The following is a 55,851-nucleotide window of genomic DNA, read 5'->3' on the forward strand; positions in this document are numbered from 1 at the left end:
TATAGGCTGCTTTGTTTATTATTCTACCTTCACTTCTAACTTTATAATGTATAGCATCCATAAATACAATTGGATAAATCATATCAAGAGGTCTGTTTTGCCATTCATGAGCTAAAGGTAGAACTCTATCAGTAATTTTAGCTATTAGAGAATGAGATATATCAATTCCGTAAATACTTTTAAGGTGGCTTGATATATCTCGAGTGGACATGCCTTTTGAGTACATTCCAATCACTTGGTTCTCTATTCCTGATATATCATTTTCATAATTTCTAATTACCTTTGGTTCAAAATCTCCATTTCGGTCTCTTGGAATATTTAAAGTTATTTCTCCAAAATCTGATTTAACATTTTTATTTCTATATCCATTTCTAGAGTTTTTAGTATTTTTATTCTTATTGTCATATCTATCATAACCTAAATGGTCATCAAGCTCCGCTTCTAACATTTGATGAATTGTACTTGCAAATAAATCTTTTAGCATATCTTGAATATCTGTAGTTGTTTTAACATCATATTCTTCAATAAGTTTTTTTAATATTTCGTTTTTGTTAAACATAAAAAGTGTGCACCTTCCTTTATATAGTGATATTTAATATTTTAATTATCACCACTTTTTAGAAGAATACACACTTTATTTTAAAGACCCAAAATACAGGAATGAAAATTCTATTCTTGTATAAAGTCTAACTTTTGGGTCAAAGTATTGTAAATATTATTCTTTAAATTATTCCTTAAATTCCCATTTAGAGAATAGTTTATATTAAGTTTTTAGTCACCTTCTTCCCAATTTTTTACCCATTCCTCTAATGAGATTAACTTTTCATCTGTTAAATCTTCTTGAAACAATGAGATTAAAATACCTTTTATAGAACTACATCTTAACAGCTTATGTATTTTTTGTGATATAAATTCAGAATACTTATCTTCTTTAATTGAAATTGTATAATATGTATATTGACTTGTTTCTTGAACATATAGGAATCTTTTGTTTGATAACTTAGACAAAGTTTTTAATGTTATTTTTTCTGACCAGCTATAGTTTTCTTTCATATAATTAACAACATCATATGATTTTACCCTTGTATCTAAACTCCAAATAAATTTCATTATAATTAATTCTGAATCTGATAATCTTCTTAAATACATAATTATCGCCCCAATCATTTGTTTAACTAAATATTACAGCAATAATTCTATACAATCAAATCCAATTTTTTCCATATAATTAAGTAGGTATTTATAAAATTTTGTTTTAATATTTTCAATTTGTGGTATAATAAAAGCAAGGAAACATATTTTACTTAACTTTGAGTGATGTTTCCATTAATTAGTTATTAATGTTTGTTTTTATGGAACTTAATATTAAGTTCCCAGCCACTCTTAGTTGGTCGCTCAGAGTGGCACTTTAATTTATCGTAGATATAACTAGCTATAACACCAGCTACAATACTCATCATTAGATTTTCCATAGTTTTCACCTCCTTTCATACGAAAGTGAGGAACGCTCTATGAAAACACCACTCATAGCTTTTTCAAATATTTATTCCTTGCTATATTTATTATATCATAAATACTGGAAATATAAAATTTCAAATATCTTCTAAAATCTGACGCTCTATATGCCATTTTAAGGCTTTATAAAAATTACTCTTTGTGTTTATACCTTTAATTTTTATTATTAATTTTATATTTATTGATAATAATTATTAATTAGCTTTAAATAGATTTTCAGATATTCTATCGGAAGCTTCTTTATCCATCTCTTTAAGCACATGGGAATATACATTAAGTGTAGTATTAATATTTGAATGTCCTACCCTTTCAGATATAACCTTTATAGGTACTTTAGAATTTATAAGTAAAGTAACATGTGAATGTCTTAAATCATGAAATCTAATATGAGGTAAATCATTATTCTCTAAGAATTTTCTAAATTTCTTACTCATTACATCTTCAGCAATTGGATTACCCTTTCTATCAAAGAACAACAAATTATATTCGTTTCTAATAATACTTCTTAATAATTTTTTATTCTGTTCTAGCTTATAATCTTTTAGTAAATTCATAAGCTCCACTGGTGCAAATATTTTTCTAATTGAACTTTCTGTCTTAGGTTCTTTAAGTATAACAGAACCATCCAATCTGCTTGTTATCTTACTTATAGTTATTGTATTCTCATCAAAATCAATATTATCCCAAGTTAATCCTAGAACTTCTGAAAGTCTCAAGCCTAGACCTGTAGCCAGACTGATAGGTAATTCCATATTCGTATTCTTGGCCAATTCTAATAATTTTAACATCTGTTCTTTATCATAAATTTCATTCTTAAACTTTTTAGCTCTTGGGCTTTCTATACCATCTATAATATTTTCTTTTATCAGTTTAATTCTATATGCTCTCTTGATGGCAAGTCTCAATACATTTATATGTACTTTAATTGTTTGAGGATTTAAGTTACCAGCTAAGTCATCTATATAATTTTGTATATGAATATTTCTCAACTCTTGAAGACGATATCTCCCAATAGAAGGACTAATATGATTCTTACAAATAGCAATGTAGCTTTTATATGTAGATGCAGAAATATTATCTTTATATTTTTCAAGGAAGTCTAATAAAAATTCAGACAGTGTGATTTCATTTGGAACAAGAAAACTATCTTTATATATACTGTCCTTAACTTCAGCCAATCTTTTGTTGGCATCTCTTTTTTTATCAAAAGCTCCCATATTCTTTTGTTTTCTTTTTCCCGATTCATCATCTTTAAATTCTAAGTACACTACATAATTTTTATTTCTTTTTCTTATAAAAGCGTTCATGGTTATCCCTCCTATCAAAATTCATATACTTATTATACCATACAGATGAGGCAAAAAATAGTCATTTTAGCTGACTTTCAACTGACTTTTTTAATTATTTTATTTGTATAATTATTGAAATTACTTAATTATAAAGAAATAGGACATAGAATGAATCCTTCTATGCCTTTACACTATCACTTTATTATTTTTTTATAGTTTCCAATTTAAGCAGTTAAATTTCTGAACAGGATTAATTATAAGCGTTGATTTTTATAAAGCCTTAAAATCGAATTTGAGAGGTAAATTTATTTTTTGTTATTTAAAAAATTATATCTGAAATATTATTAGTATTATGTCTTTTATAATTAATTATTTTGTTAATATACATAAGTAAAAAACTTATAAATATAATTAAATGTTAACAAAGTACTAATTTAAATATAATATGTCATAATATGGATGAAGCTTATGATGAACTGTGTTATAATTATTTTACAGAAAATAATTTAAAGGAGTAATATTATGATTTTTAATATTGATGAAAAATTAAAACATTTAGATACTGAATCTATAAATAATTTAATGAAGTTATATTATGATAATAAAAAAAGTGCTAGCGAACTAATAAAGCTTTATAATATAAATATTTCTCCATCAAGATTATATAAACTATTTCCACCTGAAAAAGTGAATGCTAAGTATTGTCCTTATTGTGGTTCTGAATTTTATATAAATAGACCATCAAAAACTAGCTATCCTCAAAATAATAATGTCGCTTTTTGCTCTAATTGTACTCATAAAGATTCTTTGAAATGTAACTGCGACAACTGTGTCTCCGAAAGAAAACGTGAAATCAAAAATTTAGAAGAAAAAAAAAAGATAGAAGAATTAGAGAAAAGAAATTTAATAGATAAATTATATGGAAAAGCTATCATAAATCCATTAGACATAAGTGAATTAGATTTTAAAGATAGAGTTTACCTAGGCACATTGCTAAGATATGCTTTGAGTGAAGATATGTCAAATATAATCCCCCTAGAAAATCTAGATGGAGTCCTAGCTCCTGCATGTCTTGAATATGAGCTTTTAAAACATTTATATCAAAAAAATATTATTCGGGTTCATCCTATGTCTAAAATATCTGCATTTGAAAATGATGAAGATTTTCCAAGCACTTTCTATATGAATCTAGTTAACTATCATTTAAACATCAAGTATGAAAATGATAAATCTGAAACAATAAGAGAAATTATAAACCCTAGAATAGATATTGATGAACAACAAGCCTATTTTATTTGGAATGATATCGCTATGAATGAATGTTTAGAATATCTAAATTATCAAATGGATAAAGTTGGATTTAATTTTAATCCTGGTGAAAAAACAATACTAGTAATGAGTGAATTATTAGACAATTTTTCAGTTTCTCAAATTTACAGTATAATATATAGGAGTATCACAAATGCAACTAGATATTACCAAGAGGGAAATGTTAGTAAAAAACAAGCTGCGAATTCGGTTATAACTAAATGTCAAAGTTATGGAGAGGTAGCTTTAAGTAATCAATGGGAAATTAAAGGATATTCAAGAATTAAAGATTTACCTCAAAGTAGTCTAAGTGAATTTTTATTTAATAGAGTTCTAAAAATAGGAGATAACGGATTTAACGCAGTACCGTCTATTGACTTTTTAGTAGAATAAATCATACAAAGTATACCAAAAGGCTATAGGTAAATTTGTTTTTACACAAATCTGCTTACAGCCCCACTTTTTATTTAAGCTACTTTTTCAATATATCTTTCATTAACAATATACGTTTTAAACTTATGAACAACCATAATATCTTGCATATTCCCTAATGTCATTACAACTCTAACACATTTATTTCTAATTTCTTCTGGTAACTCTATACTATTTGTTAAATTAACATAATCATCATATTTATACATATTAGCACCTCCAAAATTAGTATTGAGGATATTATATCTCTTTATTTAATTTTCATCAACAACAAATTTCTCTCCAGTTTCAATATTTTCTAAGCAATATAATTTTTCATAAGTATAATAATAATAATTAATTTTTTCTATTAATCTACATGTCTTTTTGTTCAATTCAGTACATATCTTTTCTAATATATCACAAGAGTTATATAAATTACCTACCTCTTCTCCAAATACACATTTATGACAAGTTTTGTCATAACATTTAAATATAATGTCATCCACTTCTTTTAGGACTTCAATTTGCTTATCAAAGTCAACACTTGAATAAGATAGTTTAAGAGATTTTTTTGTTTCTTCTAACAACTCACATAACGTTTTTTCTATTTGACCTATAATTATATTTTTATTTAATATACAATTATTACACCTTAGATTACAATTTCTAGTAGATTTTAATACATCTATTACATCTTTAACAGTATACATACGCCCCTCCTATCTTACCCCTGTACTTCCAAATCCATTATTTCCTCTCTCAGAGCTAGTTAATTCATCTACGACTTTCAATATAGCTCTTGGAACTTGTTGAAATACTCCTTGTGCAAGTTTAGTATGCTCAGGAATAACAATCTCAAAATCCTCTTCATTATATGTAATTATTTTGATTTCACCTCTATACCCAGAATCTATTGTACCCAGTCTTACAGTTGGATATACTTTACCATCCTTGCTTTCATGCCACATAATAATTTGTTCTGTTGCTTTATTTTCAACAAAAAACAGTTTTTTAACACCGTTTAAACTTATACCACTTCTAGGTCTAACTTGCATTTCATATCCATATGGTATTTCTAACGCTATACCTGTAGGAATTGCTACTGCTGACCTAGCTGGAATCACTGTATCTTCCAATGTATATAAATCTATTCCGCTATCACCTTCTTTTGCATAAGATGGTACTATTGCATTTGGACTTAATTTTTTTATTTTAACATTTATACTCATTAATCTAATCTCCCTTTTTATAAAATCTCATTTAGGACATAAGCATATCTTAGTGTAATACAGCACTCTTCCACGCCTTTATCTCCAAATGTATTGATTTCGCTATAATATATCTCAATATTAGCACTTTTATATAATCTTTTTTAAGGCCTCATTTTTAAAACCCTATATTTATAGGCTAAAAAGAGCAAAATTTTTGATTTTAGCACTTTTTATTTTTCAAAAGTGCTTAACCAATTTTTCATCAAATTCCTCATTCTTGATGAAGGTATATAAATATCTATACTTTTATTTTCTCTTATTCTACTTCTCCATATCCATTGAATCATTTCAGCCAAAGCCCATGAATCTTCATCGATACTTATTTTCCTATCTATAAAAAACCCTTTTTCAATAGGATTCATATATAAATTTATACAATAGGCTAACACAGATTTATTTCTATATTCATTTGTAGCTCTTGCATTAAAAGCTATAAACCCTTTTGTATATCTTTTACCTTTACATTTATGTAAATAATCTTTATATACTGTCCAAGCATTTTCAGATGCTTTAGATTTACATACATTTGTAAAATAATTATAAATATTTTTCTTTAATACGTCTAAAGCATCTGTTTTATTTATTACTTGTTTTTCAAACCATGTGCTTGATAAAGGATGATAATTTTTGCCTTCTTGGCCAATCATATTTAGCTTTTCATTATTACAAATATTAATTAATTTTTTATATGGATCTTTATTAGCATCTTTATATTCTATTAATTCATATCTATTATCTATATTTTTTACTGATTTATAATTGTAACTTATGTTATTCATATCATAATAGTATCGCTGCATCTGACCTTTGAATAAATATGTCATTATGTATATTTCTTAAAATTCCTTAAATATAGTTACTGGAAAATGCCACATAGCAAGACTATTTCTAACAAAGTAAACATCTCCATTTACTATTGCATTTTTTAATTCTATAAACTCTCCATTGTAATTCTTATCACTAGAGTTCCAATACATTTTCTTTGTACTATCATCAACCGTTATAACTCCATCATTAAAGAGCATCCTAAAATCAGTTTTATCAATTGAAATACGTTCAATTATATTCATTACTTCATCCAAAATCAGAGTATAGTTCTTATCTTTAAGTAGCTTAAGAGTCTCTTCATTAATATTTCTGAATAAAGCATGAGTAGAAACTATATTACATCCTCTTGAGAGAAGATTATTAAAATGAGTTAATTTACTTCCTTTTCCTTTTTTTGATTCTGGTTGATAAAACTTCCTCATATAACAACCTTTTATAACCCTTTTTACTTCATCTAAATAAGGTGTTATGTAAATATATCTTTTATCTAAACTTTCATTCATTGTTTGTATTGCCCAACTTGTTTTACCTGTACCACACATACTATCAACTATAGTTGCACCCATTTACTTAGCATCACCAACTTTATTTAAATAAGCTATTCCAAGAGCTATAGCATCATATATATCGCTTGTTTTTGCCTTACAAGTCCTATCAATATACTCTCCAATATCAATAATATTTTCTCTTACATATGTGGCTACTTCTTCTTTTTTAGATTTGCCACTATTCATAAGATATTTTCTAACTGAAACTGGATACATATATTCAATCTCTATATTATTTAATTTAACAGTTCTCATTATTGCTCCTAAGAGTTTTCTTAAACTAAGAATTGTTTTAGAATTTCTAGAAGTGAATTGGTCTTCAACTAAGACTATTTGAATATTATGACTTGTAATTATCTCTTGAATTGTATTACAGATATGGCACATTCGCTCATCTTCAGACTTGAATTTATCTTTTTTAGTTACTATTTTTCCATATTCTAATACTTCTTTATTACTATTTATAACTGCCCATCCAGTACTGGACATAGATACATCTAAGGCTAAGACCATTGAATCCCCTCTTTCATATGTATTTTAACTTGCTCTACTGCATTAGTGATACTTAAGTTATTTACTATTACAATGTAGTTTTCACTATTTAAAAACTCTTTAAATTTAATCTTATCATCAGCCAATCTTCTTTCAATTTCTTTAGGATTATCACCTCTATCTATTAATCTTTTCCTTATAGTATCTTCATCTGCATTTATAAAAAATGGTACTAATCTAATTTTTGTTCCTATAAAATATTTTTCTAATGCTTTATAGCCACTAGCATCTACTATAGTCAGAGCATATTTTTTATTATCTAATTCAGATTTATGTATTCCATATAGCCAAGTGCTGTAATCATGAACTATATATTTTCTCATTTCTATAAAATTATTTTTTTCTTTCTTAAAGAATTTACTGTCTACAAAATGATATGTTTTATTGATGATTTCTAAGTAATCACGAGGAGGTCTTGTTGTATGAGATATTAGAATTGGAATATTGAATTGTTTTGAGATTTCACTTACTATACTATCTTTGCCTGAACCTGAATATCCTAGAAATACAAATATTTTGATTAATTTATTCATCTACTCACTCCTTTATTTACATTATTTACCATATAATGATATAATTTAACTAAAAATATAAGGTGGTGTTTCCTATTCTATACGCATGTGGTTTCTATATATTTTTTATTATCACTATAATCCTTTTGATAATATTCATTGACAGAATGTTCTTACCTGGAACTAAATTTTTAAATTTTGGCGAATTTTTTCTAATTTCATATGGTTTATTGATATTTTTTACCATTGCATTTTATTTTTTTCTTATAATTGCTAACATAAAAACAACATTATTCTTCATACTACCTTTTCATGCGATTTCGTTTATCGCTGCCGAAATAATAATAATTACATTTTTTAAGGGTATTATTTCTTTTAATGATATAATTAAATCACGATTTCCTAACATAAAATTTATTTCTACTCCAATAAAAAATTCTTTTGATATATTTTCTGATAAAAACTTTCTTAAGGTTTCAAATATAATATCTTATTTTTTTAGTATGATAATTGTATTATTTATTATACCTTTATTTATATTAGAACCACTTAACAACAATATAGCAATCGAACTTGCAAAATCTGAGATAAATTTGTACCAGCAGTTTTTTGTCTTTGCTAGTATTCCAATATTATCTTCTATGTTAAAAAAATAATTTTCTCAAACCATTATTAGTTAAATTAATAATGGTTTTATTAAAATTCACATTTTATTGTGATTTAGTATTTCTGAACCCCTTATTTTCCTTAGGTTTACAACTCTTCTCATAATGAGAGCATAGAGTTTTACAAAAGAACTGATTACTTTTGTCATCATTCTTGCACCAATCACTCTTATCGTTGAAATCTAGCTGTTTTATTTGATTAACTGTATCAACAACAAAGTTAATTAACTGTTGTTCCAGCTCTTTAGTATATCTAATTTTAACTATAGCTCTTTCATAATTATTTATATTTTCAATCTTATTTCTTTCAATTAAAGTTCCTTTTTTATTTTTCATATACTTACACATATCGAATGCTACATATTCAATTATTTTATCTGGATATTTTTTTTTAAGATATATTGCGTATAAGATAAGCTGCATAGCTTTTTTAGATAAGTCTTTCTTAGAAAACTTGCTACTTGATTTGTAATCTATGACATAGATTTTATTATTTATTATGTAATATAAATCTATATAACCCCTTATTGTAACACCTTGAATATCAAACTCAAAATATTCTTCTATGTAGTATTTATCACACTCAATTGGAGTGAAGTTCTCTAGGTAATGCATAATACATTCTAAATAATTAATTCTTGAATTTGATGTAGGAAAGTCGTAATCCATTATATTTGCATATTCTATAACTTCATTATACTTTTGAATAGCTTCTTGATTTGTTATTTTTCTTTGTTGTAATTGTTCCAGTAAACTATGTAATTCATTACCATAATAACCATAGCAATTTTGTTCTCGATTTAAATTTTTAATATATGTAAGATAGTACTGAAATGGACATATGTGAAATGCATTTAATTTACTAAAGCTATATAATTCTTTTTCCATTAATCCACCTCATTTTCTATTTCCTTCACAGTATCATTCAATCTCTCTATAAGTTTTTCTATCATATCAAATCCAGCTAACATCATAGAGAAGAATATTCCTATAGAAGTTATAATGTCTAATATATATTCAGTTATGCAAGAGGGGCTAGAATAAAAGCCTATACCTGTATTCCTTCCAAAATATAAACTGTACCCTAAGTTAAAAATCAAGAAAAATATCATTAAATACAATGCTCTATACTTACTATTAATTATCTTTTTCATTTTCATCACTCACCTTTTTTATATCTATTAAATCCCATGCATAGATTGTTTTTTCTGTTGCACTATATTTTTCACTTGTATCTAGTTGGATAAATTGCTCATCTACATTTTTTAATCTTCCCTTACAAAATTGTTCTTTTATATCTTCCATAGTTTTATATTTTACATTTATAATGTCTCCTGTATGTAATACGTCTCCATTTTGTAATAACACTTCTTGTCTGACTTCTTGTATCATATATCCACCTCCTATTATGCTAACGCAAGTAATTTACCTCTTAATTTATTTTCTAACCATTTCATTCCTTTACCAGTTATCCTAGGAGTTATAACTAATTTGTTTCCAGTTTCATTTAATTCTACCAATAAATAATCTCTATCTATATATGTTTGATAAAGCTCATTATTTGATTGAAGTATTTTTAAATTTCTTAGATTTTCCATTAATTTATTTCTACCATATGGAAGTTTCAACAATTTAGAAGCTTGTGATATGCTATAGATTTTTCTTCCATCTGTCCTAATCCTATTTGCAAATTGAACATCTGTTTTTTGTTCTTCTATTGTTTCTATAAGAGGTGCAGTTACAACTTCTTCAAAAGTTTTTATTGCTATTGCTTGCTCTATATCCGACTTAGAATTAACTATATCTAATATTCCTTTATCTCTTGCTGATAGCTCTAACTTTTGTCCTTTTATAATTCTTTCCATTTCTTCAAATCGTTCCATGTATTTAGCAGTAAACAATACCCCTTTTTCTCCAGTTGTTTTATGTGCAAGGAATTCACAACCTTTTTTAGATACTAAATATTCTTTATAAAATTTTCCCCTATTCTCATATTCACCCTCCAACCAATATATTTCATTCGGAATTTTTTCCGAATCAAAAACTATATTTATTTTTTCTATCTTTCTTATTAAATCTCTATGCCCATCTTTAGATGTCATTCCCATCATCTTAGCAACTTCTAAGCTACTTATTCTAACTATTTTATCTACTACCTGTCTTGCAACCTCACTCATTTAACCACTCCTTCAAATTGTATTATATTTATTCTATTTTTTAATAATTGTTCAAACACTTTCTTCCCTTTGTCACTAGGACTATCTTTGTACTCTAACAAATTATCTTTATCCCAAATTACACTTATGTTTACTATTTCTCTAATATCTTGAACTAGTTTACATATTTTATTTTTCCATGCAACATATTCTTCATCAGCTTTAACTTTAAATTGCCTATCAAAAGCTATAATTAGCTCTTCAATACCTAAATCTATCAATATTTTCTTTTGCTCTCTACTAAAATTGCTTCCACATATAGCTACAGAAGGATTATTTTTATACATAGTAGCCATTTGTAAGACTGATTTTTCACCTTCAAATACTATTACTTTTTTGCATTTCTTTATGGCTTGTTTATTGATATTTAATCCATATAAATTAAGACTAAGTCTATGATTATAACACCTATTGTCATACCATAATGGAATATATTTGCCAAAACTTTTAGCTTTATCTTCATCTAAGTTTCTCACTCTAATACCAACAGGTCTATCTTTGTCATGCCAACAGAAATGTGGAATCACTATTTGATTTTCATATGGATTATAATGTACTTGATATGTTTTAAGAGCTTTAAAAGAGATGTTTTCCTTTTCCCACTCTTTAATTGGAACTTGCTGAAAAGTTTTATATACATATGGCTTTTTAGGGGTAGGAAGTAATTCTATTTGTATATCTTTAATATCATCTTGTTTTAATTTTTTCTTTATTCTAAATCCTTTTCTTAGCATTGGTTGATTTGAAATACCAAAGAAATCTTTTATTTCATTAACAGCATCTTTAAATTCATATTTATTTATATGTATTAATAAATCTATTAAACTCCCTATGTGACCACAAGAACTATAGCAATGAAATGTTTTGCTTTCTGTATAATAAAATAATTTATATGAATCTCCATTATGACATAAACAAGTATTAAATATTAACTGTCTATCATTGCTTTTAGGAGACAAGTCCGAACCTAAATAGTCCATAAAATTTATCACCTGTTGATTAGTTAAATCCTTTATTTCCATAGTCATCACCTAGTATGACAATTGTCCTCTATAGACCTTTTCACACCTTCCTATCTCTTCAAATCTACCAGTCTTACCATAAAATCTTAACAAGATTACATCTCCATCCTGACCTCTTCTTGACTTATTTAAAAATAATAACCTGTATTCTTTTTGTAAATCTTTTGCATCAAACGAAATGTACTCTCTTTCAGTAGTCTTTTTTAATTTATTATATTTTAATTTATATGGCTTTAGGAAGAATTTCTTATTAGTCGAATCTAATTCTAAATCATTTACTACTTTCCTCATTAACATTAATAAGCCACACACATTCTTAACAGCTTTAGCTTCTGACAAGTCTGAAGCCGATAAATATGAACTTTTATTTTCTTGAGCTGTAACTAATTGCATAGATAGTAGTGTTATTACATTATATTTATTCCCAAAATTATCTAGTAGCTTAGAGTTCTCAATTAGTCTTCCTGTATAATTTGCATCTGATGAATTCTCTGATTTGAATGTATCAACTGCTATAGCAGTAAATCCTTCATGTGCCACAAGCTCTTTGCTCTTTCTTAATATCTCAGATATTTCAAACTCTTCCATATATATAAATTTTAAACTTTCTTCAAAACCTCTATTTTTCAAGAACATTTCTATCTTTTCCATAAGCTCTTCTTCAAATTCTGTGAAATCGCCATTATCAATTTTATTTCTATCTAAGTCATGATAATTGAATATGTTGTATGCTATAAATGAAACTAACATACTCTTAAAATATTGAGACTTTTGTTCATTAGCGAATATAACTACTTTTTCATCTTGGTATATCATAGCTAATATATAATTAAAAAATAATAATGTAGTTTTACCTATTCCTGAGAATCCAGATATTATATTTATTCCTCCACCCTTACCAAGTCCATTAGTTCTATTTGATAATACTGGTAGACCATATATATATTTAGATTCTTCACTATCACTTAATCCTGTTTCTTTTTCATTATATTCAAAAATGATATTATAAGGTGTTCCTGCTTCAGTTTTTTGTTTTAATTTTTCTCTATCTTCTTTGGTAAGTAAAAGATTTTCTACCTTCATATTATTCTTTATAGAATTTACACTACATGAAGATATTAACCCTTCATAAAACTCTTCAACTTCTCTACAACTTATAGATTGGAATAACTCAAATGGAATAAATTTCTCTCCTTTATGTTCCATTTCTTTTATTATATTAAAACCTTTTTCATCTAAGGCAATTAATAGATTATTTTTCGCCAAGTCATCAATATATGCTGATATATTAGTTTCTTTTCCATATTCCATAGCAGATGATAAGCTATTCCAACCACCATATTTTTCATATTCAGATTTAAGTTTATTTGAAGATACAAATTTAGCTACGCTTGTTTCATCAAGTTCACTATGGGTTTTAGACATTGTTCTTCCTAATGAAAAAAAGAATTTTACTTTATCTATTATGAAGTCACTTTCACTAATCTTATATTCACTAAAAAGAGTTAATGATTTTAGCATTGTTCCTAAAACTAAAGTCTCTATAATACCTCTATCCTTTGTTATTTTTTCATATACACTCATTAATTCACCTCTTTAATTTTTTCAAATAAGCTTTGCCTTTTATTAGAAAGTACCTTTTTAGGAGCAATTGCTTCATAATATTCTTCATTTTCTTCTACTTCTTTGTACATCTTTTCGTTTTCTTTTTCATCTTTTATTTGTTTATTTCTAATTGTTATATCTCTAATACTCCCTTTTAATATAGTAAATACATAGCATAATTTAGGATATTCTTCTTCTATATCTTTTCTGTAGTTAAGTAATTCTATAATTTCATCTTTTTTCTCAAGTACACAGTCATATAATTCTTCTCTTGTATAACCACTTTTTATTATCTCTTGTAACATCTTATTTTTTTGATTACTTATAACTTTATATCCCATAATATAATCTATACCAAGTTGACATTGTTTCCAGAAATATATGTCCTGCTGCTCTTTTCTATATTCATGTTCATTACAATAATATATATTTCGTTTTTTTCCTCCAGATGTAATATGTTCTACTTTATAAGCATCTTTTGTATTTAATTTTTTCTTACAAACCTTACACTTACAATTCAAATTTTCCCCTCCTTATGCTATGTATTTATTGCTACCCCATTAAGAGGTAGCATTTTTTTACTTACACTCTACTTTTCTTAACAGTTGAATTTTCTTCCTCTGATTTGCCTTTTGATTTGTTTGTTAAAGAGTTGCCATCATCATCTTCTTCGAATGATAATGCTAATACTGATTGAACTGCATATCTTCTTAAGTAAGTTTCTAATGCTCCTCTAGCTTGTATATCATTAGTCTTGGCTGGTTTAAATGGTGCAGAATTTGACTCTATGTATTCACCTGATGAATGTTTAAGTTTGGTTTTTATATATACTTTATCATTACCTGCATCTTCTGCTGATTGCATTAGTATTAAATCATGTTTTGCTAGTAATGGATTTACTGCTTTAAGAATTGTATCAAGATTTGCATATTTAGACCTAAAAAATGGATTTGTATTGTCTTTCGGAATTGACTCTATATCTAAATGGAATGCTATTAATGCTTTTGTTATCTCAATTTGACTATCACTTTCTTTTAATCCTTCTATCCTATCTGAATATAAATTCGATATATTCTTTTTATTTTCTTCATTTACTTTTCTCTTAAAATCATAATTCATTATTTCTTCTTTATTCATACACACATCTCCCTTTTTAATAGTTTATTTAATTTATAATTTAGAATGGTACATCATCATCGCTTATTTCAATTGTCTTGCCATTTTTATCAATATCTCTTTGTTTTTCTTTCTCATCTTTTTCTTTTATTTTTTCTTTCATTGCTTCTATATTTTTATCTGTAAAAGGATAATTTTTATCACTAAATATTTCATCTCCATCTTTCAAAGGCTCATCTCCACCTTCTATTTCCAAAAATGTAAAAGCACTTTTTTTAATTCTTGAACCAAATCCTGCTGATTTACTAGTAATCATAGATTTCACTGTGCCTTCAAGAAGGCCAACATCTCCTATTTTATATAAACCTTTAAATCCTTCTATCATATCTTCATTATGTATTCTAAATGTCATATTACAACCTTGCTTACCATATTTATTAATTAATCCCTTAACCTCCAAATACTTGCCTAAGTCATCTTCTTTTTCTTCTATATTTTCAATTAATACATATGTTCTCCAAACTTGACTTGCTTTTATTGGTTTTACTGCTTCGCCCTTGTCATTAATTGGATTACCTTTGTCATCATATTTTTCTCTATTGCAAAAAGTCCCTGATATCTGGAATCGCTCTTTCTTTTCACCGTCTTTATAGTATAAGTTATTTTCTAACGAACAAACACATCTAACAATATCTCCTTTTCCATCTTCTGCTCTAGTTTTTATTTCATTAGCTATTGTTTCTATTCCTAAAAACATTTGATTTGGTGAGCCATCTGACTTAAACATTGATGTAAAGTAATCTACATTTACTGATTCATTTGGTGCTGTTTCAATTTTTAAGGTAAATCTTATAGCTTCTTGGCTAGTTCCTTGGTTTATTCTAGCTATATTTAAAATGTCTAAAACTTCTCCCGATACAAATACTTGATTATAATTTACTCTTTTTTCTGCCATTCATATTCTCCTTTATATTTAAATTTTAATTACTAACAATTAGATTTAATCTGATTTAATATCTTGAATTATTCTATGATAAGTTGTTTTGAATATGGAAGTGTTTCTATCCACTTACAGAATGTATCTTGCCATTCTTCCTTTAAACGATGTGATTTTCTTTGATGATACATATTTCTTAATTCTGCATAATTTGTATTTAATGTTCTCTCTTGTAAATAACCTTCTGGTAGCAATCTTTTAGGTCTTACAAGTTCTGTTCCATCTCCATTACCTTCAAAATGTGTTTTTGCTAAATTATTTATTTTTTTTATTGATAATTCTATGAATTCCTTATCTCTTTCATCAAAGATAAAGTTACTTAATGTGAGTTCTTTATTTTTATCAAACAGTTTATGCATTGTTGAACAACTATTTTTTGTTCCAAATTTATATGTATCTGCTTCACTCCACCAGTATCTAGGCATCGTTACATCGACCCACACTTGTATTTGTCTCAGAAACTTAGCATGTTCTGAACCTGCCATTATCAAATGTCTTGCTAAATTCATGTCTTTTTTTCCAATATGAAAATTTTCATATCTCATATATAATTTAAATAATAAGTGTTATCACTTATATTCCAGCTGTTCATAGGATTTCTCATACCTTTTATTGAAGAGTAAAATCCACTTACACATGTGTTTTCAAATTTCATTTTTTTATTCAATTCATCAACTCCTAACCTTCTACAACAATATAACCTTCTTTGTAATGTCTTCCCATATTGTTCACCCTTTTATAATACTTATAATCACTCTCCCCTTTTATTCTTGGTACAAATACATCTATAGCATTAGAATTACCAAAATATTTATTAGAACCTCTATCTTTAACCACCTTTAAATTTCCATCAACTAATATTTTAGTTCCAAACTTAAGATGATTATTAGCTACAAATCCATATCTTAATTTTTCTCCTGTTGCTGTAACAGCTCCATATTTACTATTCTCACAATTTAAAGAAGTGTAATAACTTACTTTCCATGTCATAGGAATTAGTTTTTCTATTTTTATTTCTAATTCTTTTTCTAAATTAATTCTTTTAATTTCTAGTTTATATTCTTTAGTATTTTTATATTGCTCCCATTCTTTTTTATACATTAAATTAATATTCCTTGCTGTATCTGCCATAAGTTCTTTATTTATATTATTATTAACAACATCTTCTGTATTAGCAAATACATGTATTGTACTCCCAACTATTAAAGCTCCTGTTACTAATATGTTTTTCCACCTCATATATACCTCTTTTCTTTAAATTCACTTAAAATTTTAATAACTCTATTTCTATTTGTCCATCTAAAACATGATGAAGACTTATAATATCACTTTCTACTTTATTTCCGCTGATATAGGCCACATCTATTTGAAATGGTGTTATACTAGATATTAATGCGTTGTGTTTACTACTTCCTCTGTAACCATAACTTATTGCACTTCCAGTGAAAAATGTATTTAAATCAAATACAGGTCTATTTATTATCCCTTCCATAAATACCTCCAATTATATTAAAATGATAATTTTAAATACTTATTTATTCTGCAAGAGCATCATCTAATTCTTTACTAGATGGTTCTTTCCCTTCTCCATTCCATTCAAATGCATCCTCTAAATATGCATTTGGATTATAACAACAATAATCACAATCTCTATTTTTATTCTCACATATTTCTTTAAGTTTGCAACTCATTTTTAGTCCTCCTAAATTTACTTATTATTTATTTCGTCTAATAATAAATTTAATTTATGTTCTGCTTTTCTAACTTCAATTCTTGCCAGACATAACTTAATACCTTTATTGAATTCAAACTCATCTGAATCATGACAAGTAGCTGATGCTTTAAAATCTCCAATTCTAACTTCTACTTTCTTTCCATTTGTTCTATACTTACAAGTCTTATTTGTTCCAAGTACAGTCTCAGTTTTCCATTCACTCCAAATATGTTCTTTTTTCTTAATATCTATCACAACTTCAAAATACTTTTCAAATTCACTATAATTCATGAACCCCATTCCATAATCTGTTTTAAAATGTATATTTCCGTTATTTTCTACTGATGTAATTACAAATATATCTCCTATTTCTAACATTCTAAAGCCTTGTATTTCTTTCATTAGTTTTATTTTAGTTCCTTCTATTAACATACTTTCTTCATCCTTTCTATTCTATTATTATATTTATCAATTGCTTCTTGCTCTCTTTCATTGACATCTCTATTATATTTACCTTTAGCCTGTACTATTTTGTCATCTCTAACTTCAATTGTTACTAAGCTCTTACTTAGATTATCCTTTTTTCTCATAAATAATATATGACACTTTCCATCTATAACATTTTGGATATAACTACTTACACAATTATTTTGTTGCACTGCTTCATCTTTAATTTCACTTGTGCTTTTTGGATATATGAATTTATAATCTTGATAGGAATATTCTAATGTTTTGTCTATTCTTTTATTGAATATTTCTTCTTCAAATTCAGTTTTAAGACGATTATAATTTCGAGTTGCTATTTTATGAGTTGTTAAGAAATGTCTTGGATATTTTTCATATTTATCACTTATTGCACTCATCATAACAACATAGTCATATAATTCATTTAGAGTACTTTCAAGTCCATTCAATGCTTCATATGTCATTAGATTATCTATATAATTTATAAGTGATTGAGGTTTATATTTATATGTATCTATTAATCTATCAAATATCATTCTATCATAACCAGAATTAAGAATTGAAATTAAATTATTTTTTCTTATTGAATTAAATTCTAAGTTTAATAAGTTATTATACAAATTAGGATTTTTATTATACCCTTGTATCAGTCTGTCACTCAAAGTAATACCATGACTTCTACAGATAGAAATAAGACCTTTGGGTATATTCTTAATATCACAACATATAGGATAAATTACTTTTTTTAATCCTGCTGAAAATAATTGTTCGTATTCAGAATAATTATTTATTTCATTTAAAAAACTTCCTATATTTCTTATTCTTTCAACCCTCCTTCCCCAATATCTTCTATCCTTGCTTCTATTAACTCTTCCATCCACAAAACTTAAAAAACGCTTATAATTTTCGTCTTCAAAAGAATTTATTACCTCATGTAAGTCATATCCTCTAAGTTGTGTACATACATCTTTTACAATCCTTCCAGATTTACCAATACATTCTCCTGTTGCTAAATTATACTTTACATTCTTCCCATCTTCAAATTCAAACACTAAAAATTGTTTGTTTTTATAAGCTTTCAAATATTAATCACTACCTCCTTTTTACCTTCTATGTTCTTGATATATTCATAGTATATCATATACCTTCTATGTTCTCAATAGTTTTTTTAAATATTTTTAGAATTTATATATTTTTCTTTTAATCCTTTATTATTTCTTATATATACAATATCGCTTATATGTTTTATATATTGTATATCATCAGATATTCTCATCAAACTTGTAAGAAAATACATAGAATGACTTTTAGGAATTCTTCTCTTAAGAACTAAATCTATAGCTTTTTTAGCAGCATTATAGCTTTTTAAGTGAGTGTGGCCTTCTTTAAACTCCTTATTTGTATTATAAACTATATATCCAGATTTTGATTTGATAATAATGTATTCTTTTTTCTCATAAATTTTATTTACACTCATTATATATCCTCTATTTTTTGAAGAACCATTTCTAATTCACTTGGTTTTTCACCTAATATTTCTTTTTTTTTACAAGTTGCTACAACTTCTTTTCTTACACTTTCCCACTCATTAAGAATTTCTTCATACTCTTCATTTTCTTGTTTTAAAAAAGCATTTTCCTCTTTTAATTCATCGACCTTCATACTTAGTTCTTTTTTTTCTTCCAATAAGTTATAATATCTTTGTTCATCTATAAGTATTGAAATCACTACCTTTCACGAACTTCGTATGTGCCATTTTAAGAAATCAATGTATAAACACAAGTAGTCTCTTATGTAAAGTCTTAGAAACGCATATACGAGGTCATATTTTTAATTTTCTATTTTCCAATATTCTTGTATCCACCATTCTGTTTCTGTATTGCTCCTAATCCATTTTCCATCTACCTTTTTACTTTTAGATTTTTCTTTAATTGATTTTAAATAAACTAAATCATAAACATCAATTTTATTATCCTCAAAAATAGTTTTACTTACTTTGAAAATCTTTATATTCCCTGAACTTAGATTATACAATGTGACTTTATGTGAATATTTAACATCTATATCTATTACTAAACAATGTCTTGGATTTGAATTACTATCTTTTATGTTGCATGAACCAACAAACTCAAAATAGGTTTGTATTTTTTCATTGATTGATATATCAGTATTTTCGATTTGACTTTCAAGATAAGAACATAATTCTTTTGTATCAACTTCTTTAAATATTTTTTCTGTTTCTTTATTAGAATATTTTCTCATGGTATTTATATTGCATGGTAAATTATCTTTTTTAAATTGTTTTTTACTATAGATTAAGTTATAAATATCATAAATCTTTAAAAGTTTTTTGGATTTTCCAAACTCCTCAAAGAAATCTAGTTTAATTAGTATAGATAATTGTTTAGAGTTTATATACCCTTTCAAGTCTATCAATAGCTCTAAGAATGAATTGTATTTATTATCTTTAAGAGAATATAGATACTCTCCTATATCAGAATTTAAAAATTTAATAGATTCAATTCCCTTGTAAATACTATTTGCATCTCTATTAAAGAAGTATTCAGATTTTGAAAATCTAAATTTAGGATTTTCTAATTTAATACTAAAATACTCTACTTCATCTGTTAATTTTCTTGTTCTCTCTGTATCTTCATTATATAAATTGAATGCTACAGTATAATATTCTAATGGATAATGTGACTTAAGATATGCACAATATAAACTATCATATGCGTATGAAAGGCTATGTGAAGCATTAAAGGAATATGAGGCAGCATCATTTACAACTTGCCATGTATCTTCAAAATTATTTTCAGTTCCGACTTTTTTAATCCAGTTATTTTTTAGTTTGATATGCAATTCTTTCAACTCTTTTTCCTTAAATCTCTTTTTTTTAATCTTATTTATAATATCATAACTCTCAGATTCCTCTATTCCTAACCATATTAAATATTTCATTATTGATTCTTGATACATAAGATAATGATAACTATCTTCTAATAATATATCTAGTTCTTTAACGTTAGTTGTATATGACTTTCTGTTAATAAAATTGTCTAATAAAGATGCAAATCCGGGTCTGATACTAGCTACAAATGCACTTGTTTCCGCCACACTAGATATTCTGTATTTAGATGCCAGGTTTGTAGCATAGTCTGAATCTACCTGATTTATAGTGCAAGTTAATTTATCCTTATATATGCCATAGGTTTTAGCATCTAATAAGATGTTTAGTTCTTCAATTGTAGGAATACTAATATTTGCTAATTCACAAGTTTTTCTTATTAATGACCATACTTTCACTGTTAAATAATCATTTTTTAAATATTTATACTTATCACAATAATATCCATCTATATTACAACATACCCCATCCTTAGTTTTTAATAATCCTACTTCTTCATCAATTGGTTTGTCATATATAAGCATAGAGCATGGGGAGAAAGAAACACTTTCTATTACTCCTACAAATACCTTTGATTCCTTTATTATATCCTTCCAAAAAACATCATTTGTATATTTATCTAAGTTTTTAGCTACTTCGTCATACTCAGATAGTTTCATATCATTTGCTTTACACCATAGCCTAAATGCTGAAGTATCTTGTAATGGCTTATAACTTATCATCCATGCACAATTTTCTTCTCCTAATAAATCTCTAGTTGCTTGTATAAATGGTTCAGCATCTTCAGCATTTAAATCTATATCTGGCAAAGATTTTGCTGATAGTATTCTTTCAACACTCATAAATCTAGTAGGGAATAATGGTACCGGAGCATTTAATCTATCTATTTCAGTAAGCCCTAAAAGATTAGTTATTATAAATGAAGGTGCTGAACCTCTCCCTGTTTTAGTAAGAAGACCATTATATTCTTGTTTTGCTCTTTGAACTATTTTATAATCTATAATAAAGTAATCCTCCATATGAGTTTTCTCTATAATATCAAATTCATACCTTATAGCATCTAAGTATTCATTCCATCTATTTTTAGGTATATTTTTTCTTTTCTCTAACCATTCTTTATTTAATATTTCTTTCAGTTCTTTATTTGGATTTTTAGATATTGATGGTAATTTTATATCATCATTTATTAAGGTGATTTCTTCACACTCATCAAATATTAGAGTATTTTTTAATGCTCTTTCAACTTCTTGCTTTGTTAATACATTTTGTTTTTCATATCTTTTAAATATATCCTCTGAATTTGGATAATCTAAAATAAAACCGTCTTCTTCAGGATAATTTATACCTTTAGCTTTAAGAAATTTAGTTCTATATTTTGATTCTTCTGGATAAATATAATGACTGTCATTGGCATGTATTATATCTATATTATATTTGTTACTTAATTCTAAAACATCCTTATTGTGCAAAGCTTGAGTTTTATGAGGATGAGATTGTACTTCAAGAAAGAAATTATTTTTAAAATAATTCTTTAGTTTTAGTATTAATTCTTCTCTATTCTCAAGTTTTAATATTCCAGCTACACATGCAGTAGTAATAACTACATCCCCTGGTTTAAATATCTCAAATAATATTTTTTCATCTATTCTTGGTTTATAGTAATATCCATTTTTATTAGCTAAACTTAAAGCTTTATTTATTTGCTTGTAACCATCATTATTTTTAGCGATTACTATTAAATGATAATTTCCTCTATCTTTCTCATTTATATCATTTACATAGTAAAATTCTGCTCCAATAATCATTTTTAATTTATATTCATCACATAAAGTTTTTGCCTCATATACATTTCCTTGATATCCATGTTCTGTCGTAAAATATGTATTTTGACCTAGTTTTATTGCTCTATCTATATATTGTTGTGGTTTAGTAATTACATCTAACGACCTTATATTTGAATAAGTTTTATGACTATGATAATTATTATATCTCAACTCATCACCTCAACTTAAAAAACAAATTTTAATTATTAATATTCTTTTCAAATAATTCTATTTTTAAAAAGTCATTACATTTTATAACATCCATGCCATTAAACTTAGTAATATATCCTCTTGTTTTATCCTCTATATATTGGATATTAAGAAGGCTATAGTAACCTTCCCACAAAATAAGAGAATTAGGATATCTTCCTGTTCTGGCAGCATACTCACATCTTCTTCTATTTATTTCCATCTCTAATAAACATATATCTATCTTAATATCCATATATGATTAGCCCCCTTTAAAACTGACATTTTAATGTCTCTTAGACTTTTTCCTCTCATTAAACCTTCTATCCATCTTGAAATTTTCAACTTCATAATATAAAACCTTTATTCTTCTCTGCTGCTCTTTAAGAAATTTAGTAGTAAATTCTTTTTTGGTCATAACAATCACCCTCTAAATATTATTTTTTATTTCAAGTAAGTAATCAATTACAATTTTTTCTGGAAATATCTTTGCATTTACTACATCTTTTGATTGTATTAATATACAAGACAAAGAAAGTATTGTAATACACAAACCAGAAACTATAAACCCGTTATCATATTTCCAATCCATATAAATCAATAAAATACCAAGAATTACTCCAATTACACATATAATTATCCAAAACACACTTGTAGCTATCTCATAATTAATATATTTAGTAGTTAATGTTTGTAAATATGGAATTACATTAGTATTAGACCAGTCTATAGTCATCCCAACTTTATCACTTAAATTATCTAAAATTTTTATAATCTGTTCACTAAATTCCATTTAGCTCACTCCCAAAGAGGGAATAATCCCTCTCAATTTAATTACATTTACTCCACCCACAATCAGGACAAGTCATGCATCCTTCTATCATTTGAATCTCTAGCCCACAATCAGGACATTTTGGTTTAAATTCTTTAGATTCTTCTATTTTTTCTCCTTGTTTTTCTTTAAGAAAATCTTTTACAGCATTTAAAATAGTAATACCACAATGATTTCCTCTGTCTAATACATTTCCTTTTGCTCTACTTGTAGCAAAACTAGGACAAGTATTAACGCCCCTTAAAGCTTTTTCTATATTATCTAAAGTTCCTCCAAGTCTAAGCATTCCAGACATTGCGATTGTTGCAGTCACAAGAAGTTTTTCACACCCACCTGAACCAGCCTTTGTCACATATAACTCTTGTATATCTTCTTCTGTCTCGGAATAAGATATAAATAAAATTAATTTGCCACATCCAACATATAGCTCTTTCTTATACAAAACAGCATCATTTGATACAGGTTTCCAGTCTCCTCTCTTAAGCTCTTGTGTGTTATTTATAGTATTAGTTGTAAGAATCCCTTCACGTTTACAACCAGCTCTATATATTGTCAATCCTTTTAATCCATTAACCCATGCTAATGAATACAATTCTTCAACCTGTTCAATTGTTGCTTCATATGGTAAATTTACAGTAGATGAGATACTTGCATCTATATGTTTCTGAAATGCTGACTGCATTAAAATACGTTCTTTTGGAGTTAGCATTGTTGCTGTTACAAAGTAATCAGGAAGTGTGTTTTCATCTTCAATGTTGTTTTCTCTCATATATTTTTTAACTATAGGTGTGTAAACTTTATAGTATTTTTCTTTATCATGTAAACTTTCAGTTTTTCTAGTATAAGAAAAGGCGAAAATTGGTTCTATTCCTCCAGATATTCCTAGCATAGTCGATATACTTCCAGTTGGGGCTATTGTTAAAAGTTGTGAATTTCTAAGACCATACCTTTCTATTAATTCTAGTGTTTCATGAGATGCATTTTCTTGGATAAATTCTGATTTTAAAATACATTCCTTATATTTTGGATATGTACCATATTTTTTTGATAATAAGGCTGATTGTTTTAGTGTTTCATCTGCCAGACATTTACCTATCACGTTACATAATTCAATGGCCATTTCTGAACCATATCTTACATTCATTTTTATGAGCATATCAGCTATTCCCATAACTCCAATACCTATTTGTCTGTAATCTCTAACTGTATCTCTTTGTACTTTTAATGGATGTAAAGGTAACCCTTCATCTAAAACATCATTCATTGCCTTTACTACTATTTTTATATCTTTCCTAAATTCGTTATAATTAAAACTCTTATCCTCTTTAACATATTCACTTAAATTAAATGAACCTAAAAGACAACTACCTCCATCTGGAAGCGGCTCTTCCACATTGTTATCGTAAAGGCTTTTTATCCTCTACTTCTTATAGTTTCCTATAAGGTCGGCATATATTTTCTACTCATATTAAGTAGTTGGAGGCTCGTGGTAGAATTATTGCTCTCATTTTGTCGCTCATCTACTATGCTCTACAAACAGTATTAGATATTACTGCTCTCGGTATTATCATATTATTAATGTTTTCTTTGTGAATAAGGTTTATTTTTCCAACCTCCTCTATCTTTTATTAATCCAGTATCATAAGCATGTTGAGTATTTATTGATATATTACACCATTCTAAGTTTGTATAATTATCATTTAATTTATTTCCGTCAATATGATTAACTATATCAAATTCTCTTGGATTTAAATTATCTACATAATATTGTGCAACTAATCTGCATACCCTTTTATACCTTCTAATACCAGTTTCTATATCTGTAACTCTTATTCTTTTATAACCATGTGCTATATGATAAAAACACTCTTCCATTTTTTTATTTCTAGTGTCTAATCTGAATACTTTCCCATTTCCTGTTACATAGTATTTATATCTTTCAGATACTTTAAAATCAAATGTTATATTTCTCATATGTAAAATTTCTTTATTCACTTATAAACACTAATAACTTAGACTTCACCGATACACCCCAATTTTTTACTTGAGCCGAAATTAAGCAGCACAAGGATTTACACCTGCATATTCAAATTCATCATCCTCGCTCAATAAATTATAATTATTTATTTTGTCCCAAAATAAAATTCCTGGTTCTGCATAATTCCAATTATTTTCACATAGTTTATTAAATAGTTCTTTAGCATTTATTTCTTTAACTATAATTTCACCAGTCTCTTCTTTTGTAAAAGAACAATTATACATTTGATTTGAATCTATCCCTGTAGCTTTTTGCATAAATTCATCTGTTATTCTTACAGATATATTAGCTTTAGTAATTTTATTTAAATCTGTTTTAATATTTATAAATTCTTCAATATCTGGATGATTAATATCGAGAGATATCATTAAAGCAGCTCTACGACCACTTTGACCTATTGTTTCAGCAACTAAGGAATATGTATCCATAAATGAAACTGCACCAGTTGTAGATTTAGCTGAATTATTGACTTTTGCTCCTCTAGGTCTTAACTTAGATATATCGATTCCTACCCCTCCTCCATAAGAAAAGGTTCTTGCAGTATCACTACATGTTTGGTATATATCTTCAATAGAATCACCAGTTGCTAAAACATAACAGTTTGAATAGGTTATTTTTCTTCCATCATTCTGTAATCCTCTATTAGCCAATATCCTTCCTCCAAATAAGAATTTTTTTTCTTGTATCAACCGTTTTACTTCTTTATCTCCATTAGACACTCTATTGAGCCATTCATCAAAAGTTTCATTATTATTTCTATATTTATTATTCCATATTGCATTTTGCATTTCATTCATTTCCCAACCTATCATTAAATCACTCCCTTTTATTATAAAAACATTTATTTCTATTACCTAACTATTAATAGACTATTATTTATTATTTTAATAACTGTAATTAAATTTTTATTTGTTATATCTGTTTTAGTTATTGTCAAACCTTTCGATACAGTCAAAACATCTTTATCACAATCCCTGCTAATTAAAATTTGTGTATTGTCTATACTTTTGAAAAATTGTCTGCCATCACAATTGAAACCACATTCTCTCAAATAAGAGTCTATTTCTATATTAACAATAGGTTTATAATTTTTCATACACTTATCTTTAAATACCTTTTTAACTCTTTCTTTTTCTTTGGCAATTGTGTTTTCATATAATATTTCATCTACTTTTTGAAATGCTATATCTTCTATATATTCTTCACAAGTACTTATATACCTAATGAATAGAGCTAATCTTTTTACACCATTTACAGAAACTATAAGACTATCTCCTTTTTCTAACTTTTTCATTTCAGTTCTAAATATCATTTCTTCTCCATCTACACTTGCTATTATTATTTTGTCAGTCATCTCATTACCCCCCTTTTTACCTTCTCTGTTCTTATTATATTTTTATTATATCATATAACCTCTATGTTCTCAATAGTTTTTTTGTAAAAAATACAAAATTTATTAGATAATTAAACCTGGCATTATTTTATCTACAGTCTTATATGTTATTCCTAATTTAATTAATTTTGTAGCTAAATTAAAAATAAAATCCTTTAATTCTTCATCTTTACTGGCAAATACTTGTATTGTTTTTACATCTATGTTTCTGCCAGTATTATTCTTAATTAAATAGTCAATCATATCATATATGTTTTCTAATTCATTATGACTAGTATTATTTAGATTCTTACATATTTTATTCTTAGATATTCCAGTGAGAATATTTGAATCTAGCAGAAATTGTAAACATTCAACAAACATTCTATTATTTTTATATTTTTCTAATATTCTCTCTTTTTCTTTTCTACTAGATGTAGATGCTAAACTATCAAATATTTTTTTTACTTCTAAAAGCTCTTTCATTAAAAACCTCCTTTTGTAATTTTTGTATATCTTGATTTAAATTCTTATTATATCTACTAGGTAAAATCATATAAAAATACTTTTTTAACAAATATATTTATTTTCATATTTTAAAATCCTCATATTTAAGTTAAATTTATTCTAAATCAAAATTTTTACATTCTAAAGTCTCTTTATCACCGTCTAAGCAAATAGACTTAAATTCAATTTCTCTATCTTTAGCGTTACAATATCCATCATAATTATTTACACATGCTAAAAACTCACATTTTATACAATACTCATTTATTTTCATATTAGGATGATACACAGGAGTCGCTCCAGCTATAATCTCTCCACAATATTTGCACATCCAAATTTTACAAGTATATTGTTGACTTCTTGTTGTGATTAATTGACAATCTTTTACTCTTGAAAACTTGTGTCTAAATATACACCTTAGACTCTTGATAATAATCACTCCTTATATATTTATTATCCTTGTTACACTTTTGTCATCATTGAAAACACTAAATTTTGTTCAATTTCGTGATTTATATTCAATAATTCTATCTATAATATCTTAAACATATTTCACTTTCCACCCATGACTGGTTACCTTATTTTCTTTAACTAAACGAAAAATATAACTCAAGCTGACATTCAAATATTCACTTGCTTCTATACCTCCCAAAAACTCTTTAACTTCTCCTGTATTAATATTGAAACATTCTATTTTTTTACTTTTTCTCCCTTGACCTTTAGAATTTAATTTATATAAATTAATTGAACATTCTTGTTCATTTCTATTTATATTATGTTTAAATACATGTACTTTACCTTCAGCATTTTCTAAAAATGACCCTGCATCTATCCAAACTTTACTCATATAATTAATCCCCCAATATCTTATTGATTTATTTATACATCTCGCCACAATTTTTACATTGATATATAATGCCTAATTTTGTATTAAGTTCATATATATCTCCTCCACATTCACATTTTTTAACACTTACAGGCTTATTTTTCATTTTGCACACCTCCTTATTGCCTTTAAATAGATGTTGTATCTAATAATCTTGGAACCTCTTTTATACACCAATCAACTGGTAATAAATCATTTTTCATTAATCTATATAACATACAATTATGTTCCTCTACATTCTCCATATATCCAAGAGGACAATTTTTACAATGCTTAGATTTCTCACAGATATATTTAATAGTATTTAAAGCAACAAAAACACTTTTGACATCTTCCTGCGTTAATTCAACCTTATTCTCCATATATACCTCCTTATAATTTTTCTTATTACATTTACAACCACATTTTTCAATCATCCTAAAAAATTTATGTACCCCAACTATATATTTGATATAATTAACTTAAGAAATTCAAATTAATTTAAAAGGTGGTAACATTATGAAACTAAACCCTGATTGTATTAGAGATTTATTATTGACTGTAGAAGAAAATACAAGTTTCTCTCAAGTCATGTATTATAACAGAAAAGAAGAAAACAACTATGACTTATTACAAAGATATAATGATGAAGAGATTTCATATCATATAAGGCAATGTAATTTATACGGTTTTTTTACCAGAATTTCTTGGACTTCAGCTCATTGTACTATTGATGATTTAACACCTTTAGGTCATGAATTCTTAGCTAATGTACGTTTAAACACAAATTGGAATAAAACTAAAGAAGTTGCTTCAAAAGTTGGTTCTACATCTATTAATGTTTTAACTGAAATTGCATCTAATGTTATAACCAATCTAATTAGTAATAATTTCTAAATTTTTCACAGATAGTTTAATAGTAAGTTCATTTTTCATTCCACTTTCAACAAATGAACTTATTATTTTACATCCAATAATATCACCTATATCATGTCCATTAATTATAACTTTTGTTATATTTCGATTTGTTTCTATTTTTACATCATGCATTTAATCACCTACTTTTTATTTTTCTTAAATTTACTCTTCCCTTGATTCTCTAGTGGTTTATATTTAGTTTCATACTTATCTAGTTTTTGATTAATTTCATTTAAAGTATTATCAAATGCTAAATATTTGTTTAACTCATATTTTACTAACCTCCTTTTAACTAAAATATTTTTTAATTCTTTAATGGTATCAATCTTATCATTTAAAGAAGTTGTATCTAAATTCATTTCTTCTATTACATGTAATACTTCTTCCTTTTTCTTATCACAAAGACTTAGTTCATCTGATATATTTTGTTTATGTTCTTTAAACAATTTTATTAAATTTTTAATATCTGAATATTTCTTTTCAAAACCATCAGCTTTAATTTCTTTCACATATAAATCTTGGTGTGCTATATATGAATGTAGTTTTATAATACATGGAACATACTTAAATTCTTCTTTAAGTTCTCTGTACTTATTTAAAGCGTCATTATATTTATCAAATCCAAATTGCGTATTTCCATATTTTAGGTCAATTTTAGTTATATAATTATAATTCATCTCAATCACCATTTTTAGTAATATTATATTTCTGTGAGAGCTTCTTGAAATTTTAAATTAAATACATACATTACTAACTTTTTGTCATCCTTATAATTTAAATATTCATTTATAGAAGCCTCATAAGCATCTTTCTTTCTATGTATATATGTATACCATCTTTGAAAGTTGAGGTAGTCTTGTTCTGTCAAGTACTCACTTGCTAAATTTAATAGACTACCTCTTTTATTCAATATTTGCTCTATCATTTCATACCTCTATTCTATAACTTGTTTATTTGATATAATTAATTCAAGAAATATTTACATATGTTCTTAATTTTTATTAAAGGTGGTGGCAACTATGTCTGATAGTTTAGCTGGTATAGACAAAGTGCATGAACTTACAATTAGGTATTTGGATGCTAATTATGATTTGAAAGGTAAAACTGTGGAAGAATATGCTTATGAGTATGAAGCTTTATACCATCAAATATATCATGCTCTAAGAGAAGCACATAGAACAGTTAGAGCTCAGTATAAATAAATTCTGAGACAGGATTGTATCTAAGTGCATCTTTACAAAATACTAATATATCAATTGGAGATGAGATGCTTTTTGCGTTTTTATTTAATGTATTAAGTATCTCTTTTGCTACATTAAGTTCTTCTAAGCTCAAATTAACATTTGTTGCTTCACTTATTAAAAATTCAATTTTAGATAAATCTACTTTCATTTTCATTCCTCCATATTCCAAATATTTATTTATCAATATACAAATTAAGTATTTCTAATTAATATACCATATTTAATCGCCATATCTTTTACAATAGATATATACCCTTCAATTAATTTCTTATCCTCTGCTATAACATCTAAAAAGTTTGTTTTATCTATTTTTGATTTGGATATACCTTCTTCTCTCATTCTTTTTCTTTTATTATTTAATCTAGTTTTTAAGTCTACTCCAAAACGATTATCCAAAAGTTCATAACTTTCATTTCTAATGAAGTTAAATTCTCCTTGTTTATTACCTATTTGCTTGATTATCTTATTTGTATCATCCCTCCAATTTTTATGACTTAATGAAATTACCTCTCTAATTCCTTGTATTTCTTCTTTTGTTTCTTTTAATACTTGTTTTAATTGATTTTGTTCAAGTTCTTGTTTTGCTACTGTATCAAATATTCTCTTAAACATTTGTAAATCTGGACTAAGCTTACTAGTATCTAAAGTTTCTTTTATTTTTTGATATTTCTTTTCTACCTCTATTAAGTACTTTCTATATTTCTTTGAATTTTCTCTAAGTTCCTTACTTGCTCTTGGACTTATTCCGGCTATCATACAAATTTCTTTTGCTATTTCTAATTTAATTATGTATTCATCTGTAGGTCTTCCACCTTGTTTAGAGGTTTTACCTTTTAAAAGGTAAAACTCATTTTGACCAGCATCTACATTTCTTAAGTTTGTTTCTATCCAGTCTGAAAATTGTTGTTTAACTCCTAATCCTTCCCAAAGTTCTCTACCATTTACAACCTTAACATCTTCATCAGTTGTATATATTTTGATAATTCCTTTTTCTTCTACTATTTTTAAATCCTCCATTAACTACCTCCATGTTAATATATAAATTTGTATCAACTATTCAATTTTCAAAGTACATTTTAAATTTTTAATTTAACTTATCTTCTTAATACTCTCTACAAATTCTATCAACCATTTTCTACCTATCTCAGTCCATTTTAATTGTGTATCATATTCACTTATTTTAAAATCTGCATATTCAGGTATTAACCATTGATAATCCTTATAAGGTTTCCAACATTTTGTTCTTCCATTTTTTTTAACTGGATATATTATCTTATTCGTATACAGCAAAACATTTAAACCTTGTGCTGTCATTCCTAAATCTTTCGCTATATCTGTTGTAGTAACTAATTTTTCAGGATTTAAAACTTTATCATGATAACTTACTTTTGGTTTCATTTCTTCATTTTCTATTTGTAATTTTTCATTCTCTTCAACTTTGACTAGAAGATGTTGTAATGCTTCTTTATATGTAGTTGGTAAATCAAATTCTTCTCTTTGAACTCTAAAGTAATTATTTATTAATTCTCTTTGAACTGTCCATGCTAAATTATCTGTTAGAGATTTTACCAACATTAGATAACCACTTTCAGTTATTAAAGTCAAACCTCGATTCGGAATTTCTAAAGTATGATTTTCGTACTTTTCAAAATCAGATTTTTTAGCTATAAAATAATCAATATTTTCTATAAAGTATTTTTTATTCTCTGAAAAATTTCTTTTAGCTGTACCTTCAGCTCTCTCATGTACAAAGTCAATTTCTTTAAATGTAACTACTCTTTTACCTTTGAATTCCTTTGCTTGTAATTTTTTATCATTTACTAAAATTAGATTGCTCATTTAATTTCCTCCTTTAAACATTTTGTTTTTGAAAATTACACCTCTCTCTGTCTTCAATATTTTTCATAAACTTAAGTATTTTTTTAATTATATCACCCAATTTAACTTTATTTGTAAATTACAAATAAAGTTAAACTCAATAGTTTCATACTTCATTTGTAAAAATGTGCAATTATAAACCTTTTTATTTATGATTGTATTTATTTGAATATTCAGTTTTTAATGTGCTTTGTAAGAGTTAATTTAACTTACCTTTTTAATACTCTCTACAAATTCTATCAGCCATTTCCTACCTATTTCAGTCCATTTAAGCTGTGTATCATGTTCTGTTATTTTAAAGTCAGCGTATTCTGGTACTAACCACAAATAATCACTATATGGTTTCCAACACTTTATTCGACCATTTATTCTTTCTGGATATATAATTCTATTTAAATGTAGTAATTTATTCAATGCTTGAGCTGTCATGCCTAAATCTTTAGCAATATCTGTTGTAGTAACTAATTTTTCAGGATTTAATACTTTGTCATGATATTCTACTTTAGGTTGCTGAACTTGAATTGTTTCTTTAAGTAATAATCTTTCTTTTTCTTCTTCTATCCATCTTTTAGCTCTTTCAATAGAATCTTGTATCATATAACTATCTATGAGTTGTTCTCTCATATTGAAGTATTCATCCATTATTTTATCGTGTATCTCCCAAGCTAAATCAGTATCCATTATCTTAATTAATTTTGAATATCCTCTTTCAGATAAAAGATAAATATTATCAGCTTTTGATATTTGCATATTACTATAACCAAGTGCTTTCAAGGTTTGCAAATTGTCGCTTGTCTCATAAGCAACTTTTAAATCAATATAATCAACTTCTTTTTTAAATCTAGCTATATTACTATTTATTCTAGCTCTTACATTCTTGGTTTCCATATTATGCATCTCAGCTATAGTTTTATCTGACATACATTTTTTATCTTCTCCAAACCCACCTTCAATAACTGGTATTTCTAAATTCATGAATTTCTGTTGACCTCTAACTTTGATATCTTTCATTTTCAATCACTCCTCCTATTCTATTTTTTCTATTAGAGATAATTTCTAAAGATAATTCATATACAATATTTTGATTTTTATTTGTTATATTTTTAAATGAATATATCATTTTTATTAATTCTTTATACCTTTTATTTTTCATGAACTCACCCTCCTTTATTAATTTCAAACATTTTTATTTTATCGTTATAAATACATTGTATATTTTTAATTATACTTTGTCAATATTATTTTGTACTTTGTTTCATATTTAAGCCATTTTTATTGACTTTGTCAATATAGAACTGTATAATTTAATTATTGGAGGTGATGACTTGAACACAATGATATGTAATTTAAAAAAACTAAGAAAAGAATTAGGTTTATCTCAGAAAGAATTTGGTGATAAATTAAAATTAACATCCGCATCTATTTCAAAATTAGAAAATGGAGAAAGAAATATTACTGAGCGTCATATATCTCAAATATGTGAAGTTTTTAATGTAAATGAAGATTGGTTGCGAAATGGAAATGGAGAAATGTTTAAAAATATAGATGATATTGAATTAGCAGCAATGATGGGTAAGACATTTTCAAGCAATGATGAATTTTTAAAAAAAGTATTCTTAACATTTGCTGAACTTACTGATGACGAAAGAGAAGTTATACAGAAAGTAATTGATAAACTTAGCAAATAGCCCAATAAGGGCTATTTTAATTTGGATACAAAGCTTTTAATTATGAGTAAATAAGATAAATCCATTTTTTCTAGCATTTTAAGTATTTCTTTTGTGACTTGTTTTTTCATTATTACAGAACCCCCATATATGCATTATGAATTAAGTAAGATAATCTAACATCTTTTAATAAACATCCTCTCATTCTATACTTTAGCAGAACATTCGTTCTTTTTAGGAACAAAAAATTTTATCTCAGATAGCTTAAAGTCATTTATAATTAACAATCTTCTACTCTATAACAGTAGATTTCTATGATTAAATAATAAGATTTTTTTAACAGAAATTCAACACTAAAATCACAATTAATGTCAAAATGTTCAAAAATATTAATATTTTTCCTATTTTCCTACTAATAATATTATATCTTGTACACATACTTTTATCAAGAACATATATTCGATTATCAAAATTTTTCTTTAATTTACCATATTATTTCCCTAAAAAAATTTGCTAATTTCTCTTTAAGTTTTTTGGTCTTTTTAGGAGCCACTTTAATTTTTATTTTCTCGCTCGTTAAATAAACAAAATTATAATTGAAATTAGTTACCTCAAGTAAATTTATAAGATAGCTCTTATGGCATCTAAAAAATATATCCTCTTTTAACTTTTCTTCAAATATATCCATTTTATCATTTATTATATGTTCTTCATTTTTAGTAACAACTCTTAATTTTCTATTCACTATTTCAACAAATAAAATATTATGTTCCTCTATTTTTATTATTTGTTTTTTTCTTTTTATTGTAATAATAGCCTCTCTTTTTCTCCAATCAATTGCAAAGTCAAGCATATATTTTTCAAACTCTTTATAATATATTGGTTTTATCATATATCTAAATGCATTTATCTCATAGCATTTGATAGCATATTTCTCTGATACATTTACAAAAATTATTCTTACATCTTTATCAAATTTTCTAATGTCTTTTGAAATATCAAACCCATTTCTGCCTCCTAAATTTATATCCATTAAAATTAAATCTACTTTGTTTGGATATTCTTCTAACAGTTCTTCCCCATTCTTAAACATTAAAATGTCATAATGTTTTATCTTGATTTTAGTTAAAAATATCTTAACAAAATCATAGATGATATCTCTTTGCATATCATCATTTTCACAAATAGTTATAATCATTAAATCACTCCTTAAAGTATATATTTATTTAATATTACATGTTTTCGACATATACTTTTTTGATTTAATGTAATTTAATGTATTATAAATGGTTATTTTATCATTTTATGTATGTAGAATATATTGTTACATTAATATAATTTACTGTTACATAAAAAAAACAGCACCTTAATTAGTACTGAGTTTTAATAGAATATTTTTAAAGAATTTCTTGAGAATTTAAAAAATAAATCTAGTATTTATATGTAATTAGATAATTATATTATATATTTTTTATATAGATTTGACACAATTAACATCAATTATTAGTCAAAAAAAATAAGACCAGTCTATTGGCTGGTTTAGTTATTTTTAGTTTAAAATATGTTCTGACATCTCTTTCAATACAGATTCATAAGATTTACATTGAGTAGCAGCTAATTCTGATAAGGCAAATTTCTGAGCCTTAACTAAAAAATCTTTATCTGTACTACATAATTTCTTTTCAGAGTTTTGTATTACAAGCATTTTAATCAACCTTATTATTTCAAATGTATTTCCTGACTTAAGTTTTTTGTCATACAATTTAAATCTCTCTTTTCTATCCAACACCCATATATCGTTGCTCTTATCAATATCTTGAATGAGCTTATTAATTTCACCTTCATTAATAACTCTACGTACACCAATCTTATTAGCATTTTTAACTGGTATAGAAATTTTAAGACTACTATTAAAAATAACTATTAATTCATAATATTTTTGTTCTTGATGGTTTATTTCTTTTGTTACAATATCACTCACATAACATGCTCCTTCTTTAGGATACATTACATTTTCACCAATTTTATACATATATTATACCTCCAGAACTGGACTTTAGATATTGCAACTTAGGTACAATGCTTTTACTATCTAATAATTTATATTATACCATAAATCACTTGACAAGTCAATTTTATTGTATTATAATAATAAGTTTATATATAAATACATGCAATTTTACTATTGGAATATAATAAAACCAGCTCATATTGAACTGGTTTATATTTGTCTATAGTCTTGGTAATTCTTCATTTGTAAATTGCTTTTCTAGCTTGACTTTGCTAATATTTTCATATTCATTAATAATACCATTGTTATTTTTCAATAGAGTTAATATCCCTTTCTGATATTCCATTTGATTAGTAGAATTTTCAACTAACTCTGCCAATCCTTTTAAAACTAAACATATAACTATTCCACTAACTATCACTCCAGCACCAATACCAATCATAATAGGACTATATTGTTCATAAGTATCTGATAGGTAATCATATGGAACTTCTACTTTTTGACACATGATTATTATACCTGCTAATACTTGTATACCCGCCAATAATACACCCATATTTGATAAACATCTTGCTATATAATTTTTCATTTTTTCTTCCCCCTAAATCATTTAATAATATTAAAATAAATCCAATGTTTCTTCTTTCCCTATTAATTTTTTTCTCCATTAGATTTTATTCCCATTATAAATTCAATATTTTTATCACCTAAACATATTTTATCAATATCTTTCCATTCTAATACATCTATTAAAAACTCTATTTCTTTATCACTATCATATACAACTTGTCCATTATTTTTTAACCCTACTATATATGGAATTAAATATGATTTATATTCCTCATCAGAGAAGCCATACCTAGCCCCTATTTTTATAGATTTTATATCGCTCCAAGTTTCAATATTTAATTTTCTAAAAGAATCACCAAATTCATACATAATTGTTCCATCTTTTTTTATTCCTACTATAGCCCTGTTAGAATATGTTTCAATTTTATCTATGTCATTCCAATATTCTAAATTAGAAGAATTATAGTAATTCTCACCTGTTATTACCACTGTTCCATCTTTTTTTAATCCAACTATACATGAATAGTCAGTTTTTATATCAGATATATCATTCCAATTTGATACATCAAAATTATTATCTTCAAATCCGGCAATTACTACAGTCCCATCTTTTTTTAATCCAGCTATATAATTTTCTTCTAAATATATTTTTTCTATTCTTTCCCAATTAAAAGTATCAAATTCTGTTTCTGAAAATCCAGTTTTAAATATTTCACCATTCATATCTATTCCAACTGTAAGTTTATTTTTACATTTTACTTCAACCATATTTTTCCAATCTGATACATTACATTGCCCATAATCATTATCACCAGTTGCAACTACAGTTCCATCTTTCTTTAATCCAACTATATTTCCAGAGTCACAATCTATAGATACTACATGATTCCAAGAACTTGTATTGATATTCTTATCTTTAAATTTTGTGTTTACAGTCACAGTTCCATTATTTTCCAATTTACACACCATGTCATTAATATCCAAACTTCTATTTATAGTAATAAAATCTTGAGTTTTAGAATTATGCTCTATTTTATTTGAAAGATTATATGTATAAAAAATCTTTTTACCAACAAATATACTTATTAATAAACAAATACTTATTAATGTAATTATTTTTATTTTACTTTTTTTATTCTTTAATTTTTCAACATTCTCTTTTTCATTATTTTTTAATTTTTTCTCTAAAATTATTCTATTTAGGTTTTTTAAGTGTTCCTTATTGATTTTTTCTAATTGAATTGTTCTATTCCTATTACAATTGACACATTCTTCATTTTTTAAAGTATTAATTCTTCCGCAACAACAATTCCATGCTTTTTGTTCTATTATATATGGTAAATATTTAACTTCGTGTTCAAAATTGTATTCTTCATAATCTTTTTTTAATTCCTCTAACAATTCATTGTCTAATGTATCTATACTTACAAGTTTAGGAATAATTATTCCTTCATCTCTTTCATACTTACAAACTTCATCATCATAGAATACTACTTGTTCTAATATAACATTTATTTTTCTTATTGTATTATCATTAAGTTCAATTGCAACATCATCACCAAAATCCCTATAAGGTTCGATATTGATATCCTGATAAACATATTTTTTGTCTTTGTCAACTAAATCTCCTACATCATTAAAACATTCTATTGTAAAATATGCAGACTTTATCTCCTTATCAAATATATTACACATTTTTAATTGTAATAATAAATTACCAGTAGCATTATCTTTTGTTATAGCCCCTTTGAGAAGCTCTAATGGCCATTCTGAATGCCAAACATCAAATTCCAAATATTTTAATATTTCAAATCTATCCATTCCCTAATTTCTCCCTCTATATGATTACTTTCCTCAAGACAATTATAGTATACTTATGGGATAATTTGTAAAAATAAAGCAAATAAAAAGCAATAACATATATTTATATAACACTTTGAACGTTATTACTTAATGCAATATATATTTGATATTTTATAATTTTGTAAGATAAGTTTCATAATTATCACTTATTCATTAGTTTAATACAGAAATTATTAATAGCAATTAATACAAAAATTAAATTCAATAATTAGAAAATAAGAAAAAACTATACATCAAAGTAATTACAATGAATATAACAAAATATAAGTTTGAATAAGAATATATTGTAGATGTATTCTTATTTTTTTTGAATAAGTTTCTTATTAATTTGTATAATTATATTTTTATAATAGAAAATTAAGTTTTATATATGTATAAAAAACTTTCTATTGTGTATAGAATTTAATGAAAATAAGCATAAAAAATAGAGCCAATAAGAGATTTTACACTCTTTATAGCTCTATTTAAGTATTTTATAATTTGAACACAAACACTAATAGGAGTAGCCAAAATCAATTTTTTTGAACTACTCCATGTATTAAATTGCTATTGCTAAACTTCCATTTTTATTTATGCTCTGAACAATCAATGTTCTTATAAACGCACCGGGATTACGTATTTCATTATAATTTGTATCTTCTTCATCAATTGTATATTTATTAAACATATAATCTAGTGCTGCTAAAACTCTGTTAACTCCATACTGCACTGACAATCCAACCAAGTCATTTATAATAATATCTTTTTCCGCCTCTAATTTACTTCTTAAATCTTCTTCAAATAAATTATATCTATCTAAATTTATTTGAGATAACACTTTACTATAATTAGAACTCAAAGAGCAACCAGTATCATCGAAGAATTTTGAGATTTGTATTCTAATTGGTTCTGTATATTTCTCTGAGATAGTTTCTTTCGTCTCGTAACGCTTTGTATCTATTGTATCATTACTTATATCAAATAAAGTTTTAGAACTTCTTAAAAAGGCTTCTGTACGCTTGTTTGATTTCTTTATGTATTCTGGAAGTATAGAGATAAGATTATCTTTTTTAAATCGTATTCTTTTACCTAACTTACTTCCTTTAGCATCAGCCCAAATTAACTTTTTAATTTCAAGCTTTAATTCATTTACATTTTCAAAACTTAATAAGTGATTTAAAGTATCTAATGACATAGTCAAGTAACCTTTTCCACCATCTTCTTTTTTAAGATGATTTTTATACTCTTCATCTATGACTATATCGAATTTACCTCTTTTTATTTCTGTGGAATAAACTAATCCAACTTGTAGTAATACATTATGGTTATGTCTGGCTGTAACAACAGAGACATTGCATATATCAGCTATATTTTGAAATGATACTGATTTTCTAACATAATTTTTATTAGACACTATAAAATGATATGCCAAATATTGCTTTATAGTACTCTTACTTAAAGCAATACATTTATTTCTATTAGTTACAATCTCTATTGTACCTAGTTCTGTTTCTTTTTCTGTAACATAAGAAAACTCTGATATAGTTTTTAATTTAGGACAATTTGAACAAAATTCATTTAATTTATTACTATCAAAAGAAGGATTATTTTTTATTGCACAAGAATTACAAGCAGAATAATCTATTTTTTCTACTTTTCTTATAGAAGTTTTAAAAACATCTAAGATATCTTTTAATTTTGATTTTGATATTCTAGCAACTGGTTTTAATTCTTGCATATTATAATCCTCCTTTTCTAAATTTTAAGTAAATTTAATTCCTTCTATTAATCCATTTTTGTAACTTTGAAACATCTCTAATTGTTTCAATTCTATTTGTAATTCATCAAATTGAGATAATAGTTTCTTCTGATTTTCATTCAAAGTATTAATTAAGCAATTATATATATTGTCTATTTTTATTTCTAAATTCTTCATATCTGTATTAATATTTTCAATGCAAAAGGAATCTAAAAAGTATTCTTTTATCAAATTTTCTAACATCTAAAATCACTCCTATATAATCTCATAGGTATATTATAACACATACTAGTTCAAAAAGTAAGTAATTAAACCTGCTAATAGTTACCCCTTTTTATTTTTATAATTGTATTTTTGCTGCATCTATACTTTTTCTCTGCATCTTTTAAACTCATACCACTATCTAAATCTTTTTTAATTTCTCTTATTTCATTATCTGTAAACTTTTTAGGTTTCTTACCTTGAGAAACCACATAATAATTTCCATCTAAACTCACAAAGTTTATACCAGCTTTTTCTAATTTTTCTTTATCATTTTCACTTACCAAAAATACTTTTTCATTATTATATTTAATACTCATAATTCGCTCCTTGGTATTAAAAGTTATAATATTCTTATAAACTTATTATACTAATTTTGTTTCTTATTGTAAATGAAGAAACAAAATTAGTATTTAAAATCTTTTATACTTTGTATTATCCCTGTACTTGTCTTATATTTTTTAGCAATTGCCCTAATAGTATTATTTTCCAATTCTTTTCTAATTTGGTTTTGCATTTCATTATCAAATCTTTTACTTCTTCTTCCCTGCTGGACTACATAATAATTTTCATTTTCTAAAGTTTCATATGCGATTCCTGATTTATCTAGTTTCTCTTTTTCTGAACTATCTACAATAAAGACTACTTTATCTTTATATTTAATACTCATATTGTGATAACTGCTACTCAAAATATGGTCAAATATATCCATATCGAGATTTTTCCTTCTTCATTGAACCTCGCCTTGTCTAAGCTACTACGATTTGGTATAGTTCTCCAAAGGCTTAAATTCCGAAGTTAGCCCTCCGTACATATATAAGTGCTTTTGATTTTAAGCTATCTTATATTTTTTAGCATTTTTAAGATTAATACTTGCATTTAAATCTCTATCAATAGATAATCCACATTCACATTTGTACACTCTATCTTTAAGCTTTAAACTTTTATTAACCTCTCCACATTGGCTACAAGTTTTTGATGATGGATACCATCTGTCAACTACTCTAAGTTCTATATTATTTTGCTTACACTTAGCAGTTAGTTTAGTTTTAAATTCAAAAAACTTCTGACTTGATATCGCCTTTGATAAATGCTTATTCTTCATCATTCCAGTAACATTTAAATCTTCAATGGTTATATAGCTTGGTTTTTGCTCTATTACCTGGGATACTGTTTTATTAATATAATCAGTTCTTATATTAGCTAATCTTTGATGAATTTTTTGTACTTTGACTATCTGTTTTTGGATATTTTGACGAGTAGCTACTCCTTCTTTTATATTTTTATTTCTTACTTTTAAACTCTCATATTTTCTTGAAAGTTTTCTTTGTTCTCTTTTTAATTTCTTTTCAACTTTTTTGACGGTTGAGGTCTTGTTTATATTTTTAAATTTACTTCCATTTGAACATATTGCAAAATCTTTAATTCCTAAGTCAATACCTATTCCTTCATTAGTACATTTAGATACTTGAATATCATCTTCCTCAACTAATATAGATACATAGTATCTATCAGATTTTTGACTTACTGTACCACTTTTAACTATTGAATTTGTTGGTATATATCCAAATTCTTTTAGTCTTACCCAACCAAGAGTAGGTATTTTGACCCTATGCCTTTCAATAGTCCAATCAGTTTTGTTATTCTTCGGAAAATATGCTTTAACATCTTGATTTTTCTTTTTCTTGAACTTAGGAAAACCTTTAGTTTTTTTAAAGAAATCTTTAAAGGCTTTATCTCCATTCATAATAGCTTGTTTTGTAGCCTTAGAAGATACATCTTTAATCCATTTCATATCTTGATTATTAGGAATATATTCATTATTTAACCATTTAGAAAAATCCATACCGCTTATAAATTCACCTTTACTCTCATAAACTTCTTTATTGTGAGCAATATAAAAGTTATATATAAATCTACTAACGCCAATCGTTTGATGTATTTTAGATTTTTGTTCAGTAGTAGGATTAATTTCTATTTTGTATGCTCTTTTCAACTTCTTCATCCTCTCTAATTTTTTCTTGTATTTTTTTAATCCATATATGCGACAACTAAAAGTATGAAGTATTGATATTATATCTTGAACTAATTCTTCTTTTGGTGAAAGACTTTCATTATTTACAACTATAATATCTACATTGAATTTACCTAAAAATCTCTCAAACCATTCATATCCAAATCGAATTAATCTATCTTTATGAGTTACAATAATCGTATTTAACTCCTTATATAAACATGTTTTATTTTTTTATTAATAGATTATCTACTAAATCAATAATCAAGTTAGCATTTATTAAAAAGTCTAATCCTAATAAACCATTTACTTTTTCTTCTGGGTCAATCTCTCCAAAATCTAATTTTATATTTTCAAGAGTTATATCACCACAAGCAACCTTATTAACTAATTTCCTTACTGAATATTGAACAGTCCCACCATAACCAGAAGCCTTTACAATTGTATCATCATCATTAAATCCAATATCTGATTCCTCTAAATAAGAAGATGATATTATAGTATGAGATGCTCCAGTCTCAATGATAATATCTTTTACAAGGATACTTTTATTTTCAATTAAGATTTCTATATCTGTATATAATAGTCCATTTTTATATTTGAGATTTTTCATACTACAAACCTCTTCTTATACCAATATGTTTTATGATATCTATTACAAATTCTTTATTCTTGGTGTTATATACAATTTCTTTATCTTTACATCTGTTGAATTCTTTTAAAGCGTCTTTATTGTTAGGAATGACCTTTATAAGAGCTACTTCATCTACATACTCCTTTTCATTTTGTATATGCGATTCCAAAATTTCTAATTTTACAAATGAATTAGGATATAAGTTTCTAACCTCTGACCATTTCATAGAAATCAACTCCTTTATAGTATAAGAATATTATAATATTAATGAGGTAAAATGTAAATAATACCTCGTTAGTACTTATTTTGTTTTATATCTTGTATGGTTCTTGTACTACAATTCCATTTCTCAGCACATTTTCTTAAACTCATACCAATATCTAAGTCTTTTTTTATTTCACTTACATCTTCATTATTAAATCTCTTACTTCTTCTACCTTGTGTAACTACATAGTACTGCTTGTCCTTCAGGTCAATATATTTTATATTAGAGTTGTCTAATTCATTTACATTCTTTTTTTCTACAAGCACGAATTCTTTATCTTTATATTTAATACTCATAATTTTCTCCTTATATAAGATTAATTACTACGGAGTACAGACCATTATTCTTTTATGGATTATTATAAAAATATATTATTATAAAAATAATCTAAAAATTTTACATTTATATAAATTTATCTTAACCAAATTAAAAGTTTTTGTCTATTTGAATTACTACGGAGTACAGACCATTATTCATATTGGAGAATAGTGATTTCAATACTTCTAAATTACTACGGAGCTGAGACCATTATTCATATTAGAGAGCAGCAATTTCAAGAGGTGTAAAAGCTGAATTTTAGAATAAAAAAAATTTTTCGACATTATTTTTACCCTAAAAAACAGCTTTTTTAGTGGTTTTTTGAATTACTACGGAGTACAGACCATTATTTATGCTTTTTGAAAAATGCCAAAAAACAATTACTACGGAGCTGAGACCATTATTCATATTTTTTACTTTTTAAATTTGAGTAATAAGAAATATATAAGATTAATTACTACGGAGTACAGACCATTATTTTTTAATCTACTATATAAGATGGTAAAGATAAAACTGTATTATTTATTAGACATTTTCTTTTTTCAACATCCTCATAGAACCAAATATCAAAATATCCATATCCTACATCGTATTTTTTTATTATAAATTGATTTTCCATAATCTCTTTAAGCCCATCTTCAATATATCTCATATTATCTTTTAGTTTATTTTTATTATTTAAATGTACATACCATTTTAGTTGTTCTATATCAAATGTATATTTTTTATCTACTATGTTTACTCCCTGACTAATTTCAAAACTTCTTCTACCTTCAAGTAAGTAAGCTAAGTTGATAGACTGTGGTAGTTTTAATTTTTTTAATTCATTTTTATACATCAATTCAGTTGAGACTCTTTCAATTTCTTCAACAAATGCTTTTGTAACTTGAACAGCATTTCTTCCATTTATTTCTTCTATATGGATTCTTGAAAATAAGTTGAAGCTTGTTTGAGATTTTAAGCTGCCATCTTTTTCATATGTCTCAGTATAAAAAGTATAAAATGGTAACTTCATTAATTTATCTCTTACCTTCTGATAATTTGCTTTAGCATCTGTTAATCCTAGATACTTTAATAAATCTGACAAGAAAAAAGTATATGAATTTAAATAACTATATGAATAAGCAAATCTAATTATATCTAAATCTTGTTTGTCTAAGAATAACTTACTGATAGCCTTCTTTTCTGTTGTCTGATTAGTAAGTTCTAATTTTAACCCATCAATATTTTTAATATCACTTGAATTAGGGTCTAAATTAAACTCATAAAACATATCTATCTGTGTACCAGAATCATTTATGGCATCATATGGATGTGATTGATATAAATTCTCATCTTTTCTTGCTACATTTAAGTGATTTATTTTTCTTCCTCTGCTATGTGGTATAAATATACCAGGAGCTAGTTGTGATGGACTTTTAATAATTATCTTATTAATATCAAATTCATATTCATCTTGTAATATTTTAGTGACACATAGAATCAAATCGTGTGAAAATGCTGAATTAATTTTACTGTCACTTAGTTCTTCAAGATAAATGTAGTCAGATATGTTATAAGATAAATTTGATGACCATTGTGCAAGAAAATCTTTTCTTATTTCAAGTAATTCTTTAGGACTATCTACAGCAGCAGTAATAATTCTACCAGTTTTTATAAATTCACCCTTAACAATTCCATATTCTTTTTTTAATAACTTATTCGCTGTCTTATTCATAGATTCTAAGGTCATCCTCATCCATCTCTTCTTTAAATCCCATGCATTTTTGCTATGTTTTTTTCTTAACCTTTTGGCCTTAGTAGGAGTGTCTAATTCATCAATCTTATCAGCAATTGTAGAATATACAAAATCTTCAAAAATAGGTTTTACCTTTTCAGTGGGTAAATCATTTCGTATTCTAAAAATTTCAAAAAACTTTTTTGTTAATAATTTAAATGTTTCCGTATCATAAATAGCATGTATGATTAAATCTATTTTATTTAGATTTATGTTATTCTCTTTTATATCTTTGCTCATATATTACTCCTTTTTAGCATATTTTTGCTTATAAATAGATAAAACTTCCTGTATCTTAAAGTTTAAATTATTATCTTCTTTGAACTCTTTCAAACTTTTGTTAGTCCAACAACCAGATTGAGTATATTTTTTTTCATTTAGTTGCATTTGATGCATAATACCAGAAATTTTTAAGTTAGTAAAATTCAACTGTACTTTATTATCTAAATAATCATTAATTATAAGTAATCTTTTACGAATTGTTGAATATCCCATCTCTTTTAATCCATTTCCATATCTGGCATCTGGTTTAGTTTTGATTAAGTATTCAGAATTAGAATTAAATAGATAAAATTCAGTAGCATTACTGCCTTGCTCCAAATATTGTTTATACTCTTTTTGTTCTAATGTATCTTTTGTAAAATCAAATAAGAACTTGCCCAGCTTAAACTCTGTATCCTTTAACTTTATTAATCTTTTTTCTAAATCTATGTCTTTTATTTTTATACCCCTTATGTCTTCAGCATCTTTACCAATAAGTCCACAAAAAGCTGCATAAATTATAAACTTATCTTGTGCATTAGTTAACTTACTACATACCTTAAGGACTTCATCTTGTGTTAGGTATTTTGATAAATCAAATTCAGCGACTAAATTTTTTGGTTTAGAAAAGTGAATATCGTAATTTAAAGTTTTAAATATCTTATTAATTTTAAAAATTATAGCCATTATAGCATTGTATGTTTTATTCTGATTCATATCTTTTACAATTTTTTCTTTATCATTATCTACTATCTCAACAATATAGTCATTTCCTTCCTCAACAAGCTTTCCTTCTTTAGCAAACCAAAATATTAACACTTTATAAACTTTGAGTATACCAATCCTTGTTTTTTCATCCTCATTTTGTAATAGCTCTGATAATACATTTTCATTTTTTAAATTATAATTCATAAATTCATACATCCTTTTTTTAATTATATATATTTATTATAACATTTACCTTCTCCGTTTTAAATAGAAAATAAAAAAATAACCTCAAAATAATGAGGTTATTTAAATTAAAACTACGATTTTATTGTCATTTTTATTTATATTAAAATAAATTCTTAGAATTATATCTACATAACACAAAACACATATTTAACGAGTTTATTCAAGTGTAATCATTTACTTGCCAACCTTCTGAATACAACATCATTTTCTTCTATGCACCTATCTATTTCATTATCAGAAATCGGACAAAGATTATCTAATTCTTTTCTGATTTCTTGACTATATATATAACCTTTTGACTTTATAAATTCAAGTACTTCATCTATTGTTATTTTATCAACCATAATAATACCTCCATTTTATATTATAGTTATTACCCTGAAATAGTAATGATTACAATAATACAAAATATTATTTATCGTATTTTTTTATGTATTCAAGTAATGCCATACTCATTAAATCAGACTTATTAAACTCTCTAAATTTTTCACAAAACTCATCAAATAAGTTCCATGCATCTTTATTCAACCTAACTGTAGTCCTTATAGCATCTTTTGAAGGTAAATCAATTTTAATACCATCCTGTACAACTTCTATTACATTTGTATCTTCTTTATTCTCAAACCAATTTAATACATCTTGTATTTTATCATAGTCTTTTGCTAAAGAGATTATATTATTTTTAAATTGGTTGTCAATTACTATGTTGTGACTGTTGTCATCTTCTATTGTCATATTAAATGTATTATCATTATTACTCTGTTGTCTATTGTTTACTACCTTTGTCATACTATTGTCACCAATAAACACATACTCATCATTTATACGTTTATAACCTCTTTTAGTAAGATATTTTCTTATACTACTTTCAGACACACCAAGCTCTATAGCAACTTTAGTTAAGCTCTTACTATCATTTAACTTATTATTAATATATTCAACTATATATATTATATCATTATTTTTCAAATCATTCCAAGTCATGTAATCACCTCTAAATAAAGTATACTATATGGAATTATACTTGTCATACTTTATTCATCACTCAATCAATGATTTTATTTACATATATCATCACATTGTAACAAAATTTATTGTAATATATTTAAAAACAACATATTAATCTAATTAAATAAATTATATCTGATATCTAAATTTACTTGTTAAACATAGAAAAACATCCTAAATAATATGATATAAATCTAGGATGTTTTTCTAGTTACTTATTTTATAATATATTTATGTAATTTATCTTTAATTAAGATAGTACTATTTTCTACCAGAGCTATCAGTTTTTACAAGTTTATTATTTACAACTCTAACTAATTGACCTTTAGATATTTTACTTAAAAGAGAATCACTTATTTCAAATGCATATGGATTTCTACCCTTACTTGCTTTTAATTCTAGACAAGTTTTTCTTCCAGTATTATTATTTTGATAGTCCATTTTAGTTGGTATATCACCAGAAGGTTTTCCATATTCATGTGCATCTGCCCACATTTTAGCTTTACTTTCTCCCATATGTAATGTTAATAGACCATTCCAAAATGAATGTTTGTAGGCATTAGCATTTGTGCCATCTGCATTTCCATCCTTATATTTATCTTTTGCCCATGATGTAGCTGTTGTAGCATCATTGAAATTGATAGTTGCTTGAGCAGGGTATTTTTTTAATAGTCTTTTTTCTTCTGCGTTTAAATTAGTTTGTGAAACAGGAAGTCTTGAAGTATTCGATTTTTGAGCAGCAATATAGTTTAATTCAGTTACAACTAACGCATCCAAAGCTTCCTCAGATATATTATCTAAATCTATGTCTGAAAAGACTTTGTCATACACTTCTACAAAATCTTCAGGAGTCAATACATCAGCAACAGAATCTGATAATAAATCTTCTTTGTTAATATTATTATCTTCATACTCAAATATCTCTATTAATTGTGTATTATCGACATCCTCTAAAGCATAACTGTTAATATTTGTAAACCCAGTTAAACATGCTACACTTAAAATTGTTACAATGACTTTTTTCATAAAATATCCCCCTATATTTATCATTTGATATCTTTTTTATCATAAGACCCTAAACTATCAAAACCTTTTACATTCATAACTAGATTGCCATCTTTATCAATAGAATTTATTTCTATTTCAACTACTTGTTTTGATAATCCAGTTATATATGCAACTTCGACTGACTTATTTTTGTCAAGTTTGTTTTTATATTCTATAACTACTTGTGACTCAGCATCTCTATTTCCTGTATATAAAATAGATGATGACTCTTTTACATTTATTCTTTTAAATTCGGTTAATGATAATTCTTCCTTGCCACTATCATATAGTTTTACCTTTATGTTATTAACAATTGAAGAACTGTTATTTTTTATATTAACTGTTAATCCACTTCTGTAGAAAATGTATTTCCCTTGAAATAGTAAAAGAGCTAAAAAGCCAAAAATTACAAGAAATGCAATTATTTTAGTTGCTTTTATTATTACTTTTTTAATAATTTTGCCTCCTTATTATAATGTTTTAATAGTTTAATTTATGAAATTAAAGATGATTTAATTTTAGTATGAATTTAATGAATTTTCAATATTTTAGGCAAAAGTGGTCATTTATTATGTAAAACTGGGCAAAATTATTCATTTATAGATTATTTAATCGAAATTTAAAATTATCAATATTCAGTTAAAAATATGCGATTATAAAAAATAATGAATTAAATAATGCTGTTTCAAAACGTATATTTTTATTTAAGAACTAAAAAGATAAGTTCTATAAGGAAGAAATTTAAGAATAATTTGTTAGTCTCTAACAAATTAAAATGCTTATTTTAATCACTATTAACTAATTTGATGATAATCTCTCCAATCAAAATTATCCCCGTCTTTTTTAAGCCACCAATAGTCTTCATGTGAACAACCATGACATTTTTTACATATCTCCCAAGGGTCATAGAAATCTAATCCAAGACCTTCCAAGATACTATTCAATCCATGTCTCTCTTCTGGCATAACTCTATCCCCTATAAAATCTCTTATATTTTTATCATTAGGCCGATAATCTAGTCTCAAATCTGTGTAATCATATAACAGTGGTGGCAAATAATTTATATTATCTACTGTATCATACAATTTAAAACTAAATTTATCTTTGTCTTCATCATAAATAAAATCGCCTATAGAAATATCTTTAAACATTAGTATATATTTGTCTAACATAATTTAACCTCTCTTTAATTAAAATATATAATTTGAAATATCATTTTTTCTAAAATTGAAAGATATTTAGACATACTATCCACATTATCTTTCTTCATTTTTGCTCCTATTAGCATCATAAAATTTAAGTTGCATTTCCTTAAGAGCTTTAGCCACTTTTAAGCGTCTAATGACCTGTTCTTTTTCTGGTGATTCAATATCTAAATAATTATAATTATCTTTATTACTAGATATAATATTTTCAAATAAATCCAAATTACTTTCGACATACATGATAAAACACTTTTTTTCATAATTATTTTCAAATAAAAGGACTACTTCCATAAATTTTTTATAGGCATAAACTGCTTCATAGCTGTCCATGTTAATAAGATATCTATGTAAATCATATGAAATATCGTCTTTTACAAAATATTTAAAGAAATCGGTATTACGATGATATTTATCTTGACTTATAGTTCCCCACTCTGGTATTACTGTAATATATCTACCGCCATCCAGTGATACAGTTTGATTATCATATAATTTTGTTCCAAAGTAATTAACACTAATAGTTCCATAGATTACATTAGTATCTGTCATATTATAAGCATAGAATTCCGATGAACATCTACAGTTATCATCAATATTCCTCACCAGAGTATATTCGGGATTTTGTATGTAATAGCTAAAATTTTCTGTAACTTTCCATTTATTCTTTTTTGATAGAATATATCTTAATTTTTCAAATGGTGTCAAGTGAATACCAAATCTCTTTTTCCATAAATATTCAACATGATTACTGTCAGCACTTTTATCTATATCTGTATTAGTGTCTCCAACGCGTGTGTAAATATAATTTGCTCTGACAGTACGATTATTATCTTTATAGTCCTTTGTAAGATAATAAGGCGTTTCTAAGGTGTTGTAGACAATTAGGACATCAACAGAATGTTGATATATATTCAAAGTTACTAGATTAATTTTAGGTCTAGTATCATTAGAAAATGACTTACTTTTCAAAAAATCAATAATGTTTTGCTGGTTTTTTCTAAGTTCATCTTTTTCAACACCAATTATATTAAATGTTTTATCCTGTATACCAAAAATAATATAACCATCATGATTACTTCTGTTGTTTGCCATGCAAATAATATCATGTAATAAATCTGCTTTATTCTTATGATAACACTGCTTGAAGTCCCAATAATCATCTTCTCTTTGACTGTCAACAAGAGATATAATTTCATCTTCTAAATCTGCTATGTTCATTAAATCACGTCCTTTTCTCATAGTATAAAGATAATTATAACATTCATTTTAATCAATAAAAAAGACGTTTCTATCTTCCAGAAGAAAAATAGCAAACGCCTATATAAATTTATAAAATAAAAATCATTTCACGATAAATGTGATAACTGTTCATTATTCAGATTTTACTTGATTTATACAGTCCTCTCCTAGAATTAAAAATTCCATAAATCTTTATTTTTTTCTTTGTAGTCATCTAAACTTTCAAAATATTGCTCTAAAGGTTTATAATATTCATTATGACAACCTTTTAAAGCCTGTCTATAATCATCTACAGTATCACTCGATATTATAATCAATTTCAAATTATTCTCAAGTATTTGTTTAAGTAATATAAATCTTCCTATTCTTCCATTGCCATCTTGAAAAGGATGAATGATTTCAAATCTATAATGAAATTCTACTAAGTCTTTTAATGTAATATCTTTTAAATTATTATACCACTCAATAAGTTCTAACATCTTTGGTTCCACTTCAAATGGTTGGGCTAATACACTATTAGTTCCTATTATTCTGTTTGGTATTTTTTTATATACACCAGATAGCCCCATATTATGAATATTTGAATTATACATAAGTTGACCATGTAAATCTTTTATGTACTTTTCAGTTAAGTATTCACCCAATGTATCTATTACAGTTTCAAATACATAGCTTGAATTTACTGTTGTTATAACATCATCTAAAGTATGGTCACCTTTTACAATGTTGTATTCAATTAAATCCTGTAAACTTTCACTTGTGAATGTGCTTCCTTCTATTTTATTTGAATGAAATAAAAAGTTATGTCTTAAGTCTTTATATAAAGAGTTTGGTATGTTTTTAGTATATTTTAATTTTTCTATAAATTTATTTTCAATCAATATATTCATCTCCATTTTTAAATTTATTTTATATTACTAATATTAACAAAATGTATTATCTTTTACACTATCTTTTGAACTTTATTTGTTAGTAATGATAATTAATTGAGAAAAGAATGTTATCATAATTCTCTTCTCAATTATTTAGTTATATTGTAAAACCTTTAAATTTACCAGCTTTAATAATGAATGATAATCCCATTGTATGCCATCTAAAAGCATCATATAGACTTATAGTATGTATATCTTTTATATAATATATCATAATAATCTCCAATCATTATTCTTATATATTTTTAACTTTTTGAAACATATATATTTCATTACTTAAATCATAATTAGGTTCCCAATTTTCTATGAATTTAATTGCATTGTCATAGTTCTTTTTAGCAGTGTTTTTATAGCTATTAACACCAAATTTTTTTCTATAATCTTTCCATAGTGAAAAGTATACTCTTTTTCTTAATTTAGCATCTTCATAAGCTGAAAAATTTAAACATTGATATACTTGTATTATCTTTCTATTTACCAAACTTCTAATAGTTTCTTGTTGATTGTAGTCTATAGTAGAAAAATCATATAGGACATTAACTTTTTCTTCTAACTCCTGTTGACCAGACTCAAGTTCTGCCTGTCTTTGTTCTAGTTTGATTATAACTTTTAACTCTGGAGATAAGTTTTCAAAAGGGTCATTTAACTTTTTTTTCATAGTAAAGTATTCATCCATTATTTTATCATGTATTTCCCAAGCTAAATCAGTATCCATTATTTTAATTAATTTTGAGTAACCTCTTTCAGATAATAAAAATATATTATCAGCTTTTGATATTTGCATTTCACTATATCCAAGTGTTTGTAATAGTTCTAAATTGTCATCCGTGTCACGGATAACTTTTAAATCTATAATATCTATATCTTCTCTAAATCTTTTTATATTATCTTTTATCCTCTCTCTTATTTTAAAATTAGGCTGATTATGTATTTCAGATATAGTCTTATCCGTCATACATTTTTTATCTTCGCCAAAACCACCTTCTATAACTGGTATTTCTAAATTCATAAACTTTTGTTTTCCTTTGATTTTTAATTCATTCACTTTTTCCATCTCCCTTTTTAAATTATTAAATGTAGTTATTATAAGTTTTTAAATAGTAACTACATTTTTTATGTTAAATTACAATCTAATTAAAAATTGACATAATAACTTTGTATTGACTAAATGAATTCCTTTTTACATTCAGTAGACATTGTTATGTCTAGTAACGTTCTCACTTCTTGTCATTATTTACTATATTCTTCAAAATATCTAAATTATCATATATATATCTAATACCATTTAAAAATTGAGTTTGTTGTTTTATATATCTTCTTATATCTCTACTCTTTGGATATTTGACCAATAAGTCCTTAAATTTTTCAATCATTTCACTTCTTGCATCAATATCATTTTCTATATATTCTAATTGACTTAATATAGATAACTTATCATTATTATTCATTTGTGCCACCTCCAGTTGACAAGGAATAATAATATTCTATATAAGTATTAACACAATTATTTAAATCAACTTCACTATTTAATATTAAATACCAGTCACCCATACAAGAAGGATAAAAGCAATATTTATTATCCTGTTTTATATAAACAATTGAACTTCCATCACTTAAAAATATTTTAATGTTTCCATTGTTATTCAACTTATTAACCACATATATATTATTTGAGTGACTTACATTGCTTGATAACTCCTTATAAGTTGCAACTGCGTTATCTAAATCTTCTTTATTGTCAAAGCTATAGTTCCAGTCACCTAAACATGCAGGATAAAAGTTATAAACTTGCTCTTTAGTATCATATAAAACTATACTTTCATCTTCTAAAACTTCTACAATTCTATCTGTATAATCTACATAAAAATTATCTAATTCGGCAGCCTTAACTTTTGTTACTCCTGTAACTCCTACAATAATTAAACCTAACAACATTCCCATAACTGTATTTTTAAATTTCATTTTTATACCCTCCTAGTTTATAATTATGACTTCGTACAAGCCTATATAAGCTGTTTGAAAATCATCTTAATGTATTTATACCTTTTGATTTTTATAATCTTTAAAACCTCTTTATCAAATCACTATCATTATCATTTGAATTATAATAATATAGCTATAATAATAGCGATTTGATAACTCATATATCCTATTAAAAATATAATTTTAATTTCTTTTTTCCTTAAATTTTCTATTTACATAACTTTCAATATCAAATATGTCTTTAGAATATTCATCAAGATATTTTCTATTTGTTTCTATTCTGAATTTGTTGTCTTCGTAGTTGTTACTTCCACAAATGAACAACTCATCATTCTTACCCACCCAAGTATAAAAGGAATACCAATCACCACAAAATGATTTTTCAAAATTAAAATTTTCGTTTATTAATAACTTTCCTCTAAAATCGTGTATCATTTTAATTACCTCCAAGTAATAATTATTTTTAGTTTTTATCATTTTATTATCATTATCAATAAATGTATAGTATTATTGTTCAATAATAGTAAATTGATAAATTATATATTTTTTAAAATTAATATTTGACTGACTATATCCTATTTTATCTTCTAAAAAATACAGATACAAAAGAATATACTATATTCACAAAACCATCATCCAACAAATCAATTAACCTTTTTAGTTCATCTCTCATATTATCCTCCTAATGAGTCCAAGTATATACATCTTCCATACTTTCTATTCCATCTATCATGGCATGGATTTCATTAAACTTAGCAATAGGTATATCCTCCCATTTCTCAACATTGTATATTGAAAATAATCTCGTAACTACAGTTCTATAGTCATAATTGTAAGCATTTACATTATATCCTTTTAATTCTGATAATCTTATTTTTAGCAATGTTGATAATGTTCTTATATTTTTAGTCTTCAATCCTACCATATCTTTCATTTCTTGGAATTGTTTATCTTGTCTCTCATATTTCATATCTAATTTACTTTCTATCTGATTAAATCTAGTGTCTATCTTTTTATCATTTTCTATTGATAATTGTTCAAATCCTGCCAACATACCATTTAACATGATTGGCATTAACACATCTTTTATGTTATCACGATTAATACTAAATGAACCATGTTTTCTTATATTTGGTAATACCTCATCAGTAACCCAATCTTGAAATTTTTCTGCTTCTTTCTTTTTGGATTTAAAAATTAATTTATATACCCCACTTTCAGTTAGAAAGTTTTCTCCTCTATTATGTAATTTTCTAAAGTCGGTTAAACCGATTTTAGAATTAGTTAACTTTACAACTTGTTTTTCGTTCATTTTAGATATACTATCATTTACATTCTTTATTCCTAAACACTCTGCCACATGTTTCGGATTAAATAAAATCTTCCCATCAAGTTCAAATATTTCTACCTCTTTACCTTCAAATACCATTAAATTATTCATATTTTTCCTCCTATAAATTAATTATTTTTTTACTTAAATTATTTAAAATTCT

General features: G+C 25.7%; 80 protein-coding genes and 1 pseudogene (1 of these 81 only partly in view). 6 read left to right on the forward strand and 75 right to left on the reverse strand.

Annotated features, from left to right (window positions below; genetic code table 11):
* From KGF42_RS03195 to KGF42_RS03205, 4 genes are all read right to left on the reverse strand, one after another.
* Positions 1-559: IS256 family transposase (locus KGF42_RS03195; protein WP_227825682.1), on the reverse strand; the 559-nt coding region annotated here is incomplete at its 3' end.
* A 212-nt stretch (positions 560-771) separates the two neighbouring features.
* A complete protein-coding gene (locus tag KGF42_RS03200) occupies positions 772-1,149 on the reverse strand; it encodes a BlaI/MecI/CopY family transcriptional regulator (protein WP_227825683.1) in 378 nt (125 codons plus the stop codon).
* A 188-nt stretch (positions 1,150-1,337) separates the two neighbouring features.
* Positions 1,338-1,472, reverse strand: a complete 135-nt coding sequence (locus KGF42_RS19770) for a hypothetical protein (protein ID WP_255650917.1) — start codon at positions 1,470-1,472, stop codon at positions 1,338-1,340.
* Positions 1,473-1,709: 237 nt separating this feature from the next.
* Positions 1,710-2,822, reverse strand: coding sequence for a tyrosine-type recombinase/integrase (locus tag KGF42_RS03205; RefSeq protein ID WP_227825684.1), 1,113 nt, complete (start codon positions 2,820-2,822; stop codon positions 1,710-1,712).
* A gap of 504 nt (positions 2,823-3,326) precedes the next feature.
* On the opposite strand from KGF42_RS03205, the gene KGF42_RS03210 reads away from it, so the two are divergent.
* The gene (locus KGF42_RS03210; RefSeq protein WP_227825685.1) at positions 3,327-4,505 is read left to right on the forward strand and encodes a zinc ribbon domain-containing protein; all 1,179 of its coding nucleotides are present in this window, start codon (positions 3,327-3,329) and stop codon (positions 4,503-4,505) included.
* A gap of 74 nt (positions 4,506-4,579) precedes the next feature.
* On the opposite strand, the gene KGF42_RS03215 is transcribed toward KGF42_RS03210, so the two are convergent.
* From KGF42_RS03215 to KGF42_RS03245, 7 genes are all read right to left on the reverse strand, one after another.
* Positions 4,580-4,753, reverse strand: coding sequence for a hypothetical protein (locus KGF42_RS03215; protein WP_227825686.1), 174 nt, complete (start codon positions 4,751-4,753; stop codon positions 4,580-4,582).
* A gap of 45 nt (positions 4,754-4,798) precedes the next feature.
* The gene (locus KGF42_RS03220; protein ID WP_227825687.1) at positions 4,799-5,236 is read right to left on the reverse strand and encodes a hypothetical protein; all 438 of its coding nucleotides are present in this window, start codon (positions 5,234-5,236) and stop codon (positions 4,799-4,801) included.
* A gap of 9 nt (positions 5,237-5,245) precedes the next feature.
* Positions 5,246-5,755: a deoxyuridine 5'-triphosphate nucleotidohydrolase gene (locus tag KGF42_RS03225; RefSeq protein WP_227825688.1), complete on the reverse strand. Its 510-nt coding sequence runs from the start codon at positions 5,753-5,755 to the stop codon at positions 5,246-5,248.
* A 212-nt stretch (positions 5,756-5,967) separates the two neighbouring features.
* Positions 5,968-6,576: a hypothetical protein gene (locus KGF42_RS03230; RefSeq protein WP_227825689.1), complete on the reverse strand. Its 609-nt coding sequence runs from the start codon at positions 6,574-6,576 to the stop codon at positions 5,968-5,970.
* Positions 6,577-6,633: 57 nt separating this feature from the next.
* Positions 6,634-7,191: a hypothetical protein gene (locus KGF42_RS03235; RefSeq protein ID WP_227825690.1), complete on the reverse strand. Its 558-nt coding sequence runs from the start codon at positions 7,189-7,191 to the stop codon at positions 6,634-6,636.
* Positions 7,192-7,686 (reverse strand): crossover junction endodeoxyribonuclease RuvC, encoded by a 495-nt coding sequence (locus KGF42_RS03240; protein WP_227825691.1) that lies wholly within the window; start codon positions 7,684-7,686, stop codon positions 7,192-7,194. It abuts the gene before it with no gap.
* On the reverse strand, positions 7,677-8,258 hold the full coding sequence (locus KGF42_RS03245; protein WP_227825692.1) for a guanylate kinase: 582 nt from the start codon (positions 8,256-8,258) through the stop codon (positions 7,677-7,679). The genes KGF42_RS03240 and KGF42_RS03245 overlap by 10 nt, the downstream gene beginning before the upstream one ends.
* 482 nt (positions 8,259-8,740) lie before the next feature.
* Here KGF42_RS03245 and KGF42_RS03250 point away from each other — a divergent pair, with 482 nt between their 5' ends.
* On the forward strand, positions 8,741-8,893 hold the full coding sequence (locus tag KGF42_RS03250) for a hypothetical protein (RefSeq protein WP_227825693.1): 153 nt from the start codon (positions 8,741-8,743) through the stop codon (positions 8,891-8,893).
* A gap of 54 nt (positions 8,894-8,947) precedes the next feature.
* Here KGF42_RS03250 and KGF42_RS03255 read toward each other — a convergent pair whose 3' ends face one another.
* The 29 genes from KGF42_RS03255 to KGF42_RS03390 form a co-directional block, all read right to left on the reverse strand.
* The gene (locus tag KGF42_RS03255; protein ID WP_227825694.1) at positions 8,948-9,790 is read right to left on the reverse strand and encodes a PD-(D/E)XK nuclease family protein; all 843 of its coding nucleotides are present in this window, start codon (positions 9,788-9,790) and stop codon (positions 8,948-8,950) included.
* On the reverse strand, positions 9,790-10,056 hold the full coding sequence (locus KGF42_RS03260) for a hypothetical protein (protein ID WP_227825695.1): 267 nt from the start codon (positions 10,054-10,056) through the stop codon (positions 9,790-9,792). The genes KGF42_RS03255 and KGF42_RS03260 overlap by 1 nt, the downstream gene beginning before the upstream one ends.
* On the reverse strand, positions 10,040-10,294 hold the full coding sequence (locus KGF42_RS03265; protein WP_227825696.1) for a hypothetical protein: 255 nt from the start codon (positions 10,292-10,294) through the stop codon (positions 10,040-10,042). Before KGF42_RS03265 ends, KGF42_RS03260 begins: the two co-directional genes overlap by 17 nt.
* A 14-nt stretch (positions 10,295-10,308) precedes the next feature.
* A complete protein-coding gene (locus tag KGF42_RS03270) occupies positions 10,309-11,079 on the reverse strand; it encodes a Rha family transcriptional regulator (protein ID WP_227825697.1) in 771 nt (256 codons plus the stop codon).
* Positions 11,076-12,140 carry a CHC2 zinc finger domain-containing protein gene (locus KGF42_RS03275; protein WP_227825698.1) on the reverse strand — a complete coding sequence of 355 codons (1,065 nt, stop codon included), beginning with the start codon at positions 12,138-12,140 and terminating at the stop codon, positions 11,076-11,078. Before KGF42_RS03275 ends, KGF42_RS03270 begins: the two co-directional genes overlap by 4 nt.
* Before the next feature lie 9 nt (positions 12,141-12,149).
* Positions 12,150-13,724, reverse strand: a complete 1,575-nt coding sequence (locus KGF42_RS03280) for a DnaB-like helicase C-terminal domain-containing protein (protein ID WP_227825699.1) — start codon at positions 13,722-13,724, stop codon at positions 12,150-12,152.
* Positions 13,724-14,266, reverse strand: coding sequence for a hypothetical protein (locus tag KGF42_RS03285; protein ID WP_227825700.1), 543 nt, complete (start codon positions 14,264-14,266; stop codon positions 13,724-13,726). Before KGF42_RS03285 ends, KGF42_RS03280 begins: the two co-directional genes overlap by 1 nt.
* 61 nt (positions 14,267-14,327) lie before the next feature.
* Positions 14,328-14,882, reverse strand: a complete 555-nt coding sequence (locus KGF42_RS03290; protein ID WP_227825701.1) for an ERF family protein — start codon at positions 14,880-14,882, stop codon at positions 14,328-14,330.
* 40 nt (positions 14,883-14,922) lie between these two features.
* A complete protein-coding gene (locus KGF42_RS03295) occupies positions 14,923-15,816 on the reverse strand; it encodes a hypothetical protein (RefSeq protein WP_227825702.1) in 894 nt (297 codons plus the stop codon).
* Positions 15,817-15,884: 68 nt separating this feature from the next.
* Entirely contained in the window at positions 15,885-16,403 is a 519-nt protein-coding gene (locus KGF42_RS03300) for a hypothetical protein (protein WP_227825703.1), read from the reverse strand.
* Entirely contained in the window at positions 16,400-16,525 is a 126-nt protein-coding gene (locus KGF42_RS19775; protein WP_255650918.1) for a hypothetical protein, read from the reverse strand. Before KGF42_RS19775 ends, KGF42_RS03300 begins: the two co-directional genes overlap by 4 nt.
* 11 nt (positions 16,526-16,536) lie before the next feature.
* Complete coding sequence (locus tag KGF42_RS03305) at positions 16,537-17,097, reverse strand: hypothetical protein (protein ID WP_227825704.1); 561 nt, start codon at positions 17,095-17,097, stop codon at positions 16,537-16,539.
* A gap of 25 nt (positions 17,098-17,122) precedes the next feature.
* Positions 17,123-17,350, reverse strand: a complete 228-nt coding sequence (locus KGF42_RS03310; RefSeq protein ID WP_227825705.1) for a hypothetical protein — start codon at positions 17,348-17,350, stop codon at positions 17,123-17,125.
* Positions 17,351-17,393: 43 nt separating this feature from the next.
* Positions 17,394-17,549, reverse strand: coding sequence for a hypothetical protein (locus tag KGF42_RS03315; RefSeq protein ID WP_227825706.1), 156 nt, complete (start codon positions 17,547-17,549; stop codon positions 17,394-17,396).
* 17 nt (positions 17,550-17,566) lie between these two features.
* Positions 17,567-18,004, reverse strand: a complete 438-nt coding sequence (locus KGF42_RS03320) for a hypothetical protein (RefSeq protein ID WP_227825707.1) — start codon at positions 18,002-18,004, stop codon at positions 17,567-17,569.
* On the reverse strand, positions 17,998-19,119 hold the full coding sequence (locus tag KGF42_RS03325) for a PcfJ domain-containing protein (protein WP_227825708.1): 1,122 nt from the start codon (positions 19,117-19,119) through the stop codon (positions 17,998-18,000). The genes KGF42_RS03320 and KGF42_RS03325 overlap by 7 nt, the downstream gene beginning before the upstream one ends.
* 86 nt (positions 19,120-19,205) lie before the next feature.
* Complete coding sequence (locus KGF42_RS03330; protein ID WP_227825709.1) at positions 19,206-19,514, reverse strand: hypothetical protein; 309 nt, start codon at positions 19,512-19,514, stop codon at positions 19,206-19,208.
* Positions 19,514-19,765, reverse strand: coding sequence for a hypothetical protein (locus KGF42_RS03335; RefSeq protein ID WP_227825710.1), 252 nt, complete (start codon positions 19,763-19,765; stop codon positions 19,514-19,516). The genes KGF42_RS03330 and KGF42_RS03335 overlap by 1 nt, the downstream gene beginning before the upstream one ends.
* Positions 19,766-19,867: 102 nt before the next feature.
* Entirely contained in the window at positions 19,868-22,939 is a 3,072-nt protein-coding gene (locus KGF42_RS03340; RefSeq protein ID WP_227825711.1) for a PHP domain-containing protein, read from the reverse strand.
* 28 nt (positions 22,940-22,967) lie between these two features.
* Complete coding sequence (locus KGF42_RS03345) at positions 22,968-23,213, reverse strand: hypothetical protein (RefSeq protein ID WP_021381416.1); 246 nt, start codon at positions 23,211-23,213, stop codon at positions 22,968-22,970.
* A gap of 174 nt (positions 23,214-23,387) precedes the next feature.
* Positions 23,388-23,750, reverse strand: coding sequence for a hypothetical protein (locus KGF42_RS03350; protein WP_227825712.1), 363 nt, complete (start codon positions 23,748-23,750; stop codon positions 23,388-23,390).
* A gap of 37 nt (positions 23,751-23,787) precedes the next feature.
* Entirely contained in the window at positions 23,788-25,182 is a 1,395-nt protein-coding gene (locus KGF42_RS03355; protein ID WP_227825713.1) for a hypothetical protein, read from the reverse strand.
* 182 nt (positions 25,183-25,364) lie between these two features.
* Positions 25,365-25,763 (reverse strand): HNH endonuclease, encoded by a 399-nt coding sequence (locus tag KGF42_RS03360; protein ID WP_107612935.1) that lies wholly within the window; start codon positions 25,761-25,763, stop codon positions 25,365-25,367.
* 81 nt (positions 25,764-25,844) lie between these two features.
* On the reverse strand, positions 25,845-26,639 hold the full coding sequence (locus tag KGF42_RS03365) for a hypothetical protein (RefSeq protein WP_311315296.1): 795 nt from the start codon (positions 26,637-26,639) through the stop codon (positions 25,845-25,847).
* 38 nt (positions 26,640-26,677) lie between these two features.
* Positions 26,678-27,181 (reverse strand): hypothetical protein, encoded by a 504-nt coding sequence (locus tag KGF42_RS03370; RefSeq protein WP_227825714.1) that lies wholly within the window; start codon positions 27,179-27,181, stop codon positions 26,678-26,680.
* Positions 27,182-27,283: 102 nt separating this feature from the next.
* Positions 27,284-27,685, reverse strand: coding sequence for a DNA ligase (locus KGF42_RS03375; RefSeq protein ID WP_227825715.1), 402 nt, complete (start codon positions 27,683-27,685; stop codon positions 27,284-27,286).
* Positions 27,686-27,821: 136 nt separating this feature from the next.
* Positions 27,822-28,037: a hypothetical protein gene (locus KGF42_RS03380; RefSeq protein ID WP_227825716.1), complete on the reverse strand. Its 216-nt coding sequence runs from the start codon at positions 28,035-28,037 to the stop codon at positions 27,822-27,824.
* 210 nt (positions 28,038-28,247) lie between these two features.
* Positions 28,248-28,553, reverse strand: coding sequence for a hypothetical protein (locus KGF42_RS03385; RefSeq protein ID WP_227825717.1), 306 nt, complete (start codon positions 28,551-28,553; stop codon positions 28,248-28,250).
* Positions 28,554-28,720: 167 nt separating this feature from the next.
* Positions 28,721-28,954, reverse strand: a complete 234-nt coding sequence (locus KGF42_RS03390; protein WP_227825718.1) for a hypothetical protein — start codon at positions 28,952-28,954, stop codon at positions 28,721-28,723.
* 136 nt (positions 28,955-29,090) lie between these two features.
* Here KGF42_RS03390 and KGF42_RS03395 point away from each other — a divergent pair, with 136 nt between their 5' ends.
* The gene (locus tag KGF42_RS03395; protein ID WP_227825719.1) at positions 29,091-29,468 is read left to right on the forward strand and encodes a DUF2513 domain-containing protein; all 378 of its coding nucleotides are present in this window, start codon (positions 29,091-29,093) and stop codon (positions 29,466-29,468) included.
* On the opposite strand, the gene KGF42_RS03400 is transcribed toward KGF42_RS03395, so the two are convergent.
* Genes KGF42_RS03400 through KGF42_RS03410 form a run of 3 tightly spaced genes read right to left on the reverse strand, consistent with a single transcriptional unit; the run spans position 29,448 to position 30,414 of the window.
* Positions 29,448-29,621, reverse strand: a complete 174-nt coding sequence (locus KGF42_RS03400; protein ID WP_227825720.1) for a hypothetical protein — start codon at positions 29,619-29,621, stop codon at positions 29,448-29,450. The genes KGF42_RS03395 and KGF42_RS03400 overlap by 21 nt on opposite strands.
* 8 nt (positions 29,622-29,629) lie before the next feature.
* Entirely contained in the window at positions 29,630-30,166 is a 537-nt protein-coding gene (locus tag KGF42_RS03405; RefSeq protein ID WP_227825721.1) for a hypothetical protein, read from the reverse strand.
* A 23-nt stretch (positions 30,167-30,189) separates the two neighbouring features.
* Entirely contained in the window at positions 30,190-30,414 is a 225-nt protein-coding gene (locus KGF42_RS03410) for a hypothetical protein (protein ID WP_227825722.1), read from the reverse strand.
* A 94-nt stretch (positions 30,415-30,508) separates the two neighbouring features.
* Here KGF42_RS03410 and KGF42_RS03415 point away from each other — a divergent pair, with 94 nt between their 5' ends.
* Positions 30,509-30,691, forward strand: coding sequence for a hypothetical protein (locus KGF42_RS03415; protein ID WP_227825723.1), 183 nt, complete (start codon positions 30,509-30,511; stop codon positions 30,689-30,691).
* Here KGF42_RS03415 and KGF42_RS03420 read toward each other — a convergent pair.
* From KGF42_RS03420 to KGF42_RS03440, 5 genes are all read right to left on the reverse strand, one after another.
* Positions 30,672-30,881: a hypothetical protein gene (locus KGF42_RS03420; protein ID WP_077709634.1), complete on the reverse strand. Its 210-nt coding sequence runs from the start codon at positions 30,879-30,881 to the stop codon at positions 30,672-30,674. The two genes, KGF42_RS03415 and KGF42_RS03420, sit on opposite strands and share 20 nt — an antisense overlap.
* Before the next feature lie 44 nt (positions 30,882-30,925).
* Entirely contained in the window at positions 30,926-31,750 is an 825-nt protein-coding gene (locus KGF42_RS03425; RefSeq protein ID WP_227825724.1) for an antA/AntB antirepressor family protein, read from the reverse strand.
* 72 nt (positions 31,751-31,822) lie between these two features.
* Positions 31,823-32,572 carry a phage antirepressor KilAC domain-containing protein gene (locus tag KGF42_RS03430; protein WP_227825725.1) on the reverse strand — a complete coding sequence of 250 codons (750 nt, stop codon included), beginning with the start codon at positions 32,570-32,572 and terminating at the stop codon, positions 31,823-31,825.
* Between the two features lie 243 nt (positions 32,573-32,815).
* A complete protein-coding gene (locus KGF42_RS03435; protein WP_227825726.1) occupies positions 32,816-33,622 on the reverse strand; it encodes a phage antirepressor KilAC domain-containing protein in 807 nt (268 codons plus the stop codon).
* Positions 33,603-33,764: a hypothetical protein gene (locus KGF42_RS03440; RefSeq protein ID WP_159440025.1), complete on the reverse strand. Its 162-nt coding sequence runs from the start codon at positions 33,762-33,764 to the stop codon at positions 33,603-33,605. Before KGF42_RS03440 ends, KGF42_RS03435 begins: the two co-directional genes overlap by 20 nt.
* A 181-nt stretch (positions 33,765-33,945) precedes the next feature.
* Between KGF42_RS03440 and KGF42_RS03445 the strand changes: the two genes are divergently transcribed.
* The gene (locus KGF42_RS03445) at positions 33,946-34,299 is read left to right on the forward strand and encodes a helix-turn-helix domain-containing protein (RefSeq protein WP_074124351.1); all 354 of its coding nucleotides are present in this window, start codon (positions 33,946-33,948) and stop codon (positions 34,297-34,299) included.
* 463 nt (positions 34,300-34,762) lie between these two features.
* On the opposite strand, the gene KGF42_RS03450 is transcribed toward KGF42_RS03445, so the two are convergent.
* The 18 genes and pseudogenes from KGF42_RS03450 to KGF42_RS03530 form a co-directional block, all read right to left on the reverse strand.
* Positions 34,763-35,476: a LytR/AlgR family response regulator transcription factor gene (locus tag KGF42_RS03450; RefSeq protein ID WP_227825727.1), complete on the reverse strand. Its 714-nt coding sequence runs from the start codon at positions 35,474-35,476 to the stop codon at positions 34,763-34,765.
* 351 nt (positions 35,477-35,827) lie between these two features.
* Positions 35,828-36,310, reverse strand: coding sequence for a CarD family transcriptional regulator (locus tag KGF42_RS03455; protein ID WP_227825728.1), 483 nt, complete (start codon positions 36,308-36,310; stop codon positions 35,828-35,830).
* A gap of 199 nt (positions 36,311-36,509) precedes the next feature.
* A complete protein-coding gene (locus KGF42_RS03460) occupies positions 36,510-36,878 on the reverse strand; it encodes a hypothetical protein (RefSeq protein ID WP_227825729.1) in 369 nt (122 codons plus the stop codon).
* Between the two features lie 62 nt (positions 36,879-36,940).
* Positions 36,941-38,680 carry a hypothetical protein gene (locus KGF42_RS03465; RefSeq protein ID WP_227825730.1) on the reverse strand — a complete coding sequence of 580 codons (1,740 nt, stop codon included), beginning with the start codon at positions 38,678-38,680 and terminating at the stop codon, positions 36,941-36,943.
* A gap of 580 nt (positions 38,681-39,260) precedes the next feature.
* The gene (locus KGF42_RS03470) at positions 39,261-40,439 is read right to left on the reverse strand and encodes a hypothetical protein (protein WP_227825731.1); all 1,179 of its coding nucleotides are present in this window, start codon (positions 40,437-40,439) and stop codon (positions 39,261-39,263) included.
* A 24-nt stretch (positions 40,440-40,463) separates the two neighbouring features.
* A complete protein-coding gene (locus KGF42_RS03475) occupies positions 40,464-40,703 on the reverse strand; it encodes a DUF6809 family protein (protein WP_227825732.1) in 240 nt (79 codons plus the stop codon).
* A gap of 74 nt (positions 40,704-40,777) precedes the next feature.
* The gene (locus tag KGF42_RS03480; protein ID WP_227825733.1) at positions 40,778-41,041 is read right to left on the reverse strand and encodes a helix-turn-helix domain containing protein; all 264 of its coding nucleotides are present in this window, start codon (positions 41,039-41,041) and stop codon (positions 40,778-40,780) included.
* A gap of 86 nt (positions 41,042-41,127) precedes the next feature.
* Positions 41,128-41,391 carry a helix-turn-helix domain containing protein gene (locus KGF42_RS03485; RefSeq protein WP_227825734.1) on the reverse strand — a complete coding sequence of 88 codons (264 nt, stop codon included), beginning with the start codon at positions 41,389-41,391 and terminating at the stop codon, positions 41,128-41,130.
* Positions 41,392-41,553: 162 nt separating this feature from the next.
* Entirely contained in the window at positions 41,554-42,717 is a 1,164-nt protein-coding gene (locus KGF42_RS03490) for an RNA-guided endonuclease InsQ/TnpB family protein (protein WP_413926985.1), read from the reverse strand.
* Positions 42,689-42,939: pseudogene (locus KGF42_RS20395) on the reverse strand (IS607 family transposase); the annotation flags it as partial. The pseudogene KGF42_RS20395 and the gene KGF42_RS03490, both read right to left, overlap by 29 nt.
* A gap of 22 nt (positions 42,940-42,961) precedes the next feature.
* On the reverse strand, positions 42,962-43,348 hold the full coding sequence (locus tag KGF42_RS03495; RefSeq protein WP_227825736.1) for a retropepsin-like aspartic protease: 387 nt from the start codon (positions 43,346-43,348) through the stop codon (positions 42,962-42,964).
* 1 nt (position 43,349) lies between these two features.
* Entirely contained in the window at positions 43,350-43,595 is a 246-nt protein-coding gene (locus KGF42_RS03500; RefSeq protein WP_227825737.1) for a hypothetical protein, read from the reverse strand.
* A gap of 68 nt (positions 43,596-43,663) precedes the next feature.
* Positions 43,664-43,930, reverse strand: a complete 267-nt coding sequence (locus KGF42_RS03505; RefSeq protein ID WP_227825738.1) for a helix-turn-helix domain containing protein — start codon at positions 43,928-43,930, stop codon at positions 43,664-43,666.
* A 503-nt stretch (positions 43,931-44,433) separates the two neighbouring features.
* Positions 44,434-45,969, reverse strand: a complete 1,536-nt coding sequence (locus KGF42_RS03510) for a hypothetical protein (RefSeq protein ID WP_227825739.1) — start codon at positions 45,967-45,969, stop codon at positions 44,434-44,436.
* A gap of 3 nt (positions 45,970-45,972) precedes the next feature.
* Positions 45,973-46,902, reverse strand: a complete 930-nt coding sequence (locus KGF42_RS03515) for a hypothetical protein (RefSeq protein ID WP_227825740.1) — start codon at positions 46,900-46,902, stop codon at positions 45,973-45,975.
* A gap of 212 nt (positions 46,903-47,114) precedes the next feature.
* Positions 47,115-47,288 carry a hypothetical protein gene (locus tag KGF42_RS03520; protein WP_227825741.1) on the reverse strand — a complete coding sequence of 58 codons (174 nt, stop codon included), beginning with the start codon at positions 47,286-47,288 and terminating at the stop codon, positions 47,115-47,117.
* 67 nt (positions 47,289-47,355) lie between these two features.
* A complete protein-coding gene (locus tag KGF42_RS03525; RefSeq protein ID WP_227825742.1) occupies positions 47,356-47,928 on the reverse strand; it encodes an integrase in 573 nt (190 codons plus the stop codon).
* Positions 47,929-48,213: 285 nt separating this feature from the next.
* Positions 48,214-48,978 (reverse strand): DUF6973 domain-containing protein, encoded by a 765-nt coding sequence (locus KGF42_RS03530; RefSeq protein ID WP_227825743.1) that lies wholly within the window; start codon positions 48,976-48,978, stop codon positions 48,214-48,216.
* 84 nt (positions 48,979-49,062) lie between these two features.
* On the opposite strand from KGF42_RS03530, the gene KGF42_RS03535 reads away from it, so the two are divergent.
* Positions 49,063-49,359 (forward strand): hypothetical protein, encoded by a 297-nt coding sequence (locus KGF42_RS03535; protein ID WP_227825744.1) that lies wholly within the window; start codon positions 49,063-49,065, stop codon positions 49,357-49,359.
* Between the two features lie 434 nt (positions 49,360-49,793).
* Here the strand turns inward: KGF42_RS03535 and KGF42_RS03540 are convergent, their stop codons facing one another.
* The 9 genes from KGF42_RS03540 to KGF42_RS03580 all read right to left on the reverse strand — a co-directional run.
* A complete protein-coding gene (locus KGF42_RS03540) occupies positions 49,794-50,171 on the reverse strand; it encodes a hypothetical protein (protein ID WP_227825745.1) in 378 nt (125 codons plus the stop codon).
* An 84-nt stretch (positions 50,172-50,255) separates the two neighbouring features.
* Positions 50,256-51,422 carry an ATP-binding protein gene (locus KGF42_RS03545; RefSeq protein WP_227825746.1) on the reverse strand — a complete coding sequence of 389 codons (1,167 nt, stop codon included), beginning with the start codon at positions 51,420-51,422 and terminating at the stop codon, positions 50,256-50,258.
* A 194-nt stretch (positions 51,423-51,616) separates the two neighbouring features.
* Positions 51,617-52,324 (reverse strand): Fic family protein, encoded by a 708-nt coding sequence (locus KGF42_RS03550; protein ID WP_255650919.1) that lies wholly within the window; start codon positions 52,322-52,324, stop codon positions 51,617-51,619.
* 286 nt (positions 52,325-52,610) lie between these two features.
* Entirely contained in the window at positions 52,611-53,420 is an 810-nt protein-coding gene (locus tag KGF42_RS03555) for an ORF6C domain-containing protein (protein WP_227825747.1), read from the reverse strand.
* 172 nt (positions 53,421-53,592) lie between these two features.
* Positions 53,593-53,823: a hypothetical protein gene (locus KGF42_RS03560; protein ID WP_227825748.1), complete on the reverse strand. Its 231-nt coding sequence runs from the start codon at positions 53,821-53,823 to the stop codon at positions 53,593-53,595.
* A complete protein-coding gene (locus KGF42_RS03565) occupies positions 53,816-54,337 on the reverse strand; it encodes a hypothetical protein (RefSeq protein WP_227825749.1) in 522 nt (173 codons plus the stop codon). Before KGF42_RS03565 ends, KGF42_RS03560 begins: the two co-directional genes overlap by 8 nt.
* A gap of 204 nt (positions 54,338-54,541) precedes the next feature.
* On the reverse strand, positions 54,542-54,793 hold the full coding sequence (locus tag KGF42_RS03570; protein WP_108840886.1) for a hypothetical protein: 252 nt from the start codon (positions 54,791-54,793) through the stop codon (positions 54,542-54,544).
* Between the two features lie 247 nt (positions 54,794-55,040).
* Complete coding sequence (locus KGF42_RS03575; RefSeq protein WP_227825750.1) at positions 55,041-55,799, reverse strand: BRO family protein; 759 nt, start codon at positions 55,797-55,799, stop codon at positions 55,041-55,043.
* A 42-nt stretch (positions 55,800-55,841) separates the two neighbouring features.
* A protein-coding gene (locus KGF42_RS03580) for a hypothetical protein (protein ID WP_227825751.1) crosses the window boundary here: on the reverse strand, positions 55,842-55,851 show its 3' end. Its footprint extends 227 nt past the window's final position; only the last 10 of its 237 coding nucleotides appear in the window; the start codon falls outside the window, past its right edge — the gene reads right to left on this strand; the stop codon is at positions 55,842-55,844.

The sequence above is a fragment of the Clostridioides sp. ZZV15-6383 genome (assembly GCF_020657735.1).
GTDB lineage: Bacteria > Bacillota > Clostridia > Peptostreptococcales > Peptostreptococcaceae > Clostridioides > Clostridioides difficile_D.

Excerpts from the sequence above, each read along its gene's own strand:
- KGF42_RS03385 (WP_227825717.1), bottom strand. The coding sequence starts at position 28,553 with ATGAGTAAAGTTTGGATAGATGCAGGGTCATTTTTAGAAAATGCTGAA.
- KGF42_RS03520 (WP_227825741.1), bottom strand. The coding sequence starts at position 47,288 with ATGGTTGATAAAATAACAATAGATGAAGTACTTGAATTTATAAAGTCA.
- KGF42_RS03410 (WP_227825722.1), bottom strand. The coding sequence starts at position 30,414 with ATGATAGAGCAAATATTGAATAAAAGAGGTAGTCTATTAAATTTAGCA.
- KGF42_RS03515 (WP_227825740.1), bottom strand. The coding sequence starts at position 46,902 with ATGAATTATAATTTAAAAAATGAAAATGTATTATCAGAGCTATTACAA.
- KGF42_RS03345 (WP_021381416.1), bottom strand. The coding sequence starts at position 23,213 with ATGGATATTAAGATAGATATATGTTTATTAGAGATGGAAATAAATAGA.
- KGF42_RS03405 (WP_227825721.1), bottom strand. The coding sequence starts at position 30,166 with ATGAATTATAATTATATAACTAAAATTGACCTAAAATATGGAAATACG.
- KGF42_RS03320 (WP_227825707.1), bottom strand. The coding sequence starts at position 18,004 with ATGTTAATAGAAGGAACTAAAATAAAACTAATGAAAGAAATACAAGGC.
- KGF42_RS03470 (WP_227825731.1), bottom strand. The coding sequence starts at position 40,439 with ATGCAAGAATTAAAACCAGTTGCTAGAATATCAAAATCAAAATTAAAA.
- KGF42_RS03255 (WP_227825694.1), bottom strand. The coding sequence starts at position 9,790 with ATGGAAAAAGAATTATATAGCTTTAGTAAATTAAATGCATTTCACATA.
- KGF42_RS03245 (WP_227825692.1), bottom strand. The coding sequence starts at position 8,258 with ATGAATAAATTAATCAAAATATTTGTATTTCTAGGATATTCAGGTTCA.
- KGF42_RS03270 (WP_227825697.1), bottom strand. The coding sequence starts at position 11,079 with ATGAGTGAGGTTGCAAGACAGGTAGTAGATAAAATAGTTAGAATAAGT.
- KGF42_RS03240 (WP_227825691.1), bottom strand. The coding sequence starts at position 7,686 with ATGGTCTTAGCCTTAGATGTATCTATGTCCAGTACTGGATGGGCAGTT.
- KGF42_RS03275 (WP_227825698.1), bottom strand. The coding sequence starts at position 12,140 with ATGGAAATAAAGGATTTAACTAATCAACAGGTGATAAATTTTATGGAC.
- KGF42_RS03570 (WP_108840886.1), bottom strand. The coding sequence starts at position 54,793 with ATGATACACGATTTTAGAGGAAAGTTATTAATAAACGAAAATTTTAAT.
- KGF42_RS03510 (WP_227825739.1), bottom strand. The coding sequence starts at position 45,969 with ATGAGCAAAGATATAAAAGAGAATAACATAAATCTAAATAAAATAGAT.
- KGF42_RS03280 (WP_227825699.1), bottom strand. The coding sequence starts at position 13,724 with ATGAGTGTATATGAAAAAATAACAAAGGATAGAGGTATTATAGAGACT.
- KGF42_RS03395 (WP_227825719.1), top strand. The coding sequence starts at position 29,091 with ATGAAACTAAACCCTGATTGTATTAGAGATTTATTATTGACTGTAGAA.
- KGF42_RS03250 (WP_227825693.1), top strand. The coding sequence starts at position 8,741 with ATGATAATTGTATTATTTATTATACCTTTATTTATATTAGAACCACTT.
- KGF42_RS03350 (WP_227825712.1), bottom strand. The coding sequence starts at position 23,750 with ATGGAATTTAGTGAACAGATTATAAAAATTTTAGATAATTTAAGTGAT.
- KGF42_RS03415 (WP_227825723.1), top strand. The coding sequence starts at position 30,509 with ATGTCTGATAGTTTAGCTGGTATAGACAAAGTGCATGAACTTACAATT.
- KGF42_RS03300 (WP_227825703.1), bottom strand. The coding sequence starts at position 16,403 with ATGAGATATGAAAATTTTCATATTGGAAAAAAAGACATGAATTTAGCA.
- KGF42_RS03200 (WP_227825683.1), bottom strand. The coding sequence starts at position 1,149 with ATGTATTTAAGAAGATTATCAGATTCAGAATTAATTATAATGAAATTT.
- KGF42_RS03225 (WP_227825688.1), bottom strand. The coding sequence starts at position 5,755 with ATGAGTATAAATGTTAAAATAAAAAAATTAAGTCCAAATGCAATAGTA.
- KGF42_RS03530 (WP_227825743.1), bottom strand. The coding sequence starts at position 48,978 with ATGAAAAAAGTCATTGTAACAATTTTAAGTGTAGCATGTTTAACTGGG.
- KGF42_RS03215 (WP_227825686.1), bottom strand. The coding sequence starts at position 4,753 with ATGTATAAATATGATGATTATGTTAATTTAACAAATAGTATAGAGTTA.
- KGF42_RS03540 (WP_227825745.1), bottom strand. The coding sequence starts at position 50,171 with ATGTTAGACAAATATATACTAATGTTTAAAGATATTTCTATAGGCGAT.
- KGF42_RS03230 (WP_227825689.1), bottom strand. The coding sequence starts at position 6,576 with ATGAATAACATAAGTTACAATTATAAATCAGTAAAAAATATAGATAAT.
- KGF42_RS03380 (WP_227825716.1), bottom strand. The coding sequence starts at position 28,037 with ATGTGCAAATATTGTGGAGAGATTATAGCTGGAGCGACTCCTGTGTAT.
- KGF42_RS03485 (WP_227825734.1), bottom strand. The coding sequence starts at position 41,391 with ATGAGTATTAAATATAAAGATAAAGTAGTCTTTATTGTAGATAGTTCA.
- KGF42_RS03460 (WP_227825729.1), bottom strand. The coding sequence starts at position 36,878 with ATGAAAAATTATATAGCAAGATGTTTATCAAATATGGGTGTATTATTG.
- KGF42_RS03505 (WP_227825738.1), bottom strand. The coding sequence starts at position 43,930 with ATGAGTATTAAATATAAAGATAAAGAATTCGTGCTTGTAGAAAAAAAG.
- KGF42_RS03360 (WP_107612935.1), bottom strand. The coding sequence starts at position 25,763 with ATGAGAAATATAACATTTGATTTTAAAGTATCTGAAAGATATAAATAC.
- KGF42_RS03440 (WP_159440025.1), bottom strand. The coding sequence starts at position 33,764 with ATGAAAAATAAAAGGTATAAAGAATTAATAAAAATGATATATTCATTT.
- KGF42_RS03430 (WP_227825725.1), bottom strand. The coding sequence starts at position 32,572 with ATGAGCAATCTAATTTTAGTAAATGATAAAAAATTACAAGCAAAGGAA.
- KGF42_RS03455 (WP_227825728.1), bottom strand. The coding sequence starts at position 36,310 with ATGTATAAAATTGGTGAAAATGTAATGTATCCTAAAGAAGGAGCATGT.
- KGF42_RS03425 (WP_227825724.1), bottom strand. The coding sequence starts at position 31,750 with ATGGAGGATTTAAAAATAGTAGAAGAAAAAGGAATTATCAAAATATAT.
- KGF42_RS03400 (WP_227825720.1), bottom strand. The coding sequence starts at position 29,621 with ATGCATGATGTAAAAATAGAAACAAATCGAAATATAACAAAAGTTATA.
- KGF42_RS03310 (WP_227825705.1), bottom strand. The coding sequence starts at position 17,350 with ATGGAAGGGATAATAAATAGACCTGTATTTGATTTAAATACATTTTTC.
- KGF42_RS03435 (WP_227825726.1), bottom strand. The coding sequence starts at position 33,622 with ATGAAAGATATCAAAGTTAGAGGTCAACAGAAATTCATGAATTTAGAA.
- KGF42_RS19770 (WP_255650917.1), bottom strand. The coding sequence starts at position 1,472 with ATGGAAAATCTAATGATGAGTATTGTAGCTGGTGTTATAGCTAGTTAT.
- KGF42_RS03390 (WP_227825718.1), bottom strand. The coding sequence starts at position 28,954 with ATGGAGAATAAGGTTGAATTAACGCAGGAAGATGTCAAAAGTGTTTTT.
- KGF42_RS03205 (WP_227825684.1), bottom strand. The coding sequence starts at position 2,822 with ATGAACGCTTTTATAAGAAAAAGAAATAAAAATTATGTAGTGTACTTA.
- KGF42_RS03545 (WP_227825746.1), bottom strand. The coding sequence starts at position 51,422 with ATGAACATAGCAGATTTAGAAGATGAAATTATATCTCTTGTTGACAGT.
- KGF42_RS03260 (WP_227825695.1), bottom strand. The coding sequence starts at position 10,056 with ATGAAAAAGATAATTAATAGTAAGTATAGAGCATTGTATTTAATGATA.
- KGF42_RS03495 (WP_227825736.1), bottom strand. The coding sequence starts at position 43,348 with ATGAAAAATCTCAAATATAAAAATGGACTATTATATACAGATATAGAA.
- KGF42_RS03235 (WP_227825690.1), bottom strand. The coding sequence starts at position 7,191 with ATGGGTGCAACTATAGTTGATAGTATGTGTGGTACAGGTAAAACAAGT.
- KGF42_RS03290 (WP_227825701.1), bottom strand. The coding sequence starts at position 14,882 with ATGAATAAAGAAGAAATAATGAATTATGATTTTAAGAGAAAAGTAAAT.
- KGF42_RS03575 (WP_227825750.1), bottom strand. The coding sequence starts at position 55,799 with ATGAATAATTTAATGGTATTTGAAGGTAAAGAGGTAGAAATATTTGAA.
- KGF42_RS03565 (WP_227825749.1), bottom strand. The coding sequence starts at position 54,337 with ATGAAATTTAAAAATACAGTTATGGGAATGTTGTTAGGTTTAATTATT.
- KGF42_RS03315 (WP_227825706.1), bottom strand. The coding sequence starts at position 17,549 with ATGAGTTGCAAACTTAAAGAAATATGTGAGAATAAAAATAGAGATTGT.
- KGF42_RS03365 (WP_311315296.1), bottom strand. The coding sequence starts at position 26,639 with ATGATAGGTTGGGAAATGAATGAAATGCAAAATGCAATATGGAATAAT.
- KGF42_RS03265 (WP_227825696.1), bottom strand. The coding sequence starts at position 10,294 with ATGATACAAGAAGTCAGACAAGAAGTGTTATTACAAAATGGAGACGTA.
- KGF42_RS03295 (WP_227825702.1), bottom strand. The coding sequence starts at position 15,816 with ATGGCAGAAAAAAGAGTAAATTATAATCAAGTATTTGTATCGGGAGAA.
- KGF42_RS03375 (WP_227825715.1), bottom strand. The coding sequence starts at position 27,685 with ATGAAAGAGCTTTTAGAAGTAAAAAAAATATTTGATAGTTTAGCATCT.
- KGF42_RS03560 (WP_227825748.1), bottom strand. The coding sequence starts at position 53,823 with ATGAATAATAATGATAAGTTATCTATATTAAGTCAATTAGAATATATA.
- KGF42_RS03500 (WP_227825737.1), bottom strand. The coding sequence starts at position 43,595 with ATGAAATGGTCAGAGGTTAGAAACTTATATCCTAATTCATTTGTAAAA.
- KGF42_RS03370 (WP_227825714.1), bottom strand. The coding sequence starts at position 27,181 with ATGACTGACAAAATAATAATAGCAAGTGTAGATGGAGAAGAAATGATA.
- KGF42_RS03420 (WP_077709634.1), bottom strand. The coding sequence starts at position 30,881 with ATGAAAGTAGATTTATCTAAAATTGAATTTTTAATAAGTGAAGCAACA.
- KGF42_RS03305 (WP_227825704.1), bottom strand. The coding sequence starts at position 17,097 with ATGAGGTGGAAAAACATATTAGTAACAGGAGCTTTAATAGTTGGGAGT.
- KGF42_RS03480 (WP_227825733.1), bottom strand. The coding sequence starts at position 41,041 with ATGAGTATTAAATATAATAATGAAAAAGTATTTTTGGTAAGTGAAAAT.
- KGF42_RS03450 (WP_227825727.1), bottom strand. The coding sequence starts at position 35,476 with ATGATTATAACTATTTGTGAAAATGATGATATGCAAAGAGATATCATC.
- KGF42_RS03210 (WP_227825685.1), top strand. The coding sequence starts at position 3,327 with ATGATTTTTAATATTGATGAAAAATTAAAACATTTAGATACTGAATCT.
- KGF42_RS03445 (WP_074124351.1), top strand. The coding sequence starts at position 33,946 with ATGATATGTAATTTAAAAAAACTAAGAAAAGAATTAGGTTTATCTCAG.
- KGF42_RS03465 (WP_227825730.1), bottom strand. The coding sequence starts at position 38,680 with ATGGATAGATTTGAAATATTAAAATATTTGGAATTTGATGTTTGGCAT.
- KGF42_RS03330 (WP_227825709.1), bottom strand. The coding sequence starts at position 19,514 with ATGAGTGTAAATAAAATTTATGAGAAAAAAGAATACATTATTATCAAA.
- KGF42_RS03475 (WP_227825732.1), bottom strand. The coding sequence starts at position 40,703 with ATGTTAGAAAATTTGATAAAAGAATACTTTTTAGATTCCTTTTGCATT.
- KGF42_RS03525 (WP_227825742.1), bottom strand. The coding sequence starts at position 47,928 with ATGACTTGGAATGATTTGAAAAATAATGATATAATATATATAGTTGAA.
- KGF42_RS03220 (WP_227825687.1), bottom strand. The coding sequence starts at position 5,236 with ATGTATACTGTTAAAGATGTAATAGATGTATTAAAATCTACTAGAAAT.